The 57671-nt window shown below is 71.5% G+C and carries 53 protein-coding genes (1 of these 53 only partly in view); 42 read left to right on the forward strand and 11 right to left on the reverse strand.

Annotation, left to right across the window (positions count from 1 at the left end; translation table 11 throughout):
• The 3 genes from ABT324_RS11780 to ABT324_RS11790 all read left to right on the forward strand — a co-directional run.
• Nucleotides 1-1108 carry the 3' portion of a putative bifunctional diguanylate cyclase/phosphodiesterase gene (locus ABT324_RS11780; RefSeq protein ID WP_351175235.1) on the forward strand. It extends 986 nt beyond the left edge of the window, so 1108 of the gene's 2094 nt are visible here — the last part of the coding sequence; its start codon lies beyond the left edge, outside the window; it ends in the stop codon at nucleotides 1106-1108.
• A 138-nt stretch (nucleotides 1109-1246) separates the two neighbouring features.
• On the forward strand, nucleotides 1247-3262 hold the full coding sequence (gene thrS / locus ABT324_RS11785) for a threonine--tRNA ligase (RefSeq protein ID WP_351175373.1): 2016 nt from the start codon (nucleotides 1247-1249) through the stop codon (nucleotides 3260-3262).
• A complete protein-coding gene (locus tag ABT324_RS11790) occupies nucleotides 3259-3828 on the forward strand; it encodes an HIT family protein (protein WP_502949727.1) in 570 nt (189 codons plus the stop codon). The genes thrS and ABT324_RS11790 overlap by 4 nt, the downstream gene beginning before the upstream one ends.
• A gap of 79 nt (nucleotides 3829-3907) precedes the next feature.
• Here ABT324_RS11790 and ABT324_RS11795 read toward each other — a convergent pair whose 3' ends face one another.
• Nucleotides 3908-4435 (reverse strand): YceI family protein, encoded by a 528-nt coding sequence (locus ABT324_RS11795; protein WP_351175237.1) that lies wholly within the window; start codon nucleotides 4433-4435, stop codon nucleotides 3908-3910.
• A gap of 246 nt (nucleotides 4436-4681) precedes the next feature.
• Between ABT324_RS11795 and pgsA the strand changes: the two genes are divergently transcribed.
• Nucleotides 4682-5290, forward strand: a complete 609-nt coding sequence (gene pgsA, locus ABT324_RS11800) for a phosphatidylinositol phosphate synthase (RefSeq protein ID WP_351175377.1) — start codon at nucleotides 4682-4684, stop codon at nucleotides 5288-5290.
• A gap of 46 nt (nucleotides 5291-5336) precedes the next feature.
• Here pgsA and pdxS read toward each other — a convergent pair whose 3' ends face one another.
• Entirely contained in the window at nucleotides 5337-6254 is a 918-nt protein-coding gene (gene pdxS / locus ABT324_RS11805) for a pyridoxal 5'-phosphate synthase lyase subunit PdxS (RefSeq protein WP_351175239.1), read from the reverse strand.
• Between the two features lie 528 nt (nucleotides 6255-6782).
• Between pdxS and ABT324_RS11810 the strand changes: the two genes are divergently transcribed.
• The 3 genes from ABT324_RS11810 (at nucleotide 6783) to ABT324_RS11820 (ending at nucleotide 10931) form a co-directional block, all read left to right on the forward strand.
• On the forward strand, nucleotides 6783-7343 hold the full coding sequence (locus ABT324_RS11810; RefSeq protein ID WP_351175241.1) for a TetR/AcrR family transcriptional regulator: 561 nt from the start codon (nucleotides 6783-6785) through the stop codon (nucleotides 7341-7343).
• Nucleotides 7340-8704: an MFS transporter gene (locus tag ABT324_RS11815; protein WP_351175243.1), complete on the forward strand. Its 1365-nt coding sequence runs from the start codon at nucleotides 7340-7342 to the stop codon at nucleotides 8702-8704. Before ABT324_RS11810 ends, ABT324_RS11815 begins: the two co-directional genes overlap by 4 nt.
• Nucleotides 8705-8816: 112 nt before the next feature.
• A complete protein-coding gene (locus ABT324_RS11820) occupies nucleotides 8817-10931 on the forward strand; it encodes an elongation factor G-like protein EF-G2 (protein ID WP_351175245.1) in 2115 nt (704 codons plus the stop codon).
• Between the two features lie 9 nt (nucleotides 10932-10940).
• Here the strand turns inward: ABT324_RS11820 and ABT324_RS11825 are convergent, their stop codons facing one another.
• Nucleotides 10941-11510, reverse strand: a complete 570-nt coding sequence (locus tag ABT324_RS11825; RefSeq protein WP_351175247.1) for a helix-turn-helix domain-containing protein — start codon at nucleotides 11508-11510, stop codon at nucleotides 10941-10943.
• Nucleotides 11511-11579: 69 nt separating this feature from the next.
• Here ABT324_RS11825 and ABT324_RS11830 point away from each other — a divergent pair, with 69 nt between their 5' ends.
• The 14 genes from ABT324_RS11830 to ABT324_RS11895 all read left to right on the forward strand — a co-directional run bounded on the left by ABT324_RS11830 (nucleotide 11580) and on the right by ABT324_RS11895 (nucleotide 25776).
• A complete protein-coding gene (locus ABT324_RS11830; RefSeq protein ID WP_351175249.1) occupies nucleotides 11580-12281 on the forward strand; it encodes an AzlC family ABC transporter permease in 702 nt (233 codons plus the stop codon).
• Nucleotides 12278-12589 carry an AzlD domain-containing protein gene (locus ABT324_RS11835; protein WP_351175251.1) on the forward strand — a complete coding sequence of 104 codons (312 nt, stop codon included), beginning with the start codon at nucleotides 12278-12280 and terminating at the stop codon, nucleotides 12587-12589. Before ABT324_RS11830 ends, ABT324_RS11835 begins: the two co-directional genes overlap by 4 nt.
• Nucleotides 12590-12730: 141 nt before the next feature.
• Nucleotides 12731-14149, forward strand: coding sequence for an amino acid permease (locus ABT324_RS11840; protein ID WP_351175253.1), 1419 nt, complete (start codon nucleotides 12731-12733; stop codon nucleotides 14147-14149).
• A complete protein-coding gene (gene pdxT / locus ABT324_RS11845; protein WP_351175255.1) occupies nucleotides 14146-14787 on the forward strand; it encodes a pyridoxal 5'-phosphate synthase glutaminase subunit PdxT in 642 nt (213 codons plus the stop codon). The genes ABT324_RS11840 and pdxT overlap by 4 nt, the downstream gene beginning before the upstream one ends.
• A gap of 31 nt (nucleotides 14788-14818) precedes the next feature.
• Nucleotides 14819-15568 carry a YebC/PmpR family DNA-binding transcriptional regulator gene (locus ABT324_RS11850; protein ID WP_351175257.1) on the forward strand — a complete coding sequence of 250 codons (750 nt, stop codon included), beginning with the start codon at nucleotides 14819-14821 and terminating at the stop codon, nucleotides 15566-15568.
• Nucleotides 15569-15718: 150 nt separating this feature from the next.
• Complete coding sequence (locus tag ABT324_RS11855; RefSeq protein ID WP_351175259.1) at nucleotides 15719-16228, forward strand: DUF4262 domain-containing protein; 510 nt, start codon at nucleotides 15719-15721, stop codon at nucleotides 16226-16228.
• Nucleotides 16229-16334: 106 nt separating this feature from the next.
• On the forward strand, nucleotides 16335-16919 hold the full coding sequence (gene ruvC, locus ABT324_RS11860) for a crossover junction endodeoxyribonuclease RuvC (RefSeq protein WP_351175261.1): 585 nt from the start codon (nucleotides 16335-16337) through the stop codon (nucleotides 16917-16919).
• A 104-nt stretch (nucleotides 16920-17023) separates the two neighbouring features.
• The gene (ruvA, locus tag ABT324_RS11865) at nucleotides 17024-17626 is read left to right on the forward strand and encodes a Holliday junction branch migration protein RuvA (protein ID WP_351175263.1); all 603 of its coding nucleotides are present in this window, start codon (nucleotides 17024-17026) and stop codon (nucleotides 17624-17626) included.
• Between the two features lie 109 nt (nucleotides 17627-17735).
• A complete protein-coding gene (ruvB, locus tag ABT324_RS11870; protein ID WP_351175265.1) occupies nucleotides 17736-18800 on the forward strand; it encodes a Holliday junction branch migration DNA helicase RuvB in 1065 nt (354 codons plus the stop codon).
• Between the two features lie 417 nt (nucleotides 18801-19217).
• Nucleotides 19218-19592, forward strand: a complete 375-nt coding sequence (gene yajC / locus ABT324_RS11875) for a preprotein translocase subunit YajC (protein ID WP_351175267.1) — start codon at nucleotides 19218-19220, stop codon at nucleotides 19590-19592.
• A gap of 324 nt (nucleotides 19593-19916) precedes the next feature.
• Nucleotides 19917-21476: a protein translocase subunit SecD gene (secD, locus tag ABT324_RS11880; RefSeq protein WP_351175269.1), complete on the forward strand. Its 1560-nt coding sequence runs from the start codon at nucleotides 19917-19919 to the stop codon at nucleotides 21474-21476.
• Entirely contained in the window at nucleotides 21473-22645 is a 1173-nt protein-coding gene (secF, locus tag ABT324_RS11885) for a protein translocase subunit SecF (RefSeq protein ID WP_351175271.1), read from the forward strand. The genes secD and secF overlap by 4 nt, the downstream gene beginning before the upstream one ends.
• The gene (locus tag ABT324_RS11890) at nucleotides 22642-23196 is read left to right on the forward strand and encodes an adenine phosphoribosyltransferase (protein WP_351175273.1); all 555 of its coding nucleotides are present in this window, start codon (nucleotides 22642-22644) and stop codon (nucleotides 23194-23196) included. Before secF ends, ABT324_RS11890 begins: the two co-directional genes overlap by 4 nt.
• Nucleotides 23197-23460: 264 nt before the next feature.
• Nucleotides 23461-25776, forward strand: a complete 2316-nt coding sequence (locus ABT324_RS11895) for a RelA/SpoT family protein (protein WP_351175275.1) — start codon at nucleotides 23461-23463, stop codon at nucleotides 25774-25776.
• Nucleotides 25777-26168: 392 nt separating this feature from the next.
• Here ABT324_RS11895 and ABT324_RS11900 read toward each other — a convergent pair whose 3' ends face one another.
• A complete protein-coding gene (locus tag ABT324_RS11900; RefSeq protein ID WP_351175277.1) occupies nucleotides 26169-27005 on the reverse strand; it encodes a peptidylprolyl isomerase in 837 nt (278 codons plus the stop codon).
• Nucleotides 27006-27169: 164 nt separating this feature from the next.
• On the opposite strand from ABT324_RS11900, the gene ABT324_RS11905 reads away from it, so the two are divergent.
• The 3 genes from ABT324_RS11905 to ABT324_RS11915 are packed head-to-tail and all read left to right on the forward strand — an operon-like array spanning nucleotide 27170 to nucleotide 29782.
• The gene (locus ABT324_RS11905) at nucleotides 27170-27853 is read left to right on the forward strand and encodes an MBL fold metallo-hydrolase (protein WP_351175279.1); all 684 of its coding nucleotides are present in this window, start codon (nucleotides 27170-27172) and stop codon (nucleotides 27851-27853) included.
• A 22-nt stretch (nucleotides 27854-27875) separates the two neighbouring features.
• Nucleotides 27876-29147, forward strand: a complete 1272-nt coding sequence (gene hisS / locus ABT324_RS11910; protein ID WP_351175281.1) for a histidine--tRNA ligase — start codon at nucleotides 27876-27878, stop codon at nucleotides 29145-29147.
• Nucleotides 29144-29782 carry a hypothetical protein gene (locus ABT324_RS11915; protein ID WP_351175283.1) on the forward strand — a complete coding sequence of 213 codons (639 nt, stop codon included), beginning with the start codon at nucleotides 29144-29146 and terminating at the stop codon, nucleotides 29780-29782. The genes hisS and ABT324_RS11915 overlap by 4 nt, the downstream gene beginning before the upstream one ends.
• A 103-nt stretch (nucleotides 29783-29885) precedes the next feature.
• Here the strand turns inward: ABT324_RS11915 and ABT324_RS11920 are convergent, their stop codons facing one another.
• Both ABT324_RS11920 and ABT324_RS11925 read right to left on the reverse strand, forming a co-directional pair.
• Nucleotides 29886-31322, reverse strand: coding sequence for a YibE/F family protein (locus tag ABT324_RS11920; protein WP_351175285.1), 1437 nt, complete (start codon nucleotides 31320-31322; stop codon nucleotides 29886-29888).
• Nucleotides 31323-31407: 85 nt separating this feature from the next.
• Nucleotides 31408-32136 carry a Type 1 glutamine amidotransferase-like domain-containing protein gene (locus tag ABT324_RS11925; protein WP_351175287.1) on the reverse strand — a complete coding sequence of 243 codons (729 nt, stop codon included), beginning with the start codon at nucleotides 32134-32136 and terminating at the stop codon, nucleotides 31408-31410.
• Nucleotides 32137-32251: 115 nt separating this feature from the next.
• Here ABT324_RS11925 and ABT324_RS11930 point away from each other — a divergent pair, with 115 nt between their 5' ends.
• Nucleotides 32252-33325: an Rv2578c family radical SAM protein gene (locus ABT324_RS11930; protein WP_351175289.1), complete on the forward strand. Its 1074-nt coding sequence runs from the start codon at nucleotides 32252-32254 to the stop codon at nucleotides 33323-33325.
• Nucleotides 33326-33544: 219 nt separating this feature from the next.
• Here ABT324_RS11930 and ABT324_RS11935 read toward each other — a convergent pair whose 3' ends face one another.
• Entirely contained in the window at nucleotides 33545-33892 is a 348-nt protein-coding gene (locus tag ABT324_RS11935) for a hypothetical protein (RefSeq protein ID WP_351175291.1), read from the reverse strand.
• Nucleotides 33893-34562: 670 nt separating this feature from the next.
• On the opposite strand from ABT324_RS11935, the gene ABT324_RS11945 reads away from it, so the two are divergent.
• Nucleotides 34563-34919, forward strand: a complete 357-nt coding sequence (locus tag ABT324_RS11945) for a hypothetical protein (RefSeq protein ID WP_351175293.1) — start codon at nucleotides 34563-34565, stop codon at nucleotides 34917-34919.
• A gap of 282 nt (nucleotides 34920-35201) precedes the next feature.
• On the opposite strand, the gene ABT324_RS11950 is transcribed toward ABT324_RS11945, so the two are convergent.
• Nucleotides 35202-36245, reverse strand: a complete 1044-nt coding sequence (locus ABT324_RS11950; protein WP_351175295.1) for a hypothetical protein — start codon at nucleotides 36243-36245, stop codon at nucleotides 35202-35204.
• A gap of 490 nt (nucleotides 36246-36735) precedes the next feature.
• On the opposite strand from ABT324_RS11950, the gene aspS reads away from it, so the two are divergent.
• The 16 genes from aspS to ABT324_RS12030 all read left to right on the forward strand — a co-directional run bounded on the left by aspS (nucleotide 36736) and on the right by ABT324_RS12030 (nucleotide 54232).
• Nucleotides 36736-38556, forward strand: a complete 1821-nt coding sequence (aspS, locus tag ABT324_RS11955) for an aspartate--tRNA ligase (RefSeq protein ID WP_351175297.1) — start codon at nucleotides 36736-36738, stop codon at nucleotides 38554-38556.
• A 464-nt stretch (nucleotides 38557-39020) separates the two neighbouring features.
• Complete coding sequence (locus tag ABT324_RS11960; RefSeq protein ID WP_502949730.1) at nucleotides 39021-40229, forward strand: phosphotransferase family protein; 1209 nt, start codon at nucleotides 39021-39023, stop codon at nucleotides 40227-40229.
• A gap of 103 nt (nucleotides 40230-40332) precedes the next feature.
• Nucleotides 40333-41052, forward strand: a complete 720-nt coding sequence (locus tag ABT324_RS11965; protein ID WP_351175379.1) for a GNAT family N-acetyltransferase — start codon at nucleotides 40333-40335, stop codon at nucleotides 41050-41052.
• Between the two features lie 341 nt (nucleotides 41053-41393).
• Nucleotides 41394-41765 (forward strand): hypothetical protein, encoded by a 372-nt coding sequence (locus ABT324_RS11970; protein WP_351175301.1) that lies wholly within the window; start codon nucleotides 41394-41396, stop codon nucleotides 41763-41765.
• Nucleotides 41766-41812: 47 nt separating this feature from the next.
• Nucleotides 41813-42406: a carbonic anhydrase gene (locus ABT324_RS11975; protein ID WP_351175303.1), complete on the forward strand. Its 594-nt coding sequence runs from the start codon at nucleotides 41813-41815 to the stop codon at nucleotides 42404-42406.
• A gap of 92 nt (nucleotides 42407-42498) precedes the next feature.
• Nucleotides 42499-44007, forward strand: coding sequence for a SulP family inorganic anion transporter (locus tag ABT324_RS11980; protein WP_351175305.1), 1509 nt, complete (start codon nucleotides 42499-42501; stop codon nucleotides 44005-44007).
• A gap of 77 nt (nucleotides 44008-44084) precedes the next feature.
• Complete coding sequence (locus ABT324_RS11985) at nucleotides 44085-45437, forward strand: replication-associated recombination protein A (RefSeq protein ID WP_502949728.1); 1353 nt, start codon at nucleotides 44085-44087, stop codon at nucleotides 45435-45437.
• Nucleotides 45438-45510: 73 nt separating this feature from the next.
• The gene (locus ABT324_RS11990; RefSeq protein ID WP_351175307.1) at nucleotides 45511-46473 is read left to right on the forward strand and encodes a 2-hydroxyacid dehydrogenase; all 963 of its coding nucleotides are present in this window, start codon (nucleotides 45511-45513) and stop codon (nucleotides 46471-46473) included.
• A 104-nt stretch (nucleotides 46474-46577) separates the two neighbouring features.
• Nucleotides 46578-46985, forward strand: a complete 408-nt coding sequence (locus tag ABT324_RS11995) for a YciI family protein (RefSeq protein ID WP_351175309.1) — start codon at nucleotides 46578-46580, stop codon at nucleotides 46983-46985.
• Between the two features lie 5 nt (nucleotides 46986-46990).
• Nucleotides 46991-48136 carry an RNA polymerase sigma factor gene (locus ABT324_RS12000; RefSeq protein WP_351175311.1) on the forward strand — a complete coding sequence of 382 codons (1146 nt, stop codon included), beginning with the start codon at nucleotides 46991-46993 and terminating at the stop codon, nucleotides 48134-48136.
• Nucleotides 48137-48278: 142 nt separating this feature from the next.
• Nucleotides 48279-48686, forward strand: coding sequence for a DUF948 domain-containing protein (locus tag ABT324_RS12005; RefSeq protein WP_351175313.1), 408 nt, complete (start codon nucleotides 48279-48281; stop codon nucleotides 48684-48686).
• Nucleotides 48683-48979, forward strand: a complete 297-nt coding sequence (locus ABT324_RS12010; protein WP_351175315.1) for a hypothetical protein — start codon at nucleotides 48683-48685, stop codon at nucleotides 48977-48979. Before ABT324_RS12005 ends, ABT324_RS12010 begins: the two co-directional genes overlap by 4 nt.
• A gap of 73 nt (nucleotides 48980-49052) precedes the next feature.
• On the forward strand, nucleotides 49053-51725 hold the full coding sequence (gene alaS, locus ABT324_RS12015; protein ID WP_351175317.1) for an alanine--tRNA ligase: 2673 nt from the start codon (nucleotides 49053-49055) through the stop codon (nucleotides 51723-51725).
• Nucleotides 51722-52192: a Holliday junction resolvase RuvX gene (gene ruvX / locus ABT324_RS12020; protein ID WP_351175319.1), complete on the forward strand. Its 471-nt coding sequence runs from the start codon at nucleotides 51722-51724 to the stop codon at nucleotides 52190-52192. The genes alaS and ruvX overlap by 4 nt, the downstream gene beginning before the upstream one ends.
• Nucleotides 52189-53391 carry an endolytic transglycosylase MltG gene (mltG, locus tag ABT324_RS12025; protein ID WP_351175321.1) on the forward strand — a complete coding sequence of 401 codons (1203 nt, stop codon included), beginning with the start codon at nucleotides 52189-52191 and terminating at the stop codon, nucleotides 53389-53391. The genes ruvX and mltG overlap by 4 nt, the downstream gene beginning before the upstream one ends.
• Nucleotides 53381-54232: a shikimate dehydrogenase gene (locus ABT324_RS12030; RefSeq protein ID WP_351175323.1), complete on the forward strand. Its 852-nt coding sequence runs from the start codon at nucleotides 53381-53383 to the stop codon at nucleotides 54230-54232. Before mltG ends, ABT324_RS12030 begins: the two co-directional genes overlap by 11 nt.
• 825 nt (nucleotides 54233-55057) lie before the next feature.
• Here ABT324_RS12030 and ABT324_RS12035 read toward each other — a convergent pair.
• The 3 genes from ABT324_RS12035 to ABT324_RS12045 are packed head-to-tail and all read right to left on the reverse strand — an operon-like array spanning nucleotide 55058 to nucleotide 57428.
• Complete coding sequence (locus ABT324_RS12035; protein ID WP_351175325.1) at nucleotides 55058-55330, reverse strand: HPr family phosphocarrier protein; 273 nt, start codon at nucleotides 55328-55330, stop codon at nucleotides 55058-55060.
• A gap of 45 nt (nucleotides 55331-55375) precedes the next feature.
• Nucleotides 55376-56638: a PTS transporter subunit EIIC gene (locus ABT324_RS12040; RefSeq protein ID WP_351175327.1), complete on the reverse strand. Its 1263-nt coding sequence runs from the start codon at nucleotides 56636-56638 to the stop codon at nucleotides 55376-55378.
• 52 nt (nucleotides 56639-56690) lie between these two features.
• Entirely contained in the window at nucleotides 56691-57428 is a 738-nt protein-coding gene (locus tag ABT324_RS12045; protein WP_351175329.1) for a GntR family transcriptional regulator, read from the reverse strand.
• Nucleotides 57429-57671: the final 243 nt, after the last annotated feature.

The raw sequence follows: 57671 nt of genomic DNA on the forward strand, positions 1-57671 counted from the left end.
GCGGTTGCAGGGGGCGGCGCAGGGCGCCCTGGCCGCGCGGATGGGCGGTGACGAGTTCGTCGTCCTGGTGCCCGACACGACCGGAGCCAACGACCTGGTCTCCCTGGTCGAGGTGCTGCTGGCCGAGATCACCAAACCGGTGCGCATCGGCTCCCACGAGCTCAGCGCCTCGGCCAGCGTCGGGGTGGTGGAGCGCCCGGTCGCCGGGGCTGACGCGGAGTCGCTGCTGCGCGACGCCGACATCACCCTCTACCGGGCCAAGCAGGACGGGCGGGCCCAGTGGGTGCTGTTCGACCCGGAGCGCAACGCGGTCGCCCGCGACCGGTTCCGGCTCTCCGCCGAGCTGCCCGCCGCGATCGAGCAGTACGAGCTGTTCGTCGAGTACAGCCCGATCGTCGACCTGCGGACCGGCCGGTACGTCGGGGCCGCCTCCAACATCCGCTGGGACCACCCGGACTTCGGCGAGCTCGGCGAGGAGGACTTCCTCGCGCTGGCCGAGGAGACCGGGTTGATCACCCGGCTCGGCAGCTGGGCCCTGGAGCAGGTCTGCGAGCACGCGGCGCGCTGGGCGCAGCAGCTCGGTGAGCGGGCCCCGGCCGCCGCGGTGCGCCTGTCACCGCGGCACCTGCGCGACCCCGAGCTGGTCGGCGACGTGCAGCGCGTCCTGCGCACCACCGGGCTGCCGCCTGGCCAGCTGGCGTTCGGGCTGCCCGAGTCCGCCCTGTTCGACCCGCAGGGCGACGCCGAGGACGTGCTGGAGATCTTCGCCGACATGGGCCTGCGGCTGTGCGTCTACGAGTTCGGCGAGGACTACGCCCGGATGCGCCGGCTGGCGGACCTGCCGCTGGGCTCGGCGCGCATCGAGGGCCCGCACCTGGACAGCTTCAGCGACCCGGACGGCCCCGCCCCGCTGGACGAGCACCTCGTGGCGGCCGCCTGCGGCGCGGCGGAGCTGCTCGGCCTGCCGGTCTGCGCGGCTGGCGTGCGGGACGAGCTGCAGGTCAGCCGCCTGCGCGAGTGGGGTGTGCTGCTGGCCATGGGGCCGTTCACCGGCGGCCTGGTCTCGGCCACCGAGCTGGCCGAACTGGTCCTGGAGCAGCCCGGCTGACTGCGGGTGGCGGCCGAAAACCGTCCGCGACCAGCCGATAGCATCGGGATGCGAAGCGTGTCCGCGCCGGTCGGCGACCGGCCCAGCCGAGGAGTGATCGTGTCCGTACAGCCTTCCCAAGCCCAGCAAGCTCCCCGGGTGAAGGTTCCGGCGGGCACTACCGCGGGCGCGGCCGTGGCCGAGGCCGGGCTGCCGTCCAAGGGACCGGACGCGGTCGTGGTGGTCCGCGACGCCGAGGGCGCCCTGCGCGACCTGGCCTGGGCCCCGGAGACCGACGTCGAGGTGGAGGCCGTCGCCGCCGACACCGAGGAGGGGCGCAGCGTCATCCGCCACTCCGCCGCGCACGTGCTCGCGCAGGCGGTGCAGAACCTGTTCCCGGACGCGAAGCTGGGCATCGGCCCGCCGGTCAAGGACGGCTTCTACTACGACTTCGACGTGGACCGGCCGTTCACCCCGGAGGACCTGCAGGCGCTGGAGAAGCGCATGAAGCAGATCCTCAAGTCCGGGCAGAAGTTCTCCCGCCGTCGCCTGGAGTCGGTCGAGGCCGCCAAGGAGGAGCTGGCCAGCGAGCCCTACAAGCTGGAGCTGGTGGACCTCAAGTCCGATGTGGACACCAGTGAGGTGATGGAGGTCGGCGGCGGCGAGCTGACCGTCTACGACAACATCGACCGGCACGGCGAGGTGGTCTGGGGCGACCTGTGCCGCGGCCCGCACGTGCCGCACACCCGGTTCATCCCGGCGTTCAAGCTGATGCGGGTGGCCGCGGCCTACTGGCGCGGCAACCAGAACAACCAGCAGCTGCAGCGCATCTACGGCACCGCCTGGGAGTCCAAGGACAAGCTCGACGAGCACCTCGAGCTGCTGGCCGAGGCCGAGCGCCGCGACCACCGCAGGCTCGGTGCCGAGCTGGACCTGTTCTCCTTCCCGGAGGAGATCGGCTCCGGGCTGCCGGTGTTCCACCCCAAGGGCGGCATCATCCGCCGCGAGCTGGAGGACTACTCCCGCAAGCGGCACGAGCAGGCCGGGTACGAGTTCGTCAACACCCCGCACATCACCAAGGACACGCTGTTCAAGACCTCCGGTCACCTGGACTGGTACCAGGACGGCATGTTCCCGGCGATGCACCTCGACGAGGAGCGCGACGCCAACGGCGAGCTGCGCAAGCCGGGCGTGGACTACTACCTCAAGCCGATGAACTGCCCGTTCCACAACCTGATCTTCCGCTCCCGCGGGCGCTCCTACCGGGAGCTGCCGCTGCGGTTGTTCGAGTTCGGGTCGGTCTACCGGTACGAGAAGTCCGGCGTGGTGCACGGGCTGACCCGGGTGCGCGGCATGACGCAGGACGACGCGCACATCTACTGCACGCCCGACCAGCTGCAGGACGAGCTGAAGTCGCTGCTGGGCTTCGTGCTGGACCTGCTGCGCGACTACGGCCTGGACGACTTCTACCTGGAGCTGTCCACCCGCAACGACGAGAAGTACGTCGGCGACGACGAGAGCTGGGAGGTCGCCACCGAGGCGCTGCGCAGCGCGGCCGAGGACTCCGGCCTCGAGCTGGTGCCGGACCCGGGCGGCGCGGCCTTCTACGGCCCGAAGATCTCGGTGCAGGCCAAGGACGCGCTGGGCCGCAGCTGGCAGATGTCGACCATCCAGGTCGACTACCACCTGCCGGAGCGGTTCAACCTGGAGTACACCGCGCCGGACGGCAGCAAGCAGCGGCCGATCAAGATCCACCGGGCGCTGTTCGGCTCCATCGAGCGGTTCTTCGGCGTGCTCACCGAGCACTACGCGGGCGCCTTCCCGGCCTGGCTCGCCCCGGTGCAGGCGGTCGGCATCCCGATCGCCGACGAGCACGTGGAGCACCTGCAGCGGGTGGCGGAGTCGTTGCGGGACAAGGGGATCCGCGTCGACATCGACACCAGCGACGACCGGATGCAGAAGAAGATCCGCACCCACACCACGCAGAAGGTGCCGTTCCTGCTGCTGGCCGGTGGCAAGGACGTGGAGGCCGGTGCGGTGTCGTTCCGGTTCCGCGACGGCACCCAGATCAACGGGGTCCCGGTGGACACCGCGGTCGCCGCGCTGGTCGACTGGGTGCAGCGCCGCGAGAACGCCTCGCCGACCGCGGAGAACTTCCAGGCGGGGACGGCGTGAGGGTCGGACCGGGAGGAGCGGAGCTGACCGAGCAGCACGGGGTCGGGGTCCAGGACGCCCTGCAACGGTTGTGGACCCCGCACCGGATGGCCTACATCCAGGGCGAGAACAAGCCCGAGGGCGACGACAGCGACGGCTGCCCGTTCTGCCGCCTGCTGGAGTCCGGGCGACCGGACGACGAGACGCTGATCGTGGCGCGCGACGAGCTGGTCTTCGCGATCCTCAACCTGTACCCGTACAACCCGGGGCACCTGATGGTGCTGCCGTACCGGCACGTGGCCGACTACACGGAGCTGACCCCGGCGGAGACGGTGGCGGTGGCGGAGTTCACCCAGCGCGCGATGCGGGTGATCCGCCGGGTGTCCGCGCCGCACGGGTTCAACATCGGGCTCAACCAGGGGCCGGTGGCGGGGGCGGGCATCGCGGCCCACCTGCACCAGCACGTGGTGCCCCGCTGGGGCGGTGACTCGAACTTCATGCCGGTCATCGGCCACACCAAGGTCCTGCCCCAGCTGCTCGGCGACACCCGGCGCCTCCTCGCCGACGCCTGGGCCGAGGTGAGCTGACGGATTCCGGTGGGAATCGCGTGGAGACGGCGAGGGCCGGGGACCCGTGCGGTCCCCGGCCCTCCTCACGTCGAGGTGCTCAGCCGCGGAGCTTGGCCTCGATGTCGAGGGTGATGGTCACCTTCTCGCCGATCAGCGCGCCGCCGGGCGCACCCACGCCGAAGTCGGTGCGGTTGAGCACCACCTTCGCGGACAGGCCCAGCAGGCCGTCCTCGGTGAAGCCGCCCAGCTCGGTCTCCAGCGTCACCGGCTGGGTCACGCCGTGCAGGGTGAACTCGCCGTCGATGAGGAAGTCCTCGCCGTCCTGGCGGACCCCGGTGGAGCGGAAGGTCGCGGTGGGGAACTGCTCGACGTCCAGGAAGTCGGCGTTGCGCACGTGCGCGTCCCGGTCCGCGTTGCCGGTGTCGATCGAGGTGGTGTCGATGGTCGCGGTGACCGAGGACTGCAGCGGGTCGGCGGCGGTGACGATCTCGCCCTGGAAGCTGCCGAAGCGGCCGCGGGACTTGCCCACGCCCATGTGCCGCACGGTGAACTGGATGTCCGAGTGGACGCTGTCGATGTCCCAGGTGCCCGCGACGTAGCCGGGGATCTGCTCGATGGCGGTCATGCTGCCTCCAATGTGGCGTGGGGGGTCTGCCTCGAACTCGACGCGACAGGCCTGCCGCGGTCGCCTGCCGCGCACCGTCGTCGCAGGAGTTCGCCCCGGCCAACAACGTTGAACCTTCAATGATTCCGGCCTGTGGTGGACGTCACCGCCGGTCGTGTCGGTGGGCGTCCGCCGGTCCCGGTGATCAGCGCGAGCTAGTCTGCTGGCACGGTGAACGACGAGTACAGGCGGCTGACCCTCCAAGCAATGCTCAACATCTTCGCGCGGGCTTCGGTGTCCCGACTGACCAACCCGATCGGCGCGGGCCTGGTGCGGCTCGGTCTGTCGCCGAACGCGGTGACCCTGACCGGGACGATCGCCAGTGCTGCCGCCGCGCTGTGGTTCTTCCCGCGCGGCGAGCTGTTCGTGGGCACCGTAGTGGTGGCGGTGTTCCTGCTCTTCGACATCCTCGACGGCGCGATGGCCCGCGCCGGTGGCCGCGCCTCGCCGTTCGGCGGGGTGCTCGACGCGAGCTGCGACCGGCTCGTCGACGGCGCGCTGTTCGGCGCGCTGGTGTGGTGGGCGCTGGTGGTCGAGGTGGACCGCACGCGCGGTGTCGGCCTGCTGATCTGCCTGGTCAGCGCCCAGGTGATCTCCTACGTCAAGGCGCGCGCGGAGGCCAACGGGCTGAGCGCGGACGGTGGCCTGGCCGAACGCGCCGAGCGCTTCCTGGTCATCCTCGTCGGCACCGGCCTGCACGGCCTCGGCGTGCCCCACGTCCTGGACGTCGCGGTGTGGCTGCTGGTACTGCTGAGCCTGATCACCATCGGCCAACGCCTGGCCGTGGTCCACCGCTCCGCCCGCGAGCAGGGCTGAGCGGGCGCCCTCCGCCCGTGGCAGGAGGCGCCCGCTCAGCCGGTCGTCACCAGCCCCGCTGGGCGTAGCGCTGCTGCTCCGACAGGTCGTCCAGGTTGATGCCGACCATTGCCTCGCCGAGACCGCGGGAGACCTTCGCGATCACGTCCGGGTCGTCGTAGAAGGTCGTCGCCTTGACGATCGCCTCGGCGCGCTTGGCCGGGTCGCCCGACTTGAAGATGCCCGAACCCACGAACACGCCCTCCGCGCCCAGCTGGCGCATCATCGCCGCGTCCGCCGGGGTCGCGATGCCGCCCGCGGTGAACAGCACCACCGGGAGCTTCCCGGTCCGGGCGATCTCCCGCACCAGCTGCACCGGCGCCCGCAGCTCCTTTGCCGCGACGTAGAGCTCGTCGTCGTCCAGCACCGACAGCCGGCGGATGTCGGCGCGGATCTGGCGCATGTGCCGCGTGGCCTCGACCACGTTGCCGGTCCCGGCCTCACCCTTGGAGCGGATCATCGCCGCGCCCTCGGAGATCCGGCGCAGCGCCTCCCCGAGGTTCGTCGCGCCGCACACGAACGGCACGGTGAACGCCCACTTGTCGATGTGGTTGACCTCGTCGGCCGGGGTCAGCACCTCGGACTCGTCGATGTAGTCCACGCCGAGCGACTGCAGCACCTGCGCCTCGACGAAGTGCCCGATCCGGGCCTTGGCCATCACCGGGATCGACACGGCGTTGACGATGCCCTCGATCATGTCCGGATCCGACATCCGGGCCACCCCACCCTGCACCCGGATGTCGGCGGGCACCCGCTCCAGCGCCATCACCGCGACCGCGCCCGCGGCCTCGGCGATCTTCGCCTGCTCCGGCGTGACCACGTCCATGATCACGCCACCCTTGAGCATCTCGGCCATCCCGCGCTTGACCCCGTCGGTCCCGGTCTGGGCGCTGCGGGCGGTGTCCTTGACGTCGACGGTAGTCACCTTCGGCCTTCCTCTGCTCGGTTGCGCTGCCGGAACATCAGGTTAGGGCCGAACTGGACCAGCAACACGGTCCACTAACCCCCCATTTCGGTAGTCCACTTTTCCTGTGGGGCGGTGGTCGGCTTGCTCGGCGGTGCGGGTGGCGGAACCTCAGCGTCCGCCTGGACTGCGGGTGCCCAACTTGATGTATGCCAATACACGGCAGTTGGGCCGTCCTCGCCAGGCGAACGCTGAGAACCCGCGGCGGTGCGAGTTGCGAGAGTGGGTGATGCGCCTGCGGCGCATGCGACGGCCTTGTGACCGGTGCCGGACGTTCTTCGCGGTTGCTGTTCGCCGCTTGCCTGGCGGTGACCACTCCGGCGACACGTGCCACCACTCTTCTCGGCTGAGGTGCAAAGCGCCTTTCGTCGGCTCGGTTGGCGAGAGGTGCCCTTCGGCTCAGCTCTTGGGTTCCCGGTGCTGTGGGGTTGGTCATGTGGTGATTGGTTAGTGACTAGTAACTAGTAACTTGGGGGTGTGGTCAAGCGGATGCGTGGGGTTGAGCGGCGGGCTCAGGTGTTGGGGATCGCCGCGGTCGAGTTTGCCGCTCATGGGTTGCACGGGGCTTCCACCGAGGTGATCGCTCGGGAGGCTGGGATCACCCAGGCTTACGTGTTCCGGATGTTCGGGACGAAGAAGGCCCTGTTCCTGGAGCTGGTCCGGGGTGCTTTCGACCGGTTGAGCGGTGCGATGCGGGAGGCCGCTGGCGGTCGGAGCGGTCTTGCGGCGTTGAGCGCCATGGGGGCGCAGTACTACGACCTGCTGTCCGATCGGACCGGTCTGTTGCTGCAGCTCCAGGGGTTCGCCGCGTGCGGCGACGAGGAGGTGCGTGCGGAGGTCCGGGCTTGCTTCGCGCGCATGTGGGACGCGGTCGCGGAGGTCACGGGGTTGGAGCCGGTGACGGTGAAGTCCTTCCTGGCGTTCGGGATGCTCTTGAACGCCGGGGCGGCGTTGGACGTCGAGGACGTTGACGAGGGGTGGGCCGAGGGGGTTCGGACGCGGATCAACGCGGGCCTGTTCGAGCACATCACGACCGAGGCGAACCAGTGAACCGCGCGGACCGGCTCGGGACCGCGCTCGTCGTGGTCGCGCTCCTGGGTGCTGTCATCGGGAGCGTTGGCGCTCCGCTCATCACCGCGGTGGCGACCGCTCTGCGGGTGCCGCTCGAGGCGGCGCAGTGGACGTTGACGATCACGCTGTTCACCGGTGCGATCGCCGGGCCCGTGCTCGGTCGGCTGGGCAGCGGGCCGAACCGGAGGACCGCGATCCTGGTGACCCTCGGGTTCGTCACGCTGGGCGGGGCGTTGACGGCGCTGCCGCTGCCCTTCGCCGCCCTGGTGGTCGGGCGTGGGCTGCAGGGGCTCGGGGTCGCTGTGGTCGCGCTGCTGATGAGCGTCGCCCGCGCGCACCTGCCGCCGGAGCGTTCCGCCTCGACGATCGCCGCGCTGTCGGTCGCGTCCACGGTGGGGATCGGTGTCGGTTACCCGATGATCAGCCTGGTCGAGCAGCTCGCCGGGCTCCGCGCCGCGTACGCGCTCGGGTTCGCGCTGTCCGCCGCCGCGCTCGTCCTCGCCTGGCGCGTGCTGCCGGCGGAGGCTCCGGGGGAGCGGCCGCGGATCGACGTGCTCGGGGCGCTCCTCCTCGGGGTGGGGACGCTCGGCGTCCTGCTGGTGCTCGCCGCGCCGGGGCTGTGGGCCGATGTCCGGATCGGGGTGGGCGTCCTCGTCGTCGCGGTCGCAGTGCTCGCGGTGTGGGTGGTCGTCGAGCTCCGGTCCGCCGCGCCGCTGGTCGACCTGCGGTTGCTCGGCCAGGGGCCGGTGGTCCGGGCGAACACCGCCATGCTCGTCGCGGGCGTCGGCATGTACCTGCTGTTCAGCCTGCTCACCCGCTACCTGCAGACCCCGGTGAGCGCCGGGTACGGGTTCGGGCTGCCCGGGGTGGCGGCGGGCGCCGCGCTCATCCCGTTCTCCGCCTTCGGCTTCGTCGCGGGCAAGGTCCTGCCCGGTCTCGTGGCGCGCTTCGCGGAGCGGTGGACCTACGTGGTCGCCGCTGCCGCCGTGGTGGTCGCCGCGGTGGTGTTCGCCTCGGCGACCGGTTCGCTCGTCGTCGTACTGGTCGCGATGGCGGTGCTCGGCTTCGGCGTCGGTGGGGTTTCCGCCGTCATGCCCAAGCTCGTCCTCGACGGCGTGCCGCCCGCCGAGACCGCCAGCGTGCTCTCGATCAACCAGATCGTGCGCAGCATCGGCTTCAGCGTCGGCAGCGCGCTCGCCGGGCTCCTCCTCGCCGCCGCCACTCCCGCCGGAGCCCTGCTGCCGGACCGCGGCGGCTACGTGGTGGCCGCGCTCTGCGCGGTGCTCCCGCTGGTGGTGAGCGCGCTGATCATCGTGGCCGGGCGCCGCGCCACCAGCTGAGCGGCGCGCATCGCCTCGTCCGGTCGTCAGGTCTCGACGACCTTGCACCGGGTCGGCGTCGGGTGTGTGATCGGAGACACAGTCGAATGCCGGGAGCGTGCGAGGAGCAGCCATGGGGAGCAAGCAGAGCGGCACAGTAGGAGGGCCGGCGATCCCGGCCCCCGCAGACCCAGCCAAGATCCGCAACGTCGTGCTGGTCGGGCCCTCGGCGGCCGGCAAGACCACCCTGGTCGAAGCGGTGCTGGCGGCCACCGCGACGATCCCCCGCCCCGGCTCGGTCACCGAGGGCACCACGGTGTGCGACCACGAACCCGCCGCGATCGAGCAGCAGCGGTCCATCTGCCTGGCCGTCGCGCCGGTCCAGCACGGCGACGTCAAGATCAACCTCATCGACACCCCCGGCTACGCCGACTTCATCGGCGAGCTGCGCGCCGGGCTGCGCGCCGCCGACGCCGCGTTGTTCGTGGTCGCCGCGGCGGAGGGCGTGGACCCGGCGACGCGGGCGATCTGGCAGGAGTGCGCGGCCGTCGGCATGCCCCGCGCGGTGCTCATCTCCCGCCTGGACCAGCCGCGTGCCGACTTCGACACCGCGCTGCTGACCTGCCAGGACGCCTTCGGCGGGGGAGTGCTGCCGCTGTACCTGCCGCACCGCGGCGCGGACGGCGAGGTGACCGGGCTGGTCGGGCTCGTCACCGAGAGCATCTACCAGTCCGGCGAGCTGCGGCCCGCCGACGAGCAGCTGCGGGAGCAGATCGACCAGCCGCGCGGCGAGCTCATCGAGGCGATCATCGCCGAGAGCGAGGACGAGTCCCTGATGGACCGCTACCTCAACGGCGAGCACGTCGACGAGGACACCCTCATCGCCGACCTGGAGAAGGCGGTGGCCAAGGGCGGCCTGCACCCGGTGCTGCCGGTGTGCGCGACGGCGGGCATCGGTGTCCCGGAGGTGATCGACGGCATCGTCCGCGGCTTCCCGTCCCCGCTGGAGCACGCGCTTGCGGAGTTCACCGACCCGCACGGGCGCAACCCGCGCACGCTCACCCCCGACCCGGACGGACCGCTGGCGGCCGAGGTGGTGCACACCTCGGTCGATTCCTACGTGGGGCGGGTTTCGCTGGCGCGGGTCTTCTCCGGCACGATGCGCCCGGAGCGGCCGGTGCACGTCTCCGGGCACGGCATGGCCGAGCGCGGGCACCCCGACCACGACGAGGACGAGCGGGTGGCCCACCTGTACTCGCCGCTGGGCCCGAACCTGCGCGAGGTGCCGCACTGCACCGCCGGGGACCTGTGCGCGCTGACCAAGATCGGCTCGGCGGAGACCGGGGACACCCTCTCCGACCCGTCCGACCCGCTGCTGCTCACGCCGTGGCCGATGCCGGAGCCGCTGCTGCCGGTCGCGGTCACCGCGCACACCCGCAGCGACGAGGACGCGCTGGCCCGCAACCTCAACCGGCTGATCGCCGCCGACCCGAGCCTGCGGCTGGAGCGCGACAGCGAGACCCACCAGCTGGTGCTGTGGTGCATGGGCGAAGCGCACGCCGAGGTGGTCCTGCAGCGGCTGCGCGAGGGCGGCGCGGAGGTCGACACGGTGCCGGTGCGGGTGCCGCTGCGGCAGACCTTCGCCCAGGCCGCCAAGGGGCACGGACGGCACGTCAAGCAGTCCGGCGGGCACGGGCAGTACGCGGTGTGCGACATCGAGGTGGAGCCGCTGCCGCGCGGGTCGGGCGTGGAGTTCGTCGAGCGCGTGGTCGGCGGGGCGGTGCCGCGCCAGTTCATCCCGAGCGTGGAGAAGGGGGTGCGGGCGCAGGTCGAGAAGGGCATCACCGAGGGCTGCCCGCTGGTGGACCTGCGGGTCACGCTGGTCGACGGCAAGGCGCACAGCGTGGACTCCTCCGACGCGGCGTTCCAGGCGGCCGGTTCGCTGGCCCTGAAGGCCGCCGCCGAGCAGGCCGGACTGATCACCCTGGAACCGGTCGACGAGGTGGCCGTGCACATCCCCGACGAGCACCTCGGCGCGGTGCTGGGCGACCTGTCGAGCCGCCGCGGCAAGGTGGTCGGCACCGAACCGGAGGACGGCGGCTGGACGGTGGTGCGCGCGCACGTCCCGGCCAGCGAACTGGTCCGCTACACGGTCAACGTCCGCTCGCTGACCTCGGGCAGCGCGACCTTCACCCGCCACTTCGAGAGCTACGAGCCGATGCCGGAGCACCTGCTGGCGCGCAAGTGACCCCCGCGGTCAGCGGTGCTCCATGACGAGCACCGCGGTGGTGCCGGGGGCGAGGGCCTCGTAGCGGTGCGGGACGTCGCCGGAGAAGGAGACGTAGTCGCCGACCTCGAGCTCCACCGGGCTGTCCTCCGGCCCGGCCAGCAGGCGGCCCGCGGTGAGGATCACGTGCTCCACCGAGCCGGGGATGTGCGCGTCCGCGTGCCGGACCCCGCCCGGTTCGAGCTCCAGCACGTAGAGGTCGCGGCGCGCGCCCGACTCGCCGGAGGAGAGCAGGGCCGCGCCGTAGGTCGACTGCTCGGAGCGCACGATCGGCACCTGCCCGGCGCGGACCACCCTGACCTGCGGGGTCGGCGGGTCGACGAGCCGGCTGAACGGCACGCCCAGGGCCACGCCGAGCGCCCAGAGGGTTTCCACGCTGGGGTTGCCGGTGCCGGATTCGAGCTGGGAGAGGGTGGACTTCGCGATCCCGGCGCGCTTGGCGAGCTCGGTCAGGGTCAGCCCGGCGCGGTCGCGCTCCCGGCGCAGGGACGAGGCGATGGTCTCCAGCGGCGCGGCCGGGGTGTTCTCGGTCTCACTCATGGTTGTTCGCTCTGTCGGTCCTTAAATTCGGTTTGACGAACGCTGCCACCGCCGTTCATGCTAGCGAACGTGAGTACGGTTCAGCGAACGCGAACGGGTTTCTGGCGGGATGCGCTGGTGCGCGACGTCCTCTCGATGGCACTGGCGATGGCCATCGTGGGAGCCTCCCTCGGCGCGATCGCGGTGAGCAAGGGCGTACCGCTCTGGATGATCACGGTGATGGGCGTGGTGGTGTTCGCCGGTGGCTCGGAGTTCATGGCGGTCGGCCTGGTCACCGCGGGCGCGGCGCCGGTCACCGCGGTGCTCAGCGGGCTGATGCTCAACGCCCGCCACCTGCCGTTCGGCCTGGCGGTCGGCGGCCTGTTCGGCCGCAGCTGGCCGGCCCGCCTGGTCGGCAGCCACCTGATGGTCGACGAATCCGTCGCCTTCGCGATGGCGCAGCGCACCGAGGAGGAGAAGCGGCGCGCCTACTGGCTCACCGGCACCGCGCTGTACTGCGCCTGGGCCCCGGCGGTGTTCCTGGGCGGGCTGCTCGGGCAGGGCGTCGGCGACCCGGGCGTCTTCGGGCTCGACGCCGCGATGCCCGCCGCGCTGCTCGCGCTGATCATGCCCTCGCTGCGCGAGTTCCGGACGCTGCGCGCGGTGGCGCTGGGCGCCCTGGTGGCGGTGCTGACGACCCCGGTGCTGCCGGAGGGCCTGCCGGTGATGGTCGCCCTGGTCGGGGTGGCCGCCGCGCTGCCGCTGCCGAAGGGGCTGGAGGCAGCCCGATGACGCTCGGAGTGGTCTTCGCGCTGGCCGCCGGGACTTACGCGATGCGCCTGGCCGGACCGCTGCTGCGGGGGCGGCTGCGGATCTCGCCGCAGTGGGAGCAGCTGATGTCGATCTCCGCGATCGTGCTGCTCGGCGCCTTCGTGATCACCAGCGCGGTGTTCGAATCCGGCGGGTTCGCCGGGTGGGCCCGGTTCGCCGGGGTCGCGGTCGGCGGGGTGCTGGCCTGGCGGCGGGCACCCTTCGTGCTCGTGGTGGTCGCCGCGGCGGCCACCACGGCGCTGCTGCGCTTCCTCGAGCTGGCGATGTGAGCCTCCGTTAACCCCGACGTCGATCTCTCGGAGTCACTGTTTAGGGTCCTCCCTGACCCATCCGGCGTAACGACACTCACGCGCCGGGGTGAAAGCACCAAGCCGGACGACCCCGGCTCCGCCACGGGAGGACCGCACCCCATGGTCAGCGCACCCGACACCCCCACCCGCGAGGAGGGGTACGCGAAGGGGCTCAGCAACCGGCACGTCCAGATGATCGCGATGGGTGGGGCCATCGGCGTCGGGCTGTTCCTCGGCGCTGGCGGCCGGATGGCGCAGAGCGGCCCCGCCCTGGTGGTCTCCTACGCGCTGTGCGGCATCGCGGCGTTCTTCGTGATGCGCGCGCTCGGCGAGCTCGTGCTGCACCGGCCGGTGGCGGGCAGCTTCGTGGAGTACTCCCGCGAGTTCATCGGGCCGTGGGCCGGGTTCGCCGCGGGCTGGCTGTACTTCCTGAACTGGGCGGGCTCCGGCATCGCCGAGATCACCGCGGCCGGGATCTACATCGGCAAGTGGTTCCCGGACTTCCCGCAGTGGGTGACCGCGCTGGTCTGCCTGGGCGTGCTGCTGGCGGTGAACCTGCTGTCGGTCAAGCTGTTCGGCGAGCTGGAGTTCTGGTTCGCGGTGATCAAGGTGCTGGCCATCGTGACCTTCCTGTTCGTCGGCCTGGGCCTGGTGCTCACCGGCGCCGAGGTCGGCGGCACCACGGCCGGTCCGCACAACCTCGTCGACCACGGCGGCTTCACCCCCAACGGCCTGCCCGTGGTGCTGATGAGCATGCAGGGCGTCATGTTCGCCTACGCCTCGATGGAGATGGCCGGGATCGCCGCGGGCGAGACCAAGGACCCCGCGAAGGTCATGCCGCGCGCCATCAACGGCGTGGTGTGGCGGATCGCGATCTTCTACATCGGCTCGGTGCTGCTGCTGGCGATGGTGCTGCCGTGGACCTCCTACGGCGGTGAGCAGAGCCCGTTCGTGACGGTCTTCTCCAGCATCGGCATCCCGTGGGCCGGGGACGTCATGAACTTCGTGGTGCTCACCGCCGCCCTGTCCAGCTGCAACTCCGGGCTGTACGCGACCGGCCGCATCCTGCGCTCGCTGGGCCAGCGCGGCGAGGCCCCCGCCTTCACCAAGCGGATGAACGCCCGGCACGCGCCCTTCGGCGCGGTGCTGTTCACCGGGGCGGTGTTCCTGATCGGCGTGCTGCTCAACTACGTGGTCCCCAAGGACGCCTTCGACATCGCCACCTCGATCGCCTCGCTGGGCGTCATCGCGACCTGGGCGGCAGTGCTCATCGCCCAGGCCCGGCTGCGCAGGCGCGCCGAGCTGGGCGAGCTGACCCGGCCGTCCTACCGGATGCCCGGCTCGCCATGGACCAACTGGATCGTCCTGGCGTTCCTGCTGCTCATCGTGGTGCTGGCCGCCTTCTCCGACGAGCTGGCGGTGCGCGCCTCGTGCTACGCGGTGCCGGTCGTGGTGATCGCGCTGCTCGTCGGCTGGCGGCTGGTCAGCAGGTCCCGGTCTTCAGCCGTGGAGCAGCGTGCAGGACAATCGGAGGCGTGACGAACCCCGTGATCGGCGTCCTGGCGCTGCAGGGCGGCGTGGCCGAGCACCTGGCCGCGCTCGAGCGCTGCGGAGCTGACGCCCGCCCGGTGCGCCGCGCCGAAGAGCTCGCCGCGGTGCACGGGATCGTGCTGCCGGGCGGCGAGTCCACCACGATGACCCGCCTGCTCGACACCTTCGAGCTGTACGAGCCGCTGCGCGAGCGGCTCGCCGCCGGGTTGCCCGCCTACGGCTCGTGCGCCGGGATGATCATGCTTTCCCGGGAGGTCGTGGACCAGGACCCGGAGCTGCCCGCGGTCCGGCCGCTGGGCGCGCTGGACGTGGTGGTGCGGCGCAACGCCTTCGGGCGCCAGGTCGACTCCTTCGAGACCGACCTGGACTTCGCCGGGATCCCGGGCCCTCCGGTGCACGCGGTGTTCATCCGGGCACCCTGGGTGGAGAAGGTGGGCGCGGAGGTCGAGGTGCTGGCCGCGGTCGCGGACGACCCGGATGGCACGGACGGCCCGGCGGACGTCGGTAGGATCGTCGCGGTTCAGCAGGGACCGGTGCTCGCCACCGCTTTCCACCCGGAGCTGGTCGGCGGTGACGAACGCGTGCACCGCTATTTCGTACAGGTCGTCCGCGCGCGGCAGGACTGACGCGGCGCAGGCGCAGAAAGACGGAGGAGAGATGAGCGGCCACTCGAAGTGGGCCACCACCAAGCACAAGAAGGCCGCCCTCGACGCCAAGCGCGGCAAGCTCTTCGCGAAGCTGATCAAGAACGTCGAGGTTGCCGCCCGCACCGGCGGGGGCGACCCCGATGGCAACCCGACCCTCTACGACGCCATCCAGAAGGCGCGCAAGAACTCCGTGCCGATGGACAACATCGAGCGCGCCCGCAAGCGCGGGGCCGGTGAGGAAGCCGGTGGCGCCGACTGGCAGACGATCATGTACGAGGGTTACGGACCCAACGGTGTGGCGGTGCTGGTGGAGTGCCTGACCGACAACCGGAACCGGGCCGCCGGTGAGGTGCGCACCGCGATGACCCGCAACGGCGGCTCGATGGCCGACGCGGGTTCGGTGTCGTACCTGTTCAACCGCAAGGGCGTCGTGCTGCTGCCGAAGAACGGGCTGAGCGAGGACGACGTGCTCTCGGCGGTGCTGGAGGCCGGTGCCGAGGAGATCAACGACCTGGGCGAGAGCTACGAGGTCCTCACCGACCCGACCGACCTGGTCGAGGTGCGCAAGGCGCTGCAGGGCGCGGAGATCGAGTACGACTCGGCCGAGACCAACTTCCTGGCCTCGGTGAACGTCGAGCTCGACGCCGACGCGGCGCGCAAGATCTTCAAGCTGATCGACGCGCTGGAGGACTGCGACGACGTGCAGAACGTCTACGCGAACTTCGACGTGAGCGACGAGGTCATGGCGGAGGTCGGCTGACCTCCCCGGGCGTGCGCGCGGCCGGTCCCGACCCGCTCGGGACCGGCCGTCGTCGTTGCCGCCCCGGGTGCCGTTGACGCAGCGCGGTCGGGGTGTTGCGCCTGGTGCGGCCGGTGGGCGCTGGTGGGACCGGTGCGGTTCGCAGGCACAATGGCGATCGTGGTCGACACGGATGAGGAACTGCGCCGGTGGATGGTCAACACCGCTGAGAAGCACGGCGCAGCGGTGATGCACGTGGCGGGCGACGAGCGCGGCGCGCAGTACGCCTTCTCGGTCGGCGCTTGGCGGCGCTTCGGCAAGCCCGAGGTGGTGGTGATCGGGTTGCCGGACGAGGTCGCGAACGCGGTGGTGAACACCTACGTGCAGCGGGTGGGCCAGGGCGAGCGGTTCGTGCCCGGTCGGCTCTACGACGGCTTCCTGAAGGGCTGCCCGGTGACCTTCGAGAAGGTCGCCCCGCAGCACTACCCGGAGTACCTGGGCAGCGCGTTCCTGGTCTACAACGGACCGGACTTCCCCGCGGTGCAGCTGATCGCCTCAAGCCCGGAGGGCGGGAAGTTCCCGTGGCAGCCGGACGCGCCCGGCGGGTTCCGCGAGTACCAGCCGGTGCTGACCGACAGCGGTCTGCCCGAGAGCTGGACCCCCGGCACCGACGGCCCCTGAGTTCACCCGGTCGACTGATGCGTGCGCGTGTCGGTGCGGGCGGGGACCACATCGGTTCGATAGGGTCTCGAACGAGTGTTCAGGTCGATTTGGGGCAGGTGGCGTCGTGCGCGTGCTGGGAGTCGACCCCGGACTGACCCGCTGCGGGCTCGGCGTGGTCGACGGGGGACGGGGGCGGTCGGTCACGCCCGTCGCCGTCGGGGTGGCGCGCACCCCGCCGGAGGACGAGCTGCCGTCCCGGCTGCGCGCGGTCGCCGACGAGGTCGAGCGGTGGCTGGACCGGCACCAGCCCGAGGTGGTGGCCATCGAGCGGGTGTTCAGCCAGCACAACGTGCGCACCGTGATGGGTACCGCGCAGGTCTCCGGGGTGGTGGCGCTGCTGGCCGCGCGACGCGGCCTGCCGGTCGCCTTCCACACGCCCAGCGAGGTCAAGGCCGCCATCAGCGGCTCCGGCCGGGCGGACAAGAAGCAGGTCACCACCATGATCACCAAGATCCTGGGGCTGGCCGCCGCGCCCAAGCCGGCCGACGCCGCCGACGCCCTGGCGCTGGCCGTCTGCCACCTGTGGCGGGCACCGATGGCCAACCGGCTGGCCCAGGCGGAGGCCAGGGCCGCCGAGCTGGCCCGCAACCACCGGGCCCGGATCAAGGCGGCGGCGAAGACCACCGGAGGACGCGGTGCGGGCGGTTGACGCGATGTGCGCAACGGTGCTGAGCGGTGGCCGGGCCCCGGCGCCCGCCGGGCTGAGCGGCGAAGACGATGACCGGCCTTCCGGCGTGAGGAGGAGTTGAACCGATGATCTCCACGGTGCGAGGTCCGGTGCTGTCCATCGGACTGGACCACGCCGTGATCGAAGTCGGCGGCGTGGGCATGGCGGTGCACGCCACCCCGGCGACGCTGGCCGGGCTGCGGCGCGGCGAGGAGTCCCGGCTGTGGACGTCGCTGATCGTCCGCGAGGACTCGCTGACCCTCTACGGCTTCGCCGACGCGGAGTCCCGCGACCTGTTCGTGTTGCTGCAGACGGCCTCCGGGGTCGGCCCGCGGCTCGCGCTGGCCGCGCTGGCGGTGCTTTCGCCCGACCAGCTCAGCCACGCCCTGGCCGACGGCAACCTCACGGTGCTCACCCAGGTCCCCGGCATCGGCAAGAAGAGCGCCGAGCGGCTGATCCTGGAGCTGCGCGACAAGGTCGGCGTGGTGGCCGGGGCCGGCGTGGCCGGGCCAGCCGCCGCGGTGGACCGCGGCCGGGTCCGCTCGGAGGTCTCCGAGGCGCTGGTGGGCCTGGGCTTCTCGGCCAAGCAGGCCGAGCAGAGCGTCGAGGCGGTGCTGGCGGCGGGCAACGGCGACCTGGACACCTCGGCGGTGCTGCGCAAGGCGCTGGCCACCCTCGGCCCGAAGTGAGGCCGACGCGCCCCGCGGGGTGGCTGCGGGACCGCGGGGGCCGCTGAGCGCGGTCACCGCGTCGAAGGACGGAACCGGGTTCGAGGACACGCACGAGGAGACTGGCTCCATGCACCAGGACGAGGCCGACTGGTCCGGCGACGGCGTCTCGCTGGCCGCGCACCAGGACCCGGCCGACCAGGACGTCGAGATGTCGCTGCGGCCGCGCAAGCTCAGCGAGTTCGTCGGCCAGGCGCGGGTACGCGAGCAGCTGGAGCTGGTGCTGCACGGCGCGCTCAAGCGCGGCGACCAGCCGGACCACGTGCTGTTCTCCGGCCCACCCGGGCTGGGCAAGACCAGCCTGTCAATGATCATCGCCACCGAGCTGGGCTCCTCGATCCGGGTCACCTCCGGCCCGGCGCTGGAGCGGCCCGGCGACCTGGCGGCGATGCTGTCCAACCTCGCCGAGGGCGACGTGCTGTTCATCGACGAGATCCACCGGATCGCCCGCCCCGCCGAGGAGATGCTCTACCTGGCGATGGAGGACTACCGGGTGGACATCGTCGTCGGCAAGGGGCCCGGCGCCACCAGCATCCCGCTGGAACTCGCACCGTTCACGCTGGTCGGGGCCACCACCAGGTCCGGCGCGCTGACCGGCCCGCTGCGCGACCGGTTCGGCTTCACCGCGCACATGGAGTTCTACTCCCCGGAGGAGCTGGAGCTGGTGGTGCGCCGCTCGGCGGGGATCCTGGGCGTGGACCTGCGCGACGACGGCGCGGTGGAGATCGCCGGGCGCTCGCGCGGCACGCCGCGCATCGCCAACCGGCTGCTGCGCCGGGTCCGCGACTTCGCCGAGGTGCGCGCCGACGGCGCGGTCACCCGCGAGGTCGCGCAAGCCGCGCTGGAGGTCTACGACGTCGACGAGCTCGGCCTGGACCGGCTGGACCGGGCGGTGCTGAGCGCGCTGATCAACTCCTTCCACGGCGGACCGGTGGGCATCTCCACGCTGGCGGTCGCGGTGGGCGAGGAGTCGAGCACGGTGGAGGAGGTCTGCGAGCCGTACCTGGTGCGCGCCGGGCTGCTGGCCCGCACGCCGCGCGGCCGGGTCGCGACCGCGGCGGCCTGGCACCACTTGGGCCTCACCCCGCCGCAGCACGCGCCGGGCAGCCCGCAACCAGCGCTCTTCGACGAGTGACCTGATGGTGATGAAACGCCGATAGCGTGTGCCGGGAACCCGTGGCCGGAGCTCTTCGTTGCGGTACGGGTGGCGGCCTGCCGCCGCCGCACCTGTGCCGATCCGGCCAGGTGGGCGCGGCGGACCCGCCTGCACAACAGAAGACCGGACCAGGAGCGCCGGTGCCAGCGACCGGGGCGCTCGTTCGCCTCGACCGCGCGGCGTTATCCTCCTCACGTCTCGTTCGGTGCCGATCGGACGGGTCGTGCGCGGCACGGCAGACGCGGACCCGCCCCGGCGGGCCGCGGTGGCCTTCCCGACCCAGCGGGAGAGCCCGTCGACCTGAGTTGACCTGGCACACTGGGGCTTGAACATCCGAACAATTCGGGCGCAGTACTGCGAGGGCTGGGCCCCGAAGCGTCCGCTGAACGGAGCACGATGGACATCAACTCCCTGATCCTCCCGCTGCTGATCGTCCTGCTGGCGGTGCCGCTGTTCCTGCAGGCGCGCAAGCAGAAGCGCGCGATGGCGGAGCAGCAGAAGCTGCAGAACTCGATCGCCCCCGGCGACCGGGTGATGACCACCTCCGGTGTGTTCGGCACCGTCGTGGCCACCAGCGACGACACCATCGACCTGGAGCTGGCCCCGGGCATGACCACCACCTGGGTGCGCCAGGCGGTCCGCGAGAAGGTCGTCACCGAGGAGGCCCCGGCCGCCGCGGAGGTCAAGGACGAGACCCCGGCCGAGGCGCCCGCCGAGACCGAGTCGAAGGCCGAGGTCGCCGAGCCGATCGAGCAGCAGAAGACCAACTGACGACGGGTGGGGACCGCACCGGGTCCGGCGCGGGTCGCCCACCAGGTAGCGACGCGGGCACCGGACAGCGCTTCCGGGCCCGCGTCCGTGCGTGATCGCTGATCGACGCACCGTCGCCACCCGGTGCGGTGAGGGCCGCGCCGGGCCTGTCAAACTGAATCGTGGTGCACCGCCTCCCGGGCGGGGCACCGAACCACCCGCGGGTGCTCAGGCGTTCTCTCGGGGGACCACCGCTGTCGGTGTCCCGAGGGAGCGGCCGAGGTTCCGCCGGGTGCGCGCCCGCGCAACACCACCGCTTCCAGACCGGACAGGAGAACGAACGCCGTGGCACCTCCGGCCGGGCAGATCCGCCCAGGGCGTTATCTCGCGATCTTCACGCTGATCGTGGCTGCCCTGTACTCGCTGGTGTTCTTCACCGGTGACGGCAAGCCGTACCCGAAGCTCGGGATCGACCTCCAGGGCGGGACCCGGGTGACGCTCACCGCGCGCACCCTGGACGGCCAACCACCCACCACCGAGTCGCTCAACCAGGCCCGTCAGATCATCGAGACCCGCGTCAACGGCATGGGCGTGAGCGGCTCCGAGGTCACCCGGGACGGCAGCAACCTGGTCATCACGGTGCCCGGCGAGGGCAGCGAGGAGGCCAAGCAGCTGGGCCAGACCGCGGAGCTGAGGTTCCGCAAGGTCACCGGCGAGGTCCCCGCGCAGACGCCGCCCGCGGGCACCACGCCGCAGGCCGCGCACCAGCAGCAGACCGGTGACCAGCAGCGCGAGATCGAAGAGGCCAAGCGCACCAGGCAGAGCACGGACCCGAACGTGCAGATGCAGGCGCTGCAGGCGCTGGACTGCTCGGCCGACGACCCGCTGCGCGGCAACGACGACCCGAAGCTGCCGCTGGTCACCTGCGACCGCGAGGGCGAGTTCAAGTACGTGCTGGAGCCGTCGTTCCTGCCGGGCCGCGAGATCGCCAACGCGCAGGCGGTGCCGCCGAGCCCGCAGAACGGCCAGCCGGGCTGGACGGTGTCGCTGGACTTCAAGAGCGAAGGCGCCAAGACCTGGGCCGACTTCACCTCCGCCAACGTCGGCCAGAAGGCCGCGTTCGTGCTGGACAGCGAGGTCGTCTCCGCCCCGCGAATCCAGGCCGCGCTGCTCGGCGGCAACGCGCAGATCAACGGCCAGTTCAACCAGCAGAGCGCGACCGACCTGGCGAACATCCTCAAGTACGGTTCGCTGCCGCTGGCCTTCGACCAGTCCGAGGCCGAGACGGTCTCCGCGACGCTCGGCGTGGCCTCCCTGGAGGCGGGCCTGCTCGCCGGTGGCATCGGCCTGATCCTGGTGGCGCTGTACTGCCTGGCCTACTACCGGCTGCTGGGCATCCTGACCATCCTGTCGCTGGTGCTCTCCGGCGGCGTGGTCTACGCGGTGCTGGTCCTGCTGGGCCGCTGGATCGGGTTCACCCTCGACCTGGCCGGCGTCGCCGGTTTCATCATCGCCATCGGCATCACCGCCGACTCGTTCATCGTGTTCTTCGAACGGCTCAAGGACGAGATCCGCGAGGGCCGCACGTTCCGGTCGGCCGTGCCGCGGTCCTGGACGCGGGCGCGGCGCACCATCCTGTCCGCTGACGCGGTCAGCTTCCTGGCCGCCGCGGTGCTCTACGTGCTGGCCGTCGGCCAGGTGAAGGGCTTCGCGTTCACCCTGGGCATGTCCACCGTGCTGGACCTCGTGGTGGTCTTCCTCGTCACCCACCCGCTGGTGGCGCTGGCCTCCAAGAGCAAGTTCCTGTCCAAGCCGTCGGTCTCCGGCCTGGGGGCGGTGCAACGCCTCGGCAACCAGAACCGAGCCGCCCGCAAGGCCGCCGCGACCACCGCCAAGGAGGCGTGAAGGTGACGACTCCAGGTACCGAGGGCACCCGCCGCGAGAGCGTCTTCCACCGCCTCTACGTCGGGACCGGGGCCTTCGACATCGTCGGCAAGCGCGTCCGGTGGTACGTCGCGCTGGGCCTGCTGGTGCTGGTGTGCCTCGGCTCGATCGGGTTCAAGGGCTTCAACCTCGGCATCGACTTCGAGGGCGGCACCAAGCTGCAGCTGCCCGCGGTCGGTGCGCAGGGCCCAATCCAGGTCGACCAGGTCCAGGACGCGTTCCAGGAGGCGGTGGGGCACCGGGCCGAGACCGTGCAGGTCGTCGGCTCCGGCGGCAACCAGACCATCCAGATCCGCACCGAGTCGCTCGACGCCGAGCAGGTGAACGCGGTCAAGCAGTCGCTGTTCACCGAGCTGCAGCCGCTGGACGCGCAGGGCCAGCCGAGCGAGCAGGTGATCAGCGACAGCGCGGTCAGCGGCACCTGGGGCGGTGAGATCACCCAGCAGGCACTGATCGCGCTCGGGGTCTTCCTGGTGCTGGTCACCGTCTTCCTGGCGTTCTACTTCGAGAAGTGGATGGCGGTGGCGGCGCTGGTCGCGCTGCTGCACGACGTCGTGGTGACCGCGGGCATCTACTCGCTCACCGGCTTCGAGGTCACCCCCAGCACCGTGATCGGCCTGCTGACCATCCTCGGCTTCTCGCTCTACGACACCGTGGTGGTCTTCGACAAGGTCAAGGAGAACACCCGCGGCCTGCTCGGGCTGACCCGCCGCAGCTACCCGGAGGCGGCGAACCTGGCGGTCAACCAGACGCTGATGCGCTCCATCAACACCTCGGTCATCGCGCTGCTGCCGGTGGCTGGGCTGCTGGTGGTCGGTGCCGGGATGCTTGGCGTCGGCATGCTCCGCGACCTGGCGCTGGTCCAGCTGATCGGCATGCTCGCCGGCGTGATCTCGTCGATCCTGCTGGCCACGCCGCTGCTGGTGGACCTCAAGATGCGCGAGCCGAAGTACCGCGAGCACGCGGCCAAGGTCGAGGCGCGCCGCCAGCGCGCCGCGGCCAAGGCGGCCGGGGAAGAGGTGCCGGAGGAGGCGCCGAAGCAGCCGGTCAGCGCGGGCGCGGGCACGTCGCGGCGGCCGAGCCGTCCGGCGGGCAAGTCCGGGCGGCCCACCGGGAAGCGGCGCCGATGACGGGGCAGTCGACGGTCCAGGTCACCGACACCTCCGACCTGGCGCTGCGCCGCGCGGCGGAGCTGATCCGCGAGGTGCCGGACTTCCCCGAGCCGGGTGTGCTGTTCCGCGACATCAGCCCGGTGCTGGCTGACGGCGCCGGCCTGCACGCCGTGGTGTCGGCGCTGGGCCGGGGTTGCCAGTTCGACGTGGTTGCCGGGGTCGAGGCGCGCGGGTTCCTGGTGGGGGCCGCGGTCGCGCAGGCCCACGGCACCGGCGTGGTCGGGCTGCGCAAGCCCGGCAAGCTGCCGGTGGTCGCCGACCGCGTGAGCTACACCCTGGAGTACGGCCAGGCGACCCTGGAGCTGCCCGCGGACACGCTCGCGGCGGGGCAGCGCGTGCTGATCGTGGACGACGTGCTCGCCACCGGCGGCACCCTGGGCGCGGCCTGCCGACTGGTGCGGCAGGCCGGTGCTGAGGTCGCCGCCGCGGCGGTGGTGCTGGAACTCACCGGCCTGGCGGGCCGGGACAAGGTCGCGGGTGAGCAGGTCCGGGCGCTCTTGCGGGCCTGACCCGGTGGGGACCGTCCAGTACCCGACGTGGTGGTGGAGCGCAACACCAGGGGATCACCGCAGCAGCGATTCCCCTGGATGCCCGCCTGATGCCACCTGCTCCGGTGATCAGTCGGGGTGAAGTCGCGTCGTCGATCGACTGCGCCAGGTGACCGCTGGGCGTATCACAACCGCACCAGGGAAGGTCCGTAGCCCCGATGGCGTTATTCTCAGTGTCCGGGTCCCCGGACCTGGGAACGCACCACCTGATCCCGGGAGCGAGCGGTGAGCCATCACGTCGAATCTCCAGCATCGGCAGCCGACGCGGTTGCCGGGCGACCGGCGTCGGCGACCCGTCGCGTCCGCGCCAGGCTGGCCAGGAAGATCACCGCGCAGCGGGCGGCCCAGGTCAAGCAGGTGCTCGAGCCGTTGGCCGTGGTGCACCGCGAGCTGCACCCGCAGGCCGACCTGGGGTTGCTGCAGCGCGCCTACGACGTCGCCGAGGCCAAGCACCGCACCCAGAAGCGCAAGTCCGGCGACCCCTACATCACGCACCCGCTGGCGGTCGCGACCATCCTCGCCGAGCTCGGCATGGACACCACCACGCTGGTGGCGGGCCTGCTGCACGACACCGTCGAGGACACCGACTACTCGCTGGACAAGCTCGGCGGTGACTTCGGCGACGAGGTGTCGCACCTGGTCGACGGCGTCACCAAGCTGGACAAGGTCAAGCTGGGCGCGGCGGCGGAGGCCGAGACCATCCGCAAGATGATCATCGCGATGGCCCGCGACCCGCGGGTGCTGGTGATCAAGCTGGCCGACCGGCTGCACAACATGCGCACCATGCGCTTCCTGCCGCCGGAGAAGCAGGCCCGCAAGGCCCGCGAGACCCTCGAGGTGCTCGCCCCGCTGGCGCACCGGCTGGGCATGGCCACCATCAAGTGGGAGCTGGAGGACCTGGCCTTCGCCATCCTGCAGCCGAAGAAGTACGACGAGATCGTGCGCTTGGTCGCCAACCGGGCCCCGTCCCGCGACACCTACCTGCGCACGGTGATCGACGAGCTGTCCCGCCAGCTCGACACCGCGCGGCTGGCCGCGAAGGTCGAGGGCCGCCCCAAGCACTACTACTCGATCCACCAGAAGATGATCGTCCGAGGTCGCGACTTCGACGACATCCACGACCTGGTGGGTGTGCGGATCCTGGTCGACGAGGTCCGCGACTGCTACGCGGCGATGGGCGTGGTGCACGCGCTGTGGCAGCCGATGCCGGGCCGCTTCAAGGACTACATCGCCCAGCCCCGCTTCGGCGTCTACCAGTCGCTGCACACCACGGTGATCGGCCCCGAGGGCAAGCCGCTGGAGGTGCAGATCCGCACCCACGAGATGCACCGCACCGCCGAGTACGGCATCGCGGCGCACTGGCGGTACAAGGAGACCAAGGGCCGCAACGGCAGCGGCGGCAAGTCGGCCGTCGAGGTCGACGAGATGGCGTGGATGCGGCAACTGCTCGACTGGCAGCGGGAGGCCGCCGACCCGGGCGAGTTCCTGGAGTCGCTGCGCTACGACCTGGCGACCCGGGAGATCTTCGTCTTCACCCCGAAGGGCGACGTGATCACGCTGCCGTCGGGGTCGACGCCGGTGGACTTCGCCTACGCGGTGCACACCGAGGTCGGGCACCGCTGCATCGGCGCGCGCGTCAACGGCCGGTTGGTGGCCCTGGAGCGCAAGCTGGAGAACGGCGAGGTCGTCGAGATCTTCACCTCCAAGGCGGAGGGCTCGGGGCCAAGCCGGGACTGGCTGTCGTTCGTGGCCTCGCCGCGGGCCAAGGCCAAGATCAAGCAGTGGTTCGCCAAGGAGCGCCGCGAGGAGGCGATCGAGTCCGGCAAGGAGCTGATCGCCAAGGAGATCCGCCGCCTCGGCCTGCCGGTGCAGCGGCTGGTGTCCGCCGAGACCCTGGGCGCGGTGGCCCGCGAACTGCACTACGTCGACGTCACGGCGCTGTACGCGGCGGTGGGCGAGAAGCAGCTCTCCGCGCAGCACCTGGTGCAGCGGCTGGTGCAGTTCATCGGTGGCCCGGAGCAGGCGGCGGACGAGATCGCGGAGCGGTCGACGCCGTCGACACTGCGCGGCAAGCGGCGCAGCAGCGGCGACTCGGGCGTGGTGGTCAAGGGCGCCGGTGACGTGTGGGCGAAGCTGGCCCGCTGCTGCACACCGGTGCCCGGCGACGAGATCCTGGGCTTCGTGACCCGCGGTGGTTGGGTCAGCGTGCACCGCACGGACTGCACCAACGCCGACGACCTGCGCCGGACGCCGGAGCGCCTGGTCGACGTGTACTGGGCGCCGTCGGCGTCCTCGGTGTTCCTGGTCGCGATCCAGGTGGAGGCCCTGGACCGGCACCGCCTGCTCTCCGACGTCACCAAGGTGCTGGCCGACGAGCGGGTGAACATCCTGTCGGCCTCGGTGACGACCTCGAAGGACCGGGTGGCGGTGAGCCGCTTCTCGTTCGAGATGGGCGACCCCAAGCACCTGGGCCACGTCCTCAAGGCGGTCCGCAACATCGAGGGCGTTTACGACGTCTACCGCGTCACCTCCGCCACCTGACGCCTGTCGACGCCGCGGTGACCTGCGCGATCCCGGTGGAGATCGCACGTCCAACCCCGATGAGCGACCTCGCTGAAGTCCACGGCTCCCGACGCACCACCGGCGTGCCGACCCCCGCGCCACGCCGAAGGCGCGCAGTTTCAATTGAAACTGCGCCCGTCCCCCACTCACGTTCGAGGTTTCAATTGAAACTGCGGGCTCGTCACCCATGGCTACAGTTTCAGTTGAAACTGTGGTCCCGTCACCCTCGACTACAGTTTCAGTTGAAACTGTGGTTGATCCGGTGGTCGACTCGGTTGAGTGCGGGTTCTGGTGAGATCACCTCGATGGGTACCGCGTGCCCCGGGCACGCGAAAGGGCGCCGCCCGAAGGCGACGCCCCTGCGGAACAGGTCAGGCCTGGACCTCGACCTTCTCGAAGTTGACCGGCTTGTTCGGCTTGCCACCACCCGGCGACGGCTCGTACGCACCGTCGTCACCGGCGCGGGCGACGTCGTCGATGACCTTCAGGCCGTCCTCGGAGATCGTGCCGAACACGGTGTAGTCCGGGGACAGCGGCGCCTCGCCGAAGACCATGAAGAACTGGCTGCCGTTGGTGTTCGGCCCGGCGTTGGCCATCGCCAGGTAGCCGCGCCCGTACTGCAGCTCCGGGAAGGTCTCGTCGTCGAAGGCGTAGCCCGGACCGCCGCTGCCCGAACCGGACGGGTCACCGCACTGCAGCATCTGCAGGCCGGAGGTACCGATCCGGTGGCAGGACGTGCCGTCGTAGAAGCCCTGCTCGGCCAGGTTGATGAAGCTGTTCACGGTGCACGGCGCCAGCGACCGGTCCAGGGTCAGCGGGATCGCGCCCTGGTTGGTCTTGATGGTGGCCTGCACGGTGCCCTGGGACGGCACCTCGCCGTTGGCGGGTGGCTGCACCGGCTTGCTGGGCTGCTTGCCGTCGGGCCGGTACTCGCAGGAGACCGGGTCCGCCAGTGGCGTCGGCCGCTTCGGCGGCGGCGCGAGCTCGGTGGGGATCTCGATGCCCGGCTGCGCCTGCGGCACCTCCTGCTGGGCGGTGTCGTCACCGGTGCGGGTGATGTAGAAGACACCCGCCACGACCGCGATGACCACCACGATCGTCGCGCCGATGGTGATCGTCCGGCGCCGCTTGGCCTGCGCTTCCCGGCGCTCCATCTGGCGTTCGAGCTTCCGCTTGGCCGCCTGGCGACGTTGCTCGTTGCTGGGCACCTGCTCCCTCCCCGGAATCGGTGAACCTGATGTTGTTCGGGGAGTTTATGGGGTGTCCCGGCGGCGCTTCCTGAGAGCCCGGGAGGCGCGCGCGGCCGGGACGATAATCTGGAGGCCGACCGACCCGCGCCATCGGGTGTCGCCGCAACGAAAGGTCGCTCTTCGTGCTTGTCCTCGGGTTCCCGGTAGGACCGCTGCAGGCGAACTGCTACGTGCTCGCGCGCGGGGAGGGCGAACCCTGCGTCGTGGTGGACCCGGGCCAGGACGCCGCCGAGCCGCTGCGCACCCAGCTGGGCCAGCACCGCCTGACCCCGGCCGCGGTGCTGCTCACCCACGGGCACTTCGACCACGTCTTCTGCGCCGGTGAGATCTGCGCGGAGCACGGCGTCCCGGCCCACATCCACCCGGCGGACCGGTTCATGCTCACCGATCCCGGTGCCGCGCTCGGCCCGGCCGGCCGGCAGCTGTTCGGCGACGGGGTGGCCTTCGAGGCGCCCACCGACGTCCGCGAGATCGCCGGTGGCGACGTGCTGGAGCTGGCCGGGCTGCGCTTCGAGGTCACGCACACGCCAGGCCATACCGGCGGGTCGGTGCTGTTCGGCGTCGAGACCGAGGAGGGGGGACGGCTGCTGCTGTCCGGCGACACCCTCTTCGCCGGCGCCATCGGGCGCACCGATCTGCCCGGCGGCGACCACGGACGGATGCTCGAGTCGCTGAGCACCGAGGTGCTGCCGATGGACGACGACGTCGTCGTGCTGCCGGGCCACGGACCGACCACCACCATCGGGCGCGAACGCGCGGGCAACCCGTTCCTGCAGGGCCTGCCCGCCTCCGACGCCCTCTCCTGACGAGGACTGAGAACCACCACCCATGAGCACGTTCACCGCACCCAAGGGCATCCCGGAGTACTACCCGCCGGAGTCGGCGGGCTTCCTGGCGGTCCGCGACACCCTGGCCGACGCCGCCCGCCGCGCGGGCTACGGCTACATCGAGCTGCCGCTGTTCGAGGAGACCTCCCTGTTCGCCCGCGGCGTCGGCGAGTCCACCGACGTCGTGAGCAAGGAGATGTACACCTTCGCTGACCGCGGCGGCCGGTCCGTGACGCTGCGGCCGGAGGGCACCGCGGGCGTGACCAGGTCGGTCATCGAGCACGGCCTGGACCGCGGCCAGCTGCCGGTGAAGCTGTACTACAGCGGTGCGTTCTTCCGCTACGAGCGGCCGCAGGCCGGGCGCTACCGGCAGCTGCAGCAGCTCGGTGTGGAGGCCATCGGCATCGACGACCCGGCGCTGGACGCCGAGGTCATCGCGATCGCCGACGAGGGCTACCGGCGGCTGGGCCTGACCGGGCACCGCATCGAGATCACCTCGCTCGGCGACAGCACCTGCCGCCCGGCCTACCGCGCCAAGCTCCAGGAGTTCCTGCGCGGCCTGCCGCTGGACGAGGAGACCCGCCGCCGCGCCGAGCTCAACCCGCTGCGGGTGCTCGACGACAAGCGGCCCGAGGTGCGGGAGGCGGTCGCCGACGCGCCGCTGATGGTCGACCACCTGTCCGAGGCGGCCAAGGAGCACTACGAGCAGGTCAAGGCGCACCTGGTCGACCTCGGCGTGCAGTTCGTGGAGAACCCGCGGCTGGTGCGCGGTCTGGACTACTACACGAAGACGACCTTCGAGTTCGTGCACGACGGGCTCGGCGCGCAGTCCGGTATCGGCGGTGGTGGCCGCTACGACGGGCTGATGGCCGAGCTCGGGGGCCAGGAGCTGTCCGGCGTCGGGTTCGGGCTCGGCGTGGACCGAACCCTGCTGGCCTGCCAGGCCGAAGGCCTGGCGGTCGGCGACCCGGCCCGCTGCGACGTCTACTGCGTGCCGATGGGTGAAGCCGCCAAGCGCCGGCTGGTCGCTGCGGCGGGCGGACTCCGGGCGGCGGGTGTCCGCGTTGACGTGGCCTACGGCGGCAAGGGGCTCAAGGGCGCGATGAAGGCCGCCGACCGCTCCGGCGCGCGGTACGCGCTGGTGCTCGGCGAGCGCGACATCGAGGCCGGGACCGCGCAGCTCAAGGAGCTGGCCAGCGGCGAGCAGCGCCCGGTGGCGCTGGACGACCTGGTTGGCGAGGTCCGCGCGGCCGTTGCGGAGCAGCCCAGATGAGCGAAGCCGAGTCCGTCTCGCTCGACTTGCTGGACCGCAGGACGGTCCGGACCCGGGCGCGCAACATCGTGATCGCGGCCGTCCTCGTGGCGGCCGCGTTCGGCGGCATCGTGGGCCTGTTCGCGGGTGGCGCGGGGTTCGCGACCGCGGCGGCGATCGTGGGCGTCCCGCTGCTGCTGCTCGCGCTGGTCGAGTCCCGCAAGACGCTGTCCCTGCGCGACGGGCAGGTGATCGCCCGCGCGCTGGGCACCCGGGTGGTGTCGCTGAAGGAGGCGAACCGGCTCGACCTGTTCGTCACCGACCTGCGCGGCGCGCGCACGGTGAACCTGCTGGTGGGCGGCCCGCCCAAGGGCAAGGCGATCAGCGTCTCGCTGGCCATGTACGCCGGGACCGGCGGTCGCGAGCTGGGCATCTACGCGCTGCGCCGCTTGGCGGACACCCTGGCCGCCAACGCCGACACGCGTGCGCTGGTCCTCTCGCAGCTGATCGTGGAGCAGCTGCGCTCGGAAGCCCGGGGCGACGCGCCTCCGCAGCGCCCGCTGTACGTCCTGGCGTCGGCGGCTCCCCAGGGGCGGGTGGCCCAGCGCCTCAACCCCGACGCGGTGTCCAAGTTCGTCGCGGAGCTCGGCCGGTGACGCGACCCCGCCACTGGATGCGATCCGCTTCCGATTCCCACGGAATCGCCCACCCGACCTCCATTGAGGTCGCGTGCCCGCGAGTTCCCGGCCCTGGACGGTGTCACCCGGTTGACCCCTGACGTCCCCGGCCTGGGGGAGGGTTCTCCGGGCGTTGGACCCTGCCTGGTGGGCGGTGCGGGGGAGGGGGTCGTCTGCGGAGGGTGGGGCTCTCGGCGCTGGTGGCGGCGGCTCGCTCGACCCGGTCGGCCACCGATGTCCGGTGCGGGCCCGCGGCGGGTTCGCGAACGGCGACCGCTGCGGCGATCGCCGTGGTGATCGGCACCGCCGCGACGAGACCGATGCTGCCGACCAGGGTTCGCACCACTTCCTGCGCCACGGCCTGCGAGCTGACGATCTCGCCGAAGCTCCGCCCGGACAGCGCGTAGGCCATCAACATCGGCAGCGCCGTCCCGGCGTAGGCCAGGACCAGCGTGTTCACCGCGGAGGACACGTGGTCGCGGCCGATCTGCAGGCCGGAGGAGTAGAGCTGCCGCCAGGTCAGCGACGGGTTGGCCTTCCGCAGCTCCCAGACCGCGCTGGTCTGGGTCACGGTGACGTCGTCGAGCACGCCCAGCGCGCCGATCACGACCCCGGCCAGCAGCAGCCCGCGGGCATCGATCGGCGCGCCGATCAGGCCGATCAGGCTGGAGGTGTCCTCGTCGAGCCCGGTGAGTTTGGTGGCGGCCGCGAACACCGCGCTGAGCACGCCGATCAGCGCCAGGCTCAGCATGGTGCCCAGGACCGCCGTGGAGGTCCGCGCGGAGAAGCCGTGGGTGAGGTAGAGCGCGATGAACATGATCAACCCGGCGCCGACGACCGCCACCAGCAGCGGGTCCTCCCCGGCCAGCACGGCGGGCAGCACGAAGCCGACCAGCACCACGAGGCTCAACCCGAGCGCGATCAGCGCGGACAAGCCCTGCCACCTGCCGAGCACCAGCACCGCCGCGGCGAACACCAGCGCCAGCACCAGCAGCGGGGTGCCGCGCTGAAAGTCGACGACCTGGTAGGAGCTCGGGTCGTGGGCGTCGGCCCCGGAGTAGCTGAGCACCACCTGGTCGCCGACGGCGAACCGCGGGCTTCCCGGGTCGGTGGGCACCACCTGCTCGATGCCCTCCCCGGGCCGGGGCCCGTCCTGCATCCGCACGTCGAGGACCACGCAGTCGTCCTGGCCCGGCGCGTCCGCGGTGCAGGAGCCCCTGACCGCGGAGAGGACCTCGCCGTTGACCGGGTGCTGGCCGAACCCGAGGTCCGCCCCGGTGCGCTGCTCGTGGCCGAAGGGGTGCAGCAGCAGCACCCCGACGATGGCGGCCAGCGCGAACGGCACCAGCGCGATCGCGAGCAAGCGCTTGACCTGCTTGGACGCCGGGTCTGCCGGTCCGTGCCCGTGCCCATGACCGTGGCCGCTGGTGGGGCGCCGATCCGGGCTGGTCGGGCGGCGGCGGGCGCGGTGGCCGCCACCGGACGCGGGCGGCTCGGCAGCAGGAGGGCGCTCGGTCACCGGGCAATTATGCGGACTGCCCGATCGGAGTCCTCCGGAGAGGGCACCAGCGGCGCAGCGACCACCGCCCGCGCCGGACGCCAGGTCAGATCCGCCGGACGTCCAGGCGGGTTTCGACGGCGGTGCCGTCGGCGGAGCGCTCCACCCGGTAGGCACCTGCGCGCTCCTTCTCGCCCAGGGCTTCGACCAACTCGGTCCCCCGGTAGAGCAGGCCGACTCCGTCATCGGTCGCGTACCCGGGAGGCAGGGTCCCGTCCGCGACGAGGGACTGGAACAGCGGTCGGCGCTGCCGCTCGCTGTCGTGGTGGACGCCGTTGGACCACGGGAGCAGTCCGAGGCCGTTGGTGACTGGTCGCAGGGCGGGGCCGAACGAGTCGGTGGTGCCGCCGGTGTGCCAGCAGATCGACCCGGCCGAGACCCCGGTGAGGACGACACCGGCTGCCCACGCCTCGCGGAACGCGGAGTCGAGCCCGTGCAGCCGCCACATGGCCAGCAATCCGGCGACGCTGCCGCCCCAGACCCACACCACGTCCTGGGCGAGCAGGTGCTCGCGCGGATCGTCGACGTTCGGCATCGGGAACAACGAGAGGTGGCTGGCCGACCACCCCTCGCGCCACGCGTTGTCGTAGAAGGTCGAGATCAGCCGGCCGTCGTCGCCGCACGCGGTCCCGAGGAAGCACACCCGCGGGGCCCGACCGGTGACGCCGGCGAGCTCGACGGCGTATCGGGTCAGCGGGCCGACCTCCCAGGGCAGTCGGGCGGAGGCCCGGAAACCTCCGGAGGTGGCGAGGATCGTCGGCGCGTCGGCGGGCATGCGCGGAGCGTACCGACGCCCGGCGGCCGTGGTCTGGAGGATGGGCCGTTCCCCGATCGGTTGATGTGGGGGAACGCGGCTCGACAGGTGGTCGAAACTGTGTTCGAGTAGGGTCATGCGATGGGAACGCCAGCGAACCAGCCCGCCCGTGGAGGAGGCCGCGCTCCCGCTCGGGCTGCCGGAACCGGTCCGCGGCAGCGGCCGCGCGGGGCTGCGCTCACCGGACCCGGTGCCGATCGAAGCGGGCACCGAGGACGCCTACGCGATCGAGGTCCATGCGAAGTCGATCATCAACCGGGTCCCCGGCGAGTCCGCCGTCCCCTTCGGCTGGACCATCAACCCGTACCGGGGCTGCGGCCACGCGTGCCGGTACTGCTTCGCGCGTCGGACCCACACGTACCTGGACCTGGACGCGGGGCACGACTTCGACAGCAAGATCGTGGTGAAGGTCAACGCCGGGGCGTTGTTGCGCAAGGAGCTGTCTTCGCCGAGGTGGTGCGGTGAGCCGATCGCGATGGGCACCACCACCGATCCGTACCAGCGGGCCGAGGGGCGCTACGGGTTGATGCGGGAGATCATCGCGGCGCTGCGGGACCGCGCGAACCCGTTCTCGATCCTGACCAAGGGCACGTTGATCCTGCGTGACCTCGACCTGGTCGTGCAGGCCGCCGAGGTGGCGCCGGTGTCGGTGGCGGTGTCGGTGGGCTCGGTCGACGAGCAGCTGTGGCGTGCTGTCGAGCCGGGTGCGCCGTCGCCGCTGCGGCGCCTCGACGTCGTGCGGAGGTTCGCCGACGCGGGGATCGGCTGCTCGGTGCTGATGGCGCCGATCCTGCCCGGCCTCAGCGACGGCCCGGAGCAGATCGACGCCACGGTGCGCGAGCTGGTCGCGGCCGGGGCTGCGAGCATCACGCCGCTGGTGCTGCACCTGCGGCCAGGGGCGCGGGAGTGGTACCACGCCTGGCTCAGCCGCGAACGCCCCGACCTGCTGCCGCTCCACGAGCGCCTGTACCGCAACGGCGCCTACGCGCCCAAGGCGTACCAGCGCGAGGTGGTCGACCGGGTGGAGCAGGCCAAGCGCCGCCACGGGCTGGTGAGACCGCAGCGCCCAGGCAACTTCCGAACCCAACAACCCGATCCGCCGCAGTCCGACGCAGAACGCGACCAAGCCCGCCAACTCTCCCTGCTGTGATGCGCCCCGAACGGGGTGTGGGCGGGAGCATTGCGCGTGTGGATCGCACTGATCTACCGGCGAAATCGATCAGGTCTCGGCGTGGCGCTTTGGTTCAGGCGATGGGGGAACCCTGCTGACCAATTGTCTGCGCTGCGTTCGAGTTCGGCGCTGGTGGTCACGAAACGTCCACATCGGACGATGCGCTGACGCGGTGTCCAGCGCGCGCCTGCGGCGGGGTCAGAACTCAGGTGCGGGGCCCTCCTGGTCCTTCCGGGCGGGGGCGTCGTGGCGCAGTCGGATCGCCCCGGGTGGTACCCACATGGACAGCGGCACGCCCCCGCTGGTGCCGTCGCCGCGGTGGACCGTGAACGTCACGGAGGCGACCCAGTCGCCGAGCGCGGTGCGCCGCCACGCCGTCTGCTTGCCGGGGACCTCGGCCTGGAGGTCCCACCCGGTCGAGCAAGGGTTGAGCTGCTCAGGTGCGGGGAAGAGTGCCGCCAGGTTCACCCACACCGGCCGCGGCGGAGTGATCAGCCGGTCATCGCCTCGCTTCCACGGGGGCTCCGGGTGCCGTTGATCGAACACGTGTTCTAGTATGAAGGATGCGTGCTCCGAATGCACGCATCCGGAGTCCGAGTGGGGGAAGCGCTCGGCGCCGGTGGACAGCCGCCCCGCGTCGCCTGCACCCACGGTGCGGCGCGGGGCGACTGCGCTCAGGGAGACCGATACGCGGGCAGCCGGTGTGGGCGAAGCCCATCGGTCGCGGCAGCCCTGCTTCTCCGCCGTCTGGCGCTGGTGCGGGGCCCGCGGTCCGGACCAGCAGGCCTTCGCCCCGGACGGTTCCGACGCGCAGCCGTGGTCTACTTCGCGGCTCTCGTGCTCGGCAACCAAGCCACGGCGGCACCTGGCCACTGGGAGCAGGTCGTGTTCGTCCTCGCTCCCTTCGCGGCGTCGGCCAGCTAGCAGTTGCTTCTCGCCAGTGGTGGTGCGCTGCTCGGCCGCGTCCTGACCGGCAGGCGCGGGCGACTCATCACCGCCATGCTCTCGAGCGCCCTGATCACCGTCCTCGCGCTCCGCCTGCTGGTACCGGCTTGATCAACCGGCGCACCGGGAGGCGGCTGCGTTGCCGCACCGGGGCCGGGGACTGGCGGCACCGGTTCACCCGTTCGCCGGATAACCGGTTGCCCCCAGTTCGCGATCAATGGTCGGTGGGGCAGCACAGGGCTGCCCCGGCTTCTGAAGCGAGGATCAAGTGATGCGGTGGTTGACCGCGGCCCTGCTCGGGGCGGGTCTGGTGTTGGCGGCCTGCGGGAGTTCGGGGCCCGCAGCGCAGCGTGTCGTCGACCAGTTCGTGCGCGACGGCCTGGAGCTGCCGAACCCGCGGGACAACACGGCGCGGAACTGCCCGCAGCTGGGGTGCGAGCAGCTGATCACGACCGACGTGGTGTCGGTGCTGTCCTTCGCCGACGAGTCCGCGGCGGCGCGGTTCGCCGAGCGGTTCGGCCCAGATGCCTTCCACCGCGGGCCCGTCGTCCTGCAGTACGCGGCCGCCCGGACCCCGCAGGAGCAGCGGGCGCGGTTCGAAGCGTCGTTGGCGGTGTTGGTGGAGTAGCCCCGTGCCCCCGGCTCCGGCCGGGGGCGGCCAGGGGCTGGGGTCTGGTGGCGGCTGCTCGGCCTGGGCCGAGTGGCCGCGCCGCGATGGGCGGATCACCGCGCAATGCAGATGCACATCATTTTCGACTAGCAGTTCGCGCAATGGCGCGGAATGCTGCTTGTCGCGGAACTTCGCCTGCTGTTTCTCGGAGGTTAAAAATTCGACGATGTGGTTCGGTATTCAACCAACATCGTCGAATATTTAGTCACGCTCCGCACCTGACTGTTTTGTCGCTTCCCTTTATCGGGCGGTGGTGCGGGAGGACGAGCTGCACCCCAGCTGGTCCTCGGGTTGCCACCGGACGCCGAAGACACCCATCCCGAAGTCGAGTGCCACCGCGTGGGTGCGGCCGAACCGGTCCACGGTCAGCGGCTTCGGAGGTTCCACCTCCTGCGTGGTGGAGTCGCCGACGTAGCTCTCGCAGCGGACCGGCGGGTGCGCGGGGTCGAACTGCAGCTCCGCCACGTACTGCCGCACCGGGAGCCGGAACAGCCGGCAGAAGCTGTGCTCGACCTCGTTCGGCCCGGTCGGCGGGTCGATGATCTCGTACTCCAGCAGCATCGTCTCGCCGCGCGCCAGCGCGCGGTCGAACAGCAGCTCGGCGACCACCAGGTCACGGGCGTGGTCGGTGAGCACCTGGCCGAGCCGGCAGGACCGGATCGGCCGGATGATCGGCGGGTTCTCGCCGGACGAGGCGCCGTCGAACATGATCACCCAGCGGTCCACGCCGTTGGTCTCGGCCCGGACCAGCTTGCGGGTGCGGATCTTGCGCAGCTCACCGCGCTGGTCGACGTGCACCACGTCGTGGTGGCTGAGCCGCGCCAGCTTGCTGTCGTGGCTGGTGTCGATCTTGGTGAGCAGCTCGGCGGCCGACTCGTTCTCCGACCACAGCGCGCTCAGCGGCGGGGCCTCGGCCGGGGCCTGGCGGGTGCGGCCGCGCGGCCGCGGCGGGCCGAGCAGCGCGGACAGCGAGTTCTCCGGCACGCCCAGGACCTGCTCCAGCTGCTGGAGCGCGAGCAGCGAGTCGGGGCGCTCCGGGCGGCGTCGGCCGGACTGCCAGTAGCTCAGCGCCGTGATGCTGACCGGGGTGCCGCGGGCGCGCAACCGGTGCTGGATGCGCTCCAGGCTCAGCCGACTGGCTCGGATCGCTGTGCGCAGGGCGACCTCGAACGGCCCGGTGCGCAGCAGTTCGGCGAGTTCGGCCGACAGCGCGTTCGTCCCGGGTTGCGCTGTCCGGACGGTCGGTTGCGCGGTGGGGCGGGCCTCCGTTTTCGGGCCGATCATCGTTACTCCTCGTGTCCGCCGAATCCGAACTTACGCTAATCAGTGGATCTGTGATCCGCAACGACCGAGTTCCGGTTGGCGTCTCCAACTAAAGTCGGAACAGGGTTGGCTTAAGCTGGTATTCAGACCTCCGTCCTCCGGCTTGCCGAACAATGCCGTTGCCTGATCGTGGTCGGTGCTTCGAAACAGGTGAATCTTCACTCATCCACGTCGAAATTGGTATCGACCATTTGGTGCCGCTGTGGCGAACGGGCGAACGGGCGAACCTCGCAGGGCGCCCGGACGGCGGCCCGCCGCAGCTGGTGACACTGCGCTGCCAGGGCGGGACGCGCGGCACCTGCCGGGCGTGCGCCGGGGCTCGTTGGCTAGCCTTGAGGGCCTGCGTCCTGCCTGCTGAGCCCGTGTGCCGCGCGGTCCCGGCAGTGCCGGCGAAGACCAGAAGCTACTGCCGTCGAAACGCTGCAACAGCGGAAGAAGGAGCTCAGTACCCGTGATGCGCACGCACGAGACCGGATCGCTGCGCGCCGGTCATGCCGGGCAGACCGTCACCCTCGCCGGGTGGGTGGCGCGCCGTCGCGATCACGGCGGGGTCATCTTCATCGATCTGCGCGACGCTTCGGGCGTCGCCCAGGTCGTCTTCCGCGAGGGTGAGATGGCTGAGCGGGCCCACCGGCTGCGCTCCGAGTTCTGCGTCCAGGTGACCGGCGAGGTGGTCCGCCGCCCCGAGGGCAACGAGAACCCGGAGATCGCCACCGGCGAGATCGAGGTGACCGCCACCGAGCTGGTGGTGCTCTCCGAGTCCGCGCCGCTGCCGTTCCCGCTGGACGAGCACCTGGAGGTCGGCGAGGAGGTCCGGCTCAAGCACCGCTACCTGGACCTGCGCCGCGCCGAGCCGGCCCGGGCCATGCGGATGCGCAGCGAGATCAACCGCATCGCGCGGGACGTCCTGCACGACCGCGACTTCGTCGAGGTCGAGACGCCGACCATGACCCGCTCGACGCCGGAGGGCGCGCGGGACTTCCTGATCCCGGCCCGCCTGCAGCCCGGCAACTGGTACGCGCTGCCGCAGTCGCCGCAGCTGTTCAAGCAGCTGCTCATGGTCGGCGGCCTGGAGCGGTACTTCCAGATCGCGCGCTGCTACCGCGACGAGGACTTCCGCGCCGACCGGCAGCCGGAGTTCACCCAGCTCGACATCGAGATGAGCTTCGTCGAGCAGGACGACGTCCTCGAGCTGGGCGAAGAGGTCCTGGCCGCGCTGTGGAGCAAGCTCGCCGACCACGAGATCCCGCGCCCGATCCCCCGGATCACCTACGCCGAGGCGATGGCCAAGTACGGCAGCGACAAGCCGGACCTGCGCTTCGGCCTCGAGCTGACCGAGATGACCGAGTACTTCAAGGACACCCCGTTCCGGGTGTTCAAGGCCCCGTACGTGGGTGCCGTGGTGATGCCGGGCGGCGCGAGCCAGCCGCGGCGCCAGCTCGACGCCTGGCAGGAGTGGGCCAAGCAGCGCGGGGCCAAGGGCCTGGCCTACGTGCTGATCGGCGAGGACGGCACGCTGTCCGGCCCGGTCGCCAAGAACCTCTCCGAGTCCGAGCGGGAAGGGCTGGCCAAGGCCGTGGGCGCCAACCCCGGTGACTGCGTGTTCTTCGCCGCTGGCCAGCGCTCGGCGGCCCGCGGCCTGCTCGGCGCGGCCCGGTTGGAGATCGGTGAGCGCTGCGGCCTGATTGACCACGACGCCTGGTCGTTCGTGTGGGTCGTCGACGCCCCGATGTTCGAGCCGGTCGACGAGTCCGACGACGTGGCGGTCGGCAGCGGCCGCTGGACCGCGGTGCACCACCCGTTCACCTCGCCGAACGCGGAGTGGGTGGACAAGTTCGAGCAGGACCCGGCGAACGCGCTGGCCTGGGCCTACGACATCGTCTGCAACGGCAACGAGATCGGCGGCGGCTCGATCCGCATCCACCGCTCGGACGTGCAGGAGCGGGTGTTCGAACTCCTGGGCATCTCCCAGGAGCAGGCGCAGGACAAGTTCGGCTTCCTGCTGGAGGCGTTCAAGTTCGGCCCGCCGCCGCACGGCGGCATCGCCTTCGGCTGGGACCGGATCTGCATGCTGCTGGCCGGGGCGGACTCGCTGCGCGACGTCATCGCCTTCCCGAAGAGCGGCGGCGGGTTCGACCCGCTGACCGGGGCGCCGTCCCCGATCACCATCGAGCAGCGCAAGGAGGCGGGCATCGACGCCAAGCCCGCCGCGCAGGTCGGTGACCAGAGCATCTCGGTGTTCCCGCCCGGTGTGGTGGAGAAGCAGGGCTGACCGGCGGCGCGACGTGCCGCACTTCCGGGTGGTCCGCCCGGCCGAGCGCCCCGATCGGGTGCTGGCCGGGTGGACCTCGCGGGCGGGGCCGTCACCCTCCGCCCTCGCCGGGTTCGATGATCCTCATCCGGTGTGGGTAGCTCGTGCCGTGGAGCCCGTGACATGCCGGTGTGGCGCAACTCGCGGAGTTTCGGCCGTGTTTTCCCCGGCGTGGCGGAGTGGCGGAGCGCCTGAGCGGGAATTGCTGTAGGAGGGACCGCGGCCGCCGTGCAACGTGGGCGGCACGCGGTTCCGTCCAACACGAGGGGGGAGTGCGCAGGGGTCGGTCGACCGCCGCGGGAGTGGCGGAGGACTGTCCACCGGCGAACACGCTGCGATTACGACTGCTGACCGGTTGTGTGTCACTTGACCGGTTATGGCAGCTCGGGTTCATGTTGTGGGGGTAGTGTCTGGAGACGATGAGCGTGGAGATCACCACCGGCCCCCCGGAGGTTCGCGTCCCGGTCCGCACCGAGGCGACTGACACCGTCGGGACCGCGGAAGCTGTGCTGAGCAAGCGGACCGGAGCACCGGTCCGACTTGCCGATGCCGAGGACCTCGGCGGAAGCGACCGCTCGGTAGTCATGCGGGTGCGGATCGCCGAGTCGCCCTTCGAGCTGCCCAGGACCGTCGTGGTCAAGCACTACGGCGAGTGCCCGTCGGAAGCCCGGTCCGACCCGTTCGCGCACGAGGCGGCGAGCTGCCAGCTCACCACGGCGCTGCCGCCGGAGGCGCGCGTCGGCCCCGAGCTCATCGCCCACGACGCGGCCGAGCGCCTGCTGGTGCTCGAGGACCTCGGGCGCGGCTCCACGCTGGCGGACGTCCTGTTCGCCGACGACTCCCGGGTCGCCGAGCGCGCGCTGCTGGCGTGGGCGCGGGCGCTCGGGCGGCTGCACAGCACCACCGCGGGCTGCGAGGCCGACTTCGACGCGCTGATGCGGCGGCTGGGCGCCAAGTCGTGGACCGACCCGGTGGCCGACGACATCGTGCGCTCGGTGTCCGAGCTGCCGGAACTGCTCAGCCAGGTCCTGGGGGTGGACACCTCGCCGGGCATGGTCGAGCGGCTCACCTCGGCGACCGAGCTGCTGCGCTCGAGCCGGTACCGGGCCTTCAGTCCGTCGGACATCTGCCCGGACAACAGCCTGGTGACCGGGAGCAGCGGGGTGCGGTTCCTGGACTTCGAGTGGGGCTGCGTGCGCGACGTCGCGATGGACGCGGCGTACCTGCAGTACCCGTTCCCGTCGTCGTGGTGCTCGTACGCGCTGCCGGACAACCTCGCCGAGAGCATGCTGTCCACCTGGCGCTCGGAGATCGTCGAGGTGTGGCCGGAGCTGGACGACGACGAGGTGCTGCTGCCCCGGTTGTTCGACGCCCAGCTGCTGTGGGTCTGGGTGTCCACCTGGTGGTTCCTGCCGCGCACCGGCGAGCTCGACCGGCCCATCGACATGCACATGCCCTCGCCGCGCCGCAGCACGGCGCTGGTCGACCGGTGGCGGCACCTGCGGGCCGACGCGGTGGCGGCTGACCTGGACGACGTCGCTGAGTTCGCCGACCAGGTGGTGGACGCGCTGGTCGACCGCTTCGGCGCGGGCGCGTTGCACCTGCTGCCCTACCCGGCGTTCCGCACCGAATAGCGCCGCACCGCCCTCGCCTGCGCGGGAAGCGCATTGCGTGGGCGCAGTGGCGCCTGCTTGGATGCATATCAAGAACTGTGCATGATATGCATCGGCGGTGGGGATGTCCTTCGGCGTGGAGATCGAGCGGGCGGCGGCCGCCACCTGGCCGTCCTCGACGGTGGAGCGGGTGGACGGCTGGCTCCTGCGGCACTGCGACCTGCTCGCGCGCAAGCGTTCGAACTCAGCGCTCCCGCCGGAGCAGGGCTGGGGCTTGGCCGGTGTCGAGCGGGTGGAGCAGTTCTACGCGGCGCGTGGCGCGGCGGCGATCGTGCAGGTCAGCCCACTGGAGCAGCACGCCGAGCTGGACGCCGCGCTCGCGGAGCGGGGTTACCGGTCCCGCTCGCCCACCGAGGTCATGTTCGCCGACGCCGACCAGGTGGCCGCCGCGTGTTCAGCGGGGGAGTTCGAGGTGCGTCTCGAAGCGCACCCGCGCTCGGGCTGGCTCGACGCCGTCGCGGCGGTGGGCGGTTCGCCGGAGCCGAGCCTGGACCGGGTGCCGGAGCCAGTGCGGTTCGCCATCGCGCTGCGGGACGGGACCCCGGTCGGGGTCGGCATGTTCGCCGAGTCCGGTGGCTGGTGCGGCGCCTACGGGATGGCCACGCATCCCGACTGGCGGCGGCGCGGGGTGGCCAGCGCGGTCCTGCGGGCCGGTGCCCGGTGGGCGTCCGCGTTGGGCGCGCGTCTCTTCCTGCAGGTCGAGGTGGGCAATCCCGGGGCGCGGCGGCTCTACGCCGCAGCCGGATTCCGGACCGCGCACCGCTACCACTACCGCGTTCGCTGAACGGAGATGTTTCCGGCATGTTTCGGCGATGGCATATTCAGCGGGCGCGCGCGTGCACTCGATGCGGTAATGATCGTCACATCACCGATACTTTCTGTAGCGAACAGTGTTGACGCACCGCAGCGGAAGGCGTGGTGTCCACCCGGCAACCGGGTGAATTCCCAGGTCGCGGACGATCGATTAACATATCTTCATTCGTTTCGGGATCAGGGCGGGCGGGATCTGCGACTTGCGCTCAGGTGGCAGTCTTCGGATACCTTTGGTTCAGCGTTTCGCTACTTCCCCCCTCTACCGTCGACGACGTCGGTGGGGAACCAGCTGCTCATTTCCTGGAGGATTCAGTGCACGGCAGGGCCTGGCGGATCACGAGGGCGGGCCTGTTCCTGCTCCTCGCGGTCGTGCTCGCCGTGCTGGGTCCGGCGCAGGCGACCGGGTCGGGCTGCTCCCCGGTGCGCACCGCGCCCGCGGAGACCAACGAGACCAAGGAGACCAGCGAGAAGCTCCGCGAGCGGCTGAGCGGCATCACGCCGAACCGGCGGTGCGGAGCTCGGGTGGAAGTGCGCCGGGCGCCGCTGCCCGAGGCGCTGCAACCGGCCACCGGGCTGGCGAACCACCCCCGGGCGAGAATCCTCCCAAATCCTGGGAGCGATCCGTACCACGATTTCATGAAGCTTAAACATTCTCCGGACGTGCTCCAGGTGGTCCGGCACTGATCTGTCCCGTTCGCCGACATTTCCATGCCGACGACACGGAGACCCTGATGAGCTTCGAACATTTCGTGCGACACGCTCGCCGTCACTCGAGCACGCTTTCCGCAGCGCGCCGACAGCAGTTGGCCGCCGGGCAGAAACCGTCCGCGCTGTTCATCGGTTGCTCGGATTCCCGGGTGATCCCGTCCCAGATCACCGGGGCGGAGCCGGGCACCCTGTTCGAACTTCGAACCGCGGGCAACGTGGTGCCGAAATACGCACCGGACTCGGCCTCCAGCGAAATGGCCACCATCGAATACGCGGTGCTGGTGCTGCGCGTGCCGGAGATCATCGTCTGCGGCCACTCGCACTGCGGTGCGGTCACCGCGCGGACCGTCGCCGGTCGCGGGTTGGAGGAGCTCCCCGCGCTGTGCACCTGGCTGGGCACCGGGCACCTGACCGGCTCGGAGCCGGAGGATCCCAGCGTCCGTTCGGAGAGCAAGGGGCACATCTTGGAGCAGCTGCGCACGCTGCGCGAGTACCCGTTCATCCGCGACCGGCTCAGCGCCGGTGAGCTGCGCCTGCACGGCTGGTTCTACGAGATCGACACCGGCCTGGTCTACACCTGCCCGCAGGCGGACGACGCCGACTTCCTGCCGCTGTAGGGCTCGCCCTCCCCACCACGCCGCGCACCCGGGGTGCGCGGCGCGGTACCCGCTTCCCCGAAGAACCACCGAACCGCCCTTGGAGGGGCACTGTGACTCGAATCGAAACTCCTTCCCAGCGCCGGAAGACCGGCGTCCCGCAGTGGCCGAAGGCCACCTTCGGCGCCGACCTGGGCGCCTCGCTCGTGGTGTTCCTGGTGGCGGTGCCGCTGTGCGTCGGCGTGGCCGTCGCCTCCGGGGTGCCCGCCGAGCTGGGCATCGTCACCGGCATCGTCGGTGGGCTGCTGGTCGGCCTGCTGCCCGGCAGCACGATGCAGGTCAGCGGCCCGGCTGCCGGGCTCACCGTGCTGGTGGCCGCAGCGGTGGAGCAGCACGGGCTCGCCGCGCTCGGCGTCATCGTGCTCGGCGCCGGGGTGCTGCAGATCGTGTTGGGCATCAGCCGCCTGGGCACCTGGTTCCGGGCGATCTCGCCCTCGGTGGTGCAGGGCATGCTGGCCGGGATCGGACTGGTGCTGATCCTCGGCCAGATCTACCCGGTCGGCGGGCTCGCCCAGCCCGACAGCACGGTGGCGAAGTTCGCCGGGATCCCAGACCTGGTCCTGTCCGTGGTGACCACGCCGGAGGGCCGCAGCGGCCTGCTGCTGGCCGCGCTGGCGCTGTTGGTCACGGCCTGCTGGAAGAAGATGCCGCAGAAGGTACGGCTGGTGCCCGGCGCGCTCGCCGCCGTGGTGGTGACCAGCGCGCTGGCCGCGCTGCTGGTGCTGCCGGTGCAGAAGGTGGAGGTCGGGTCGCTGCTGGCGGCGCTGAACCCGCCGGACACCGCCGCCTGGGGCCTGCTGCTCAATCCGGCGGTGCTCGGGTCGGTCCTGACCTTCGCGCTGATCGCCTCGGCGGAGAGCCTGTTCAGCGCCGCGGCCGTGGACCGCATGCACGACGGGCCCAAGACCCAGTACAACAAGGAGCTCGTCGCCCAAGGCGTCGGCAACACCGTCTGCGGCGCGTTCGGGGCCCTGCCGATGACCGCGGTGATCGTGCGTAGCTCGGCCAACCTGCAGGCAGGGGCCAAGACCAAGCTGTCCCGCGTGCTGCACGGCTTCTGGCTGCTGCTGTTCGTCGTGCTGCTGCCGGGCGTGCTGTCCTTCATCCCCACGGCCGTGCTCGCCGCCCTGCTGATCCAGGCCGGGTGGAAGCTGCTGGAGCTGCGCCAGGTCGCCGCGCTGGTCCGCGAGCACCGCTCCGAGGCGTTCGTGCTGGTCCTCACCGCGGGCATGATCGTGGCCACCGACCTGCTCATCGGCACCCTCACCGGTCTGGCCGTCGCGATCGGCAAGACCGCGATCGAGGTGTCCCGGCTGTCGGTCAAGGCCGAGCACGGTGACGAGCAGGTGCGCGTCGAGCTGGGCGGCAACGCGACCTTCCTGCGGCTGCCGCGGCTGCTGGACCACCTCGACCAGCTGCCCGCGGGCAAGCACGTGCACCTGGACCTGACGATGGTCCGCCACCTCGACCGGGCCTGCCACCAGGCCGTCGAGCACTGGGCCGCGCAGCGGCGGCGCGGCGACGGCACCGTCGAAGTGGCCCTGCCAGCCCAGGCCCGCTGATCGAGTCGTGAGCGGGGGTGGTCGTCCTTACCACCGTCCCCGCTCACGACCGCGGATGTGCCCGGTAGCGTCGAGGTGTGAGCGAGGGCCTGTTCGACGAGGGATTGTTCGGCGCCGACACCGAGCAGCGCGCTGGCGAGCGGTTGGCCGAGAACGCGCCGTTGGCGGCGCGGATGCGGCCCCGCTCGCTCGACGAGGTGGTCGGCCAGCAGCACCTGCTGGGCGCGGGCGCCCCGCTGCGCCGCTTGGTGGAGGGCGGCGCCCCGGCATCGGTGCTGCTCTACGGCCCACCCGGCACCGGCAAGACCACCTTGGCCAACCTCGTCTCACTGGCCACCGGGCGCCGGTTCGCCGCGCTGTCCGCGCTGTCCTCCGGGGTGAAGGAGGTGCGCGCGGTCATCGAGGAGGCCCGGCGCCGCCTCGGCCGCTCCGGTGAGTCGACCGTGCTGTTCATCGACGAGGTGCACCGCTTCTCCAAGACGCAGCAGGACGCGCTGCTCGGCGCGGTCGAGGACCGCACCGTGCTGCTGGTGGCGGCGACCACGGAGAACCCGTACTTCTCGGTGGTCGCCCCGCTGCTGTCGCGGTCGCTGGTGCTGCAGCTGCGCAGCCTCGAGGACGACGACATCCGCACGCTGGTGCGCCGCGCGGTCACCGAGGAGCGCGGGCTGGGCGGGCAGCTGCGGCTGGCCGAGGACGCCGAGGACCACCTGGTGGCGCTGGCGGGCGGCGACGCGCGGCGGGCGCTGACCGCGCTGGAGGCCGCGGCGGAGTCGGCGAGCTCGACCGGCGCGGAGGTCATCGACCTGCACACCGTCGAATCCACCGTGAACCGCGCCGCGGTGCTCTACGACAAGGGCGGCGACCAGCACTACGACATCGCCAGCGCGTTCATCAAGTCCATCCGCGGGTCCGATGTGGACGCCGCGCTGCACTACCTGGCCCGGATGGTCGAGGCGGGCGAGGACCCGCGGTTCATCGCGCGGCGGCTGGTGGTGCACGCCAGCGAGGACGTCGGGATGGCCGACCCGACCGCGCTGCAGACCGCCGTCGCGGCCGCGCACGCGGTGCAGTTCATCGGCATGCCGGAGGGGCGGTTGGCGCTGGCGCAGGCCACCATCCACCTGGCCACCGCGCCGAAGTCGAACGCGGTGACCACGGCGATCGACACGGCCCTCGGCGACGTGCGGGCGGGGAAGGGCGGCGCGGTGCCACCGCACCTGCGCGACGGCCACTACTCGGGGGCGAAGAAGCTCGGTCACGCGCAGGGCTACCAGTACCCGCACGACCGGCCCGAAGGCGTGCTGGCCCAGCAGTACCCGCCGGACGGGTTGGTGGGGCGCGACTACTACCAGCCGACCGGTCGCGGCGCGGAGCGCACGCTGGGCGAGCGGGTGCCCAAGCTGCGCGACATCATCCGCGGCGGCTAGCGGTTCCGCGCTGGTTCTGCGGGGCGGCCCGGGCGGGTAGGTTCCGAGCGGAATCGTCGCGAGGAGGTCGTTGGTGGACAAGCGGATCGTGGTCACCCGGGCGGTGCCGGAGTCGGCGGTGGAGGTGCTGCGCGGGGCCGGGACCGTGCAGGTGTGCTCCCAGGACCGGCCGCTGGCGGTCGCCGAGTTGCACGAGGCCGTGCGAGGTGCGCACGCGGTCGTGACCATGCTCCACGACCGGGTGGACGCCGAGCTGGTCGCCGCCGCCGGGGACCAGCTGCAGGTGGTCGCCAACGTCGCGGTCGGCTACGACAACATCGACGTGCCCGCGGTGACCGGGCGCGGCGTCACCGTCACCAACACCCCCGGTGTGCTGGTCGACGCGACCGCCGACCTCGCGTTCGGGTTGCTGCTGATGGTCACCCGCCGCCTCGGGGAGGGTGAGCGGCTGCTGCGCGCCCGCGAGCCCTGGACCTTCCACCTCGGCTTCATGCTCGGCACCGGCCTGCAGGGCAAGACGCTCGGCATCGTCGGCCTCGGCGACATCGGGCAGGCCGTCGCCCGCCGGGCCCGCGCGTTCGGGATGGGCATCGCCTACACCGGCCGCCGCCGGGCCGCCGCCGAGGTGGAGGCCGAGCTGGACGCGCGGTACCTGCCGTTGGAGGAGCTGCTGGGCACCGCGGACGTGGTGTCCCTGCACTGCCCGCTCACCGAGCAGACCCGCCACCTCATCGACGAGCGGGCGCTGGCGGCGATGAAGCCGACCGCGTTCCTGGTCAACACCAGCCGCGGGCCGGTGGTCGACGAGCGCGCGCTGGCGGAGGCGCTGCACGGCGGCCGGATCGCCGGTGCGGCCCTGGACGTCTTCGAGCGCGAACCCGAGGTCGAGCCCGCGCTGCTGGAGCTGGACAACGTCGTGGTCGTCCCGCACCTGGGGTCGGCGACGGTCGAGACCCGCACCGCGATGGCCGAGCTGGCCGCCCGCAACGTCGCCGCCGTCCTCGGCGGAGCGGAGCCGATTACTCCGATCGAGTGAGGTGTGGGGGGATCTCGGCGAGCGGTGTCGAGGTGGCGGGTGCGGCTCCGCCCCAGCTGCGAACGTGGCCCACGAGGGGTCGCGCCAGCACCGAGGAGGACACCATGGCCAAGTACCTGCTGCTCAAGCACTACCGCGGCGCCCCAGCGCCGGTCAACGACGTCCCGATGCAGCGGTGGACGCCGGAGGAGATCTCGGCGCACGTCCAGTACATGCGGGACTTCGCCGCCCGGCTGGAGGAGTCCGGCGAGTTCGTCGACAGCCAGGCGCTCGCCCCGGAGGGGACGTTCGTCCGGTACGACGGCGAGGGGCGCCCGCCGGTCACCGACGGCCCGTTCGCCGAGACCAAGGACCTCATCGCCGGGTGGATGGTGATCGACGTCGACAGCTACGAGCGCGCCCTCGAACTCGCCGCCGAGCTCTCCGCCGCCCCCGGGGCGGGGGGTAAGCCCATCCACGAGTGGCTGGAGCTGCGCCCGTTCCTGACCGAGCCGCCCACCACCGTGGAGTGATCCCGGTGGACGAGGACCTGCTGCGCACCCTCACACCCGCCGTGATCGGGATCCTCGTCCGCCGCGGGGCCGACTTCGCGACCGCCGAGGACGCCGTGCAGGACGCGCTGGTCGAGGCGCTCCGCACCTGGCCGACCGACCCGCCGCGGGACCCGAAGGGCTGGCTGGTCACCAGGGCCTGGCGCCGGTTCCTCGACGCGACCCGGTCCGATGCGGCCCGGCGGCGCCGCGAGGGCCTGGTGGTGGAGGAACCGGCGCCAGGGCCCGCGCCCGAGGTGGACGACACCCTGCAGTTGTACTTCCGGTGCGCACACCCGTCGCTGAGCCCGTCGTCGGCGGTGGCGCTCACGCTGCGCGCTGTCGGCGGGCTGACCACCCGGCAGATCGCGCAGGCCTACCTGGTGCCCGAGGCGACCATGGCGCAACGCATCAGCCGGGCCAAGCGCACCGTGTCCGGCGTGCGGCTCGACCAGCCGGGCGATGTCGGGACCGTGCTGCGGGTCCTCTACCTGGTCTTCAACGAGGGCTACTCGGGCGAGGTGGACCTCTCCGCCGAAGCCGTCCGGCTCGCCCGGCAGCTCGCGGCCGCGATCGACCACCCCGAGGTGGCGGGGCTGCTCGCGCTCATGCTGCTGCACCACGCCCGGCGGCCCGCCCGGACCGCGCCGGACGGGAGCCTGGTGCCGCTGGCCGAGCAGGACCGCAGTCGCTGGGACACCGGGCTGATCGCCGAAGGCGTCGCGGTGCTGCAGGCGGCCCTCGCCCGCGACCAGCTGGGGGAGTTCCAGGCCCAGGCCGCGATCGCGGCGCTGCACGCGGACGCCCCCACCGCGGCGGAGACCGACTGGGTGCAGATCGTCGAGTGGTACGACGAGCTCGTGCGCCTGACCGGCAGCCCGGTCGTCCGGCTCAACCGAGCGGTGGCCGTCGGCGAGGCCGACGGAGCGCGGGCGGGACTGGCCGCGCTCGCCGAGCTGGACCCCTCGCTGCCGCGCCACGCGGCGGTGGAGGCGCACCTCCGCGAACGCGACGGCGACCTCGGAGCGGCCGCGCGGCTGTACGCCGAGGCAGCTCAGAAGGCGACCAACCTCGCCGAGCGCGACCACCTGACGCGCCAAGCCGCCCGGCTGAACGCCTGCTCCGGGCGGTGACTGCGGCCCCCACCGCGTGCGAGTGGCGCTCCGCGACCGGGTGCGCAGGTCGGGGAGCGGGGCCGGTAACCTGAGCGGCGATCAACAGGCCGGGCGGAAACGGCCCGGCCTGACCGAATGACGTGGATATACGGGAGGGCACGTGACGCCCACGCAGATCGCCGCGCTGATCGCCGCCGGAGCGTTCGTGCTGCTGGTCGTGCTGCTGGCGATCCCGCTGATCAAGCTCGGCCGGACCTTGGACGAGGCGACCACCGCGATCCGCAAGGCGCACGAGAACTCCGACCCGCTGTTCACCGGGGCCAACTCGACCATCACGCACGTCAACACCCAGCTGGAGCGGGTCGACGGCATCACCGCCAACGCCAAGACCATCAGCGGCAACGTCTCGGCGTTGTCCTCGCTGTTCACGGCTACACTGGGTGGCCCGTTGGTGAAGACGGCGGCGTTCTCCTACGGGGTCAGCAAGGCGCTGCGGGCGCGCCGGAAGCGCAAGCAGGAGCCCGCGGGCCGCCACTTCCGCCGCAAGGGCAAAGGGGGGCGCAAGTGAGCCGCCTGTTCTGGTTCGGAGCCGGCGTCGCGGCCGGAGCTGTCGCGATGCGCAAGCTCAACGAGACTGCGCGCAAGGCCACGCCCAGCGGCATGGCCGAACAGCTCGGCGGCGCGGTCCGCGAGCTGGCCGGTGCGGTCGGCTCGTTCGGTGCTGAGGTGCGCGCCGGGATGCAGGAGCGGGAAGAGGAGCTGCAGGACGTCGTGCGCAACGCCGACACGGTGCAGTTCCGTCGGATCGACGCGAGCACGGACGCGGCCCCGGCGCGGCGAGCTCGCCGGGCGGGCCGCTGACGCCGGCGTCACCGCCGCCAGCCGCTCGCCGCCGCCGCGCCACCCGACACCCGAACCTCCCGAGGAACCCACCGTGCAGACCCACGAGATCAACAACCGGTTCAGCGAGCACTTCCGCAGCCGCGGCCACACCGTGGTGCCCAGCGCCTCGCTGATCCTGGACGACCCGACGCTGCTGTTCGTCAACGCCGGGATGGTGCAGTTCAAGCCCTACTTCCTGGGCGAGGCCCCGGCGCCGTACCCGCGCGCCACCAGCATCCAGAAGTGCGTGCGCACCGGCGACATCGACGAGGTCGGCAAGACCACCCGGCACAACACGTTCTTCCAGATGGCCGGCAACTTCTCCTTCGGCGACTACTTCAAGGAAGGAGCCATGCAGTTCGCCTGGGAGCTGCTGACCGGGTCGCAGTCCGACGGCGGTTACGGCTTCGACCCGGCGCGCCTGTGGGTCACCGTCTACGAGAAGGACGACGAGGCCCGGCAGCTGTGGCAGGACGTCGTCGGCGTCCCGGCGGAGCGGATCCAGGCCCGCGACGGCAAGGACAACTACTGGGACATGGGCGTGCCCGGTCCCGGCGGCCCCTGCTCGGAGATCTACTACGACCGCGGCCCGAAGTACGGCCGCGAGGGCGGTCCGGTCGCCGACGAGGACCGCTACATCGAGATCTGGAACCTGGTGTTCATGCAGGACATCAGGGGTGAGCTGTCGCCGAAGCTGGGGCACCCGCCGATCGGCACGCTGCCCAGCAAGAACATCGACACCGGCATGGGCGTCGAGCGGGTGGCCTGCCTGCTGCAGGGCGTGGAGAACGTCTACGAGACCGACCTGGTGCGGCCGGTCATCGCCAAGGCCGAGGAGCTCTCCGGCCGCCGCTACGGCGCCAACGCCGAGGACGACGTGCGCTTCCGCGTCATCGCCGACCACGCCCGCTCCGGCGTGATGCTGGTCGGCGACGGCGTGACCCCCGGCAACGAGGCCCGCGGCTACGTGCTGCGCCGGTTGCTGCGCCGGATCATCCGCTCCACCCGCCTGCTGGGCGTGCAGGAGCCGGTGCTCGGCGAGTTCAGCAAGGTCGTGCGCGACGCGATGGCGCCGAGCTACCCGGAGCTGGTCACCGAGTTCGACCGCATCGACTCGGTGATGCGCAACGAGGAGGAGGCCTTCCTGACCACCCTGACCGCCGGGTCGAAGATCTTCGACGTGGCGGTGGCCGAGACCAGGAAGGCGGGCGGCGGCCAGCTGTCCGGCGACAAGGCCTTCCAGCTGCACGACACCTACGGCTTCCCGATCGACCTCACCCTGGAGATGGCCTCCGAGCAGGGGCTGAGCGTCGACGAGCAGGGCTTCCGAAACCTGATGGCCGAGCAGCGCCGCCGGGCCAAGGAGGACGCCAAGGCGCGCAAGACCGGCCACGGCGACCTGTCCACCTACCGCACGCTGCTGGACGAGCACGGCACCACCGAGTTCATCGGCTACACCGACCTGCAGGCGCGCAGCCGGGTGCTGGGCCTGCTGGTCGACGGCCAGCCGGCGAAGTCCGCGGCCGCGGGCACCGAGGTCGAGCTGGTGCTCGACCGCACCCCGTTCTACGCCGAGGGCGGTGGCCAGATCGCCGACACCGGTCGGCTGGTCGGCCCCGGCGTGGCGGTCGAGGTGCACGACGTGCAGCGCTCGGTGCCCGGCCTGTTCGTGCACCGGGCCAAGGTCGTCGAGGGCGAGCTGGGCGTGGACACCACGCTGGAGGCCGCGGTCGACCAGGCCCGCCGCCACGCGATCGAGCGGTCCCACTCCGCGACGCACCTGGTGCACGCGGCGGTGCGCAGCGCCTACGGCAAGCGCGCGGCGCAGGCCGGTTCGCTGAACTCGCCGGGCCGGATGCGGTTCGACTTCACCGCCCCCGCGGCGGTCTCGGCCGGGGTGCTCTCCGGTGTCGAGGAGGAGGTCAACGACTACCTGCAGAGCGACGTCGAGGTGCAGACCTACAACACCACGATGGACCGGGCCATGGAGCTCGGCGCGGTCGCGCTGTTCGGCGAGAAGTACGGCGACCAGGTCCGGGTCGTGGACATGGGCGACTACTCCCGCGAGCTGTGCGGTGGCACCCACGTGCCGCGCATCGGCCGCCTCGGCGTGGTCAAGCTGGTCGCGGACTCCTCGGTGGGGTCGGGCGTGCACCGCGTCGAAGCGCTGGTCGGCATGGACGCGATGCGCCACATCAGCAAGGAGCACCTGCTGGTCAGCCAGTTGGCCGAGCAGTTCAAGGTGCCGGCCGAGGAGCTGCCGGAGCGCATCAGCGGCGTGGTCTCCCGGCTCAAGGCCGCGGAGAAGGAGATCCAGCAGCTGCGCGTCGCGCAAGTCCTGCAGTCCGCCGGTGAGCTTGCCGGCAAGGGCACCGACGTGCACGGCGTGACCGTGGTCGCCGAGCAGGTGCCGGACGGCGTGGACGGCGGCGCGCTGCGCGCGCTGGCCGGGGAGGTCCGCGGGCGGCTCGGCTCCCGCCCCTCCGTGGTGGCGCTGTTCTCCGCCGAGGACGAGAAGGTCAGCTTCGTGGTCGGCGTCAGCGACGCGGCCCGTGACCAGGGCCTCGCGGCCGGCAAGCTGGTGCCCGGCTTCGCCGCCGAGGTCGGCGGGCGCGGCGGCGGCAAGCCGGACATGGCGCAGGGCGGCGGCTCGAACCCGGCCGGGATCACCGCCGCGATCGGCGCGCTGCGCAAGGCCGTCGACCAGGTGGTGGCTGGCGGGTGAGCGAGCACCAGCAGGTGGAGCCCGGACCGGGGCGTCGGCTCGGCGTCGACGTCGGTGCGGTCCGGGTGGGTGTCGCGCTCAGCGACCCCGCACCGATGCTGGCCACGCCGTTGATCACGCTGAAGCGGGACGAGGCGGGCGGCAGCGACTTGGCGCAGCTGGCCGCGCTCGTCACCGAGCACGACGTGGTGGAGGTCGTGGTGGGCCTGCCGAAGACGCTGGCCGGCCGCCACGGCACCGCCGCGGAGATCGCGCAGTCCTACGGGTCCGCGCTCGCGGAGCGCATCGAGCCGGTGCCGGTGCGCTTCGCCGACGAGCGGTTGACCACCGTCACCGCGAGCCGGATGCTCTCGAAGCGCGGCGTCAAGGGGAAGAAGCAGCGCGCCGTGGTGGACCAGGCCGCTGCCGTGGAGATCTTGCAGGCGTTCTTGGACAGTCGGGGGAAGACGCGAGAGGACCTTTCGTGACCGACGATCTCGGACTGTTCGCCGACGAGCCCGATGACCGCAAGCGGCGCGCGCCGGACCCCGAGCGCTTCCGGCGCCGCAAGCGGCGTCGCGTGGTGACCGCGCTGGCCGGGTTGTTCGTGCTGGTGCTGGTGGGGGTCGGCGTGCTCTACGGCGCGAGCCAGCTCATGCAGATCGGCGCCTACGACGACTACGACGGCGAAGGCACCGGGGACGTCGTCATCGAGGTCAAGCCCGGCGACACCGTCAGCGCCATCGGCCGCACCCTCGCCCAGCAGGACGTGGTGGCCAGCACGAAGGCGTTCACCAAGGCCGCCGAGGAGAACCGGCAGATCAACAGCATCCAGCCCGGCTACTACCTGATGCGCGGCCAGATGTCCGGCGAGGCCGCGGTGGCGCACATCCTGTCGCCGAAGGCGAAGGTCGGCCGGGTCGACATCCGCGGCGGCATGCGGCTGGAGGACCAGCTCGCACCCGACGGCGGGCACACCCCGGGCATCCTGACCCGCCTCGCCGAGGCCACCTGCGCCGGGGAGAACCCCGCGTGCACCACCTCCGAGGAGATGCACCACATCGCCGCCACCGCCGACCTGAAGTCGCTGGGCGTGCCGGACTGGGCGCTCGAGGACGCCAACAAGGCGGAGCCGAAGCGGCGGCTGGAAGGCCTGATCATGCCCGGCATCTACGACGTCAAGCCGGGCGAGTCCGCGGAGAACGTGCTGCGCGACGTGGTCACCCGCTCCGCGGCGGGGCTGGAGGCCGCCGGTCTGCCGCAGCGCGCCGAGGGCACCGAGCACTCCCCGTACGAGCTGCTCATCATCGCCTCCATCGTGCAGAGCGAGGCGATCACCAAGGACTTCGGCCAGGTCTCGCGGGTGATCCAGAACCGGCTCACCCACCCGGTCATGAAGCTGGGGATGGACTCCACGATCAACTACCCGCTGGACAAGCCGAGCCTGCTGACCGACCCGAAGGACCGCGAGCGGCCCGGCCCGTACAACACGTACCAGAACTTCGGGCTGCCGCCGACGCCGATCTCGACGGCCAGCAAGGAGGCGCTGGAGGCCGCGGAGCGCCCAGCCGAGGGCAACTGGCGGTACTTCGTGAAGTGCTACCCGGACGGCACCTCCTGCTTCGCCGACACCTTCCAGCAGCACCAGGCCTACATCGACGAAGCGCGGGCCCGCGGTGCCTTCTGACCAGCGTCGGGCAGCGGTGCTCGGTTCCCCGATCGAGCACTCGCTGTCCCCTGTCCTGCACGGCGCCGCCTACGCCGCGCTCGGGCTGACCGGCTGGACCTACGAGCGGGTCGAGGCCGACGAGCGGCAGCTGGTCCCGTTCGTCGCCGGGCTCGGCCCCGAGTGGGCCGGGCTGTCGGTGACCATGCCTGGCAAGCGCGCGGCGCTGCAGGTCGCCGACGAGGTCAGCGCCCGGGCCGAAGCGGTCGGCGCGGCGAACACCCTGGTGCACCTGGGTGACGGCGGTTGGGCGGCGGACTGCACCGACGTCGACGGAGTCGTCGGAGCCCTGCGCGCCGCCGGGGGCTTCCGCTCCGGGCGGAGCGGGCTGGTGCTGGGAGCCGGCGGCACCGCCGCCGCGACCCTGGCGGCCTTCGCGGAGCTCGGGCTGGGCGAAGCGACGATCGCGGTGCGCGAGCCCGCGCGAGCGCGCGAAGCGGCGGAGACCGCGGAGCGCGTGGGGCTCGCGGTGCGCGTGGAGCGGCTGGACCGCGTCGCGCTCGCGGACGCCGCGGCAGCGGCGGACGTCGTGGTGTCGACGCTGCCCGCGGGGGCGCTCGACGAGCGGGTGGCGGAGCTGGCGAAGGCGCCCTGCGTGCTCGACGTCATCTACCACCCGTGGCCGACGCCGCTGGCCGCCGCGGTCACCGCGGCCGGGGGGACCATCGCCACCGGCCTGGACATGCTCCTGCACCAGGCGTTCGGGCAGGTCGAGCAGTTCACCGGCCTCCCCGCCCCCCGCCAAGCGATGCGAGACGCCCTGGCCCAAGCCACCGGCAACGAGCTCCCCCTACCCCTCTGACGCGGTTCCAACGGGGAGGAGACGTCCGATCCCCATCGAAACCGCCTGAACCCCGAACCACCCAGCACACCGGAACCCCGGCACACCGGGACCCCACAACTCCCACTGAAGTCGCGCGAGACCCCGACACACCCCGGAGTGTCCTACCCAGACACTCCGAAGGTTCCCGCAACTTCCATTGGAATCGCGTCAAACCCCGACACACCGCCGATGTGTCGGGCCCCGACATGCCGACGGGGTCCGCGAGTTCCCTTGAAATCACACGGAGTCCCGACATGCGCGGGTGTGTCGTTCCGCGGTGGTGGGCGCAAGTTCCACTGAAGTTGCGTGGGTTCGCGACATGCCGTCGGTGTGTCGGGGTCAGGACATGTCGGTGGGTTCCGCGAGTTCCACGGAGGTGATCTCACCGGACTCTCACGGGCGGCTCGCCGGATGATTCACAGTTTCAACTGAAACTGTAACCACCCGTGTGTCGGGCACCCGACGCGCCGGTGATGCGTCGGGGTGCTTTCGCTGGGACCAGCTCGTTGAGATCACCGAGTCCCGGCACGCCCCGGTGCGTCGTGGCGCGGGGGTGGAGCGGACTGCCATTGAAATCGAGTGGGTTCGCGACACGTCGCCGGTGTGTCGGGGCTGGGCATGTCGGTGGGTCCGCGAGTTCCGTTGGGATCGCGCGGCGTTCCGGTGTGGGGTGGTGTGGCGGGGTTCGGGGGCGAGCGATTGGGGTGGGGGTGCAGTTCGATTGGGACTGCGGATCAGGGGTGGGGTATGGCAACGGCCCCTCCGGTGGGGGAGCGGAGGGGCCGTTGTTGTTCGGGGCTGGGGTCAGTTGGTGTTGTCCAGGTCCGTTGCGACCAGCTGGGCGATGTGGTCCAGCGCGGCTTCCGCACCGTCGCCGTCGGCCGCCAGGACCACCTCGTCACCGAAGGACGCACCGAGGGTCATCAGACCGAGGATGCTGCCCGCCTCCACCGGCTGGGTGTCGTCCTTGCGGATGGTGATCTTGACCGGTTGCGCGGCGGCTGCCTTCGCCACCAGGGCCGCGGGTCGCGCGTGCAGTCCGACCTTGCTGGCCACGGTGACCCGTCGCTCCAACATTCAGCACTCCGTTCGTCGGGGGAATCGGGAAAGCGGTTACCGGGGTCAGTTCTTGTCGGGGCCCGGCTCGGCCTTCCCACTGGCATTATCCGTGCCGGTCTCGGCCGCGTCGCTGTCGTCCTCCTCACGACCCGGCGTGCGCAGGTTCCACTTCGTGATCACGAACCGGAACACGAAGTAGTAGATGACCGCGTAGGCGAGACCGATCGGGATCAGCCACAGCGAGTTCTGCGAGATCCCGAAGTTCAGCAGGTAGTCGATGGCGCCCGCGGAGAAGCCGAACCCGGTGTGGATGTCCAGGGCGTTGACCAGCGCCATCGACGTGCCGGTGAGCACCGCGTGGATCAGCAGCAGCGGCCAGGCCACGAAGATGAAGGAGAACTCCAGCGGCTCGGTGATGCCGGTGAGGAACGCGGTCAGCGCCACCGAGATCATCACGCCGCCGACGACCTTGCGCTGCGAGGGCTTGGCGCACTGCCAGATGGCCAGCGCCGCGGCCGGCAGGGCGAACATGAAGATCGGGAAGAAGCCGGTCATGAAGGTGCCCGCGGTGGGGTCACCGGCGAAGAACCGGGAGATGTCGCCCTTCTCCCCGTTGTAGTCGCCGAAGAGGAACCAGACGACGTTGTTCGGGATGTGGTGCAGACCGAACGGCAGCAGCAGGCGGTTGACCACGCCGTAGACGCCGCCGCCGATGACCGCGTTCTGGGTGACAGCGTTGCTGAAGGCGGTCAGCCCGGCGTCGAAGAGCGGGTAGAGCAGGCCGAGGACCACGCCGACGAACAGCATGGCGACCGCGGTGATGATCGGCACGAACCGCCGACCGCCGAAGAAGCCCAGGTAGGCGGGCAGCTTGATGCGGTGGTACTTCTGCCACAACCAGGCCGCGACCAGACCGGCGATGATGCCGCCGAGCACGCCGTAGGGGCCCTTGTTGAACACCTTGTCCGCTTCGGTGCCGGTGATCTTCCACAGCACGCCGGACAGCACCAGGTAGCCGACGGCACCGGCCAGCGCGGTCGACCCGTCGGCCTTCTTCGCGAACCCGATCGCCACCCCGATCGCGAACAGCAGGGGCAGGTAGTCGAACAGCGCGCCGCCCGCGGCGCCGATCACCTCGGCGACCGGCAGCAGCCAGCTGAAGGCCTGGCCGAGCCCCTCGGCACCGAGCAGGTCTTCCTGGCCGAGGCGCTGCAGCAGCGCGGCGGCGGGGAGGACGGCGATCGGCAGCATCAGGCTCCGACCCAGCCGTTGCAGCAGGGCGAATCCCTTCTTGTTGCCGCTCGCCGCTGTGGCGCTGGCACTCATCGGTTACCTCCTGTGTCGTGGACACCGAGTCTTCGGGGGATCCGGCTCACGATCACGTGGGCCGGATGGTCGGGCGGTGGTGGCCGGTACCGCTCGGGTCGCGGTCCAGTTGCATGGTGACCTGGTACAAGTCGCCGCGGTACCAGGAAGTCATGTCCTCGATCGGTCGGCCCTGCGCGGTGGAGACCCGGCGGAACACCAGCACCGGGCAGCCGGGGCGCACCCCGAGCAGCCGGGCGGTGTCGGTGTCGGCGCCCTCGGCGAGCACGGTCTGGGTGCCGCTCTCCAGCTGCACGTCGTAGTGGCGGGCCAGCAGGGTGTACATCGAGTCGGTGAGGTCCCGGTCGAGCAGGCCGGGCAGCAGCCCGGCGTGGTACCAGCCGCGCTCCACCGCCATCGGTGCTCCGTCGGCCTTGCGCAGCCGGTAGAGCCAGTAGGCGGGTTGGCCGGGCGCGAGGCCGAGCGCGTCGGCGGTGTCGGGTGGCGGGACCGCCTCGGTGGCTTCCAGCAGCACGGTCTCCGGGTGCATGCCGCGGCGCAGCATGTCCTCGGTGAACGACGCGAGGTGCAGCTGGGAGTCCACGCGGGGCCGGGTGGTGAAGGTGCCCTTGCCGCGCACCCGCACCAGCAGTCCTTCGGCGACCAGCTGGCCGACGGCTTCCCGCACGGTCAGCCGCGAGACGCCGTAGCGGACTGCGAGTTCGCGTTCGGAGGGGACCGGTGAGCCGGGCAGCAGCTCCTCGCTGGCCAGCTGGCGCAGGATCTCCCGCAGCTGGGCGTGCTTGGGCATCGGACCGTTGCTGAGCGCGCGTTCAGCGCGTCGACTGTCGTCTGCGGTTCCCCGCGCGGCCACGTTGCCTCCACCGGTCGGTGCTCCTGCGCCCGCCGGTGCCTTGTGGACACCGGCCACCGGGTTGAACATTGGCTGATCATCGCCGCGTTCGCCCGGTGCTGTTGACCGGAGGCACCCAGTTGGTACTGTCCGGTCTAAACCAGTCGGTTGCGAACAATGCGCCGTCATGCGATCGGGTGT

It is taken from the genome of Saccharopolyspora sp. NPDC000359 (assembly GCF_040300525.1).
GTDB lineage: Bacteria > Actinomycetota > Actinomycetes > Mycobacteriales > Pseudonocardiaceae > Saccharopolyspora.

Bases quoted from the DNA above. Each gene is read 5' to 3' on its own strand.
- ABT324_RS11795 (WP_351175237.1), bottom strand. From the start codon at position 4,435: ATGACCGCCATCGAGCAGATCCCCGGCTACGTCGCGGGCACCTGGGAC.
- pgsA (WP_351175377.1), top strand. From the start codon at position 4,682: ATGCTCAACATCTTCGCGCGGGCTTCGGTGTCCCGACTGACCAACCCG.
- ABT324_RS11810 (WP_351175241.1), top strand. From the start codon at position 6,783: ATGCGTGGGGTTGAGCGGCGGGCTCAGGTGTTGGGGATCGCCGCGGTC.
- ABT324_RS11820 (WP_351175245.1), top strand. From the start codon at position 8,817: ATGGGGAGCAAGCAGAGCGGCACAGTAGGAGGGCCGGCGATCCCGGCC.
- ABT324_RS11825 (WP_351175247.1), bottom strand. From the start codon at position 11,510: ATGAGTGAGACCGAGAACACCCCGGCCGCGCCGCTGGAGACCATCGCC.
- ABT324_RS11835 (WP_351175251.1), top strand. From the start codon at position 12,278: ATGACGCTCGGAGTGGTCTTCGCGCTGGCCGCCGGGACTTACGCGATG.
- ABT324_RS11840 (WP_351175253.1), top strand. From the start codon at position 12,731: ATGGTCAGCGCACCCGACACCCCCACCCGCGAGGAGGGGTACGCGAAG.
- ABT324_RS11850 (WP_351175257.1), top strand. From the start codon at position 14,819: ATGAGCGGCCACTCGAAGTGGGCCACCACCAAGCACAAGAAGGCCGCC.
- ABT324_RS11855 (WP_351175259.1), top strand. From the start codon at position 15,719: ATGGCGATCGTGGTCGACACGGATGAGGAACTGCGCCGGTGGATGGTC.
- ruvA (WP_351175263.1), top strand. From the start codon at position 17,024: ATGATCTCCACGGTGCGAGGTCCGGTGCTGTCCATCGGACTGGACCAC.
- ruvB (WP_351175265.1), top strand. From the start codon at position 17,736: ATGCACCAGGACGAGGCCGACTGGTCCGGCGACGGCGTCTCGCTGGCC.
- yajC (WP_351175267.1), top strand. From the start codon at position 19,218: ATGGACATCAACTCCCTGATCCTCCCGCTGCTGATCGTCCTGCTGGCG.
- ABT324_RS11890 (WP_351175273.1), top strand. From the start codon at position 22,642: ATGACGGGGCAGTCGACGGTCCAGGTCACCGACACCTCCGACCTGGCG.
- hisS (WP_351175281.1), top strand. From the start codon at position 27,876: ATGAGCACGTTCACCGCACCCAAGGGCATCCCGGAGTACTACCCGCCG.
- ABT324_RS11915 (WP_351175283.1), top strand. From the start codon at position 29,144: ATGAGCGAAGCCGAGTCCGTCTCGCTCGACTTGCTGGACCGCAGGACG.
- ABT324_RS11925 (WP_351175287.1), bottom strand. From the start codon at position 32,136: ATGCCCGCCGACGCGCCGACGATCCTCGCCACCTCCGGAGGTTTCCGG.
- ABT324_RS11930 (WP_351175289.1), top strand. From the start codon at position 32,252: ATGCGATGGGAACGCCAGCGAACCAGCCCGCCCGTGGAGGAGGCCGCG.
- ABT324_RS11945 (WP_351175293.1), top strand. From the start codon at position 34,563: ATGCGGTGGTTGACCGCGGCCCTGCTCGGGGCGGGTCTGGTGTTGGCG.
- ABT324_RS11950 (WP_351175295.1), bottom strand. From the start codon at position 36,245: ATGATCGGCCCGAAAACGGAGGCCCGCCCCACCGCGCAACCGACCGTC.
- ABT324_RS11965 (WP_351175379.1), top strand. From the start codon at position 40,333: ATGTCCTTCGGCGTGGAGATCGAGCGGGCGGCGGCCGCCACCTGGCCG.
- ABT324_RS11975 (WP_351175303.1), top strand. From the start codon at position 41,813: ATGAGCTTCGAACATTTCGTGCGACACGCTCGCCGTCACTCGAGCACG.
- ABT324_RS11995 (WP_351175309.1), top strand. From the start codon at position 46,578: ATGGCCAAGTACCTGCTGCTCAAGCACTACCGCGGCGCCCCAGCGCCG.
- ABT324_RS12035 (WP_351175325.1), bottom strand. From the start codon at position 55,330: ATGTTGGAGCGACGGGTCACCGTGGCCAGCAAGGTCGGACTGCACGCG.
- ABT324_RS12040 (WP_351175327.1), bottom strand. From the start codon at position 56,638: ATGAGTGCCAGCGCCACAGCGGCGAGCGGCAACAAGAAGGGATTCGCC.
- ABT324_RS12045 (WP_351175329.1), bottom strand. From the start codon at position 57,428: ATGCCCAAGCACGCCCAGCTGCGGGAGATCCTGCGCCAGCTGGCCAGC.